At 64.8% G+C, this 55,042-nt stretch carries 57 protein-coding genes and 1 tRNA gene (2 of these 58 cut by a window edge); 29 read left to right on the top strand and 29 right to left on the bottom strand.

The features are described 5' to 3' along the window. On the bottom strand, positions 1 to 1,104 hold the 5' portion of the coding sequence (gene mgtE, locus AB7290_RS17490) for a magnesium transporter (protein ID WP_028150524.1). The gene continues 318 nt to the left of window position 1, outside the view; 1,104 of the gene's 1,422 nt are visible here — the first part of the coding sequence; the start codon lies at positions 1,102 to 1,104; its stop codon lies off the left edge, out of view. An 82-nt stretch (positions 1,105 to 1,186) separates the two neighbouring features. Between mgtE and AB7290_RS17485 the strand changes: the two genes are divergently transcribed. Together AB7290_RS17485 and AB7290_RS17480 are read left to right on the top strand one after the other, a co-directional pair. Further along, positions 1,187 to 1,993 carry a polysaccharide deacetylase family protein gene (locus AB7290_RS17485; protein WP_085405531.1) on the top strand — a complete coding sequence of 269 codons (807 nt, stop codon included), beginning with the start codon at positions 1,187 to 1,189 and terminating at the stop codon, positions 1,991 to 1,993. Between the two features lie 161 nt (positions 1,994 to 2,154). Beyond that, positions 2,155 to 3,468, top strand: a complete 1,314-nt coding sequence (locus AB7290_RS17480) for a polysaccharide deacetylase family protein (RefSeq protein ID WP_085405530.1) — start codon at positions 2,155 to 2,157, stop codon at positions 3,466 to 3,468. Positions 3,469 to 3,471: 3 nt separating this feature from the next. Here the strand turns inward: AB7290_RS17480 and AB7290_RS17475 are convergent, their stop codons facing one another. Further along, the gene (locus AB7290_RS17475) at positions 3,472 to 3,846 is read right to left on the bottom strand and encodes a hypothetical protein (protein WP_063982749.1); all 375 of its coding nucleotides are present in this window, start codon (positions 3,844 to 3,846) and stop codon (positions 3,472 to 3,474) included. A gap of 215 nt (positions 3,847 to 4,061) precedes the next feature. On the opposite strand from AB7290_RS17475, the gene AB7290_RS17470 reads away from it, so the two are divergent. From AB7290_RS17470 to AB7290_RS17460, 3 genes are all read left to right on the top strand, one after another. After that, positions 4,062 to 4,319, top strand: a complete 258-nt coding sequence (locus tag AB7290_RS17470) for a hypothetical protein (RefSeq protein WP_225005221.1) — start codon at positions 4,062 to 4,064, stop codon at positions 4,317 to 4,319. A 225-nt stretch (positions 4,320 to 4,544) separates the two neighbouring features. After that, entirely contained in the window at positions 4,545 to 5,759 is a 1,215-nt protein-coding gene (zigA, locus tag AB7290_RS17465; RefSeq protein ID WP_085405528.1) for a zinc metallochaperone GTPase ZigA, read from the top strand. Further along, positions 5,756 to 5,941 (top strand): hypothetical protein, encoded by a 186-nt coding sequence (locus AB7290_RS17460; protein WP_085405527.1) that lies wholly within the window; start codon positions 5,756 to 5,758, stop codon positions 5,939 to 5,941. Before zigA ends, AB7290_RS17460 begins: the two co-directional genes overlap by 4 nt. A 45-nt stretch (positions 5,942 to 5,986) precedes the next feature. Here AB7290_RS17460 and AB7290_RS17455 read toward each other — a convergent pair whose 3' ends face one another. Continuing rightward, positions 5,987 to 7,162 carry a lipase family protein gene (locus AB7290_RS17455; RefSeq protein ID WP_161495941.1) on the bottom strand — a complete coding sequence of 392 codons (1,176 nt, stop codon included), beginning with the start codon at positions 7,160 to 7,162 and terminating at the stop codon, positions 5,987 to 5,989. A 200-nt stretch (positions 7,163 to 7,362) separates the two neighbouring features. Between AB7290_RS17455 and AB7290_RS17450 the strand changes: the two genes are divergently transcribed. From AB7290_RS17450 to AB7290_RS17440, 3 genes are all read left to right on the top strand, one after another. Further along, the gene (locus AB7290_RS17450) at positions 7,363 to 7,656 is read left to right on the top strand and encodes a hypothetical protein (protein WP_144030875.1); all 294 of its coding nucleotides are present in this window, start codon (positions 7,363 to 7,365) and stop codon (positions 7,654 to 7,656) included. Between the two features lie 288 nt (positions 7,657 to 7,944). Further along, positions 7,945 to 8,574, top strand: a complete 630-nt coding sequence (locus AB7290_RS17445) for a DUF1326 domain-containing protein (protein WP_085405581.1) — start codon at positions 7,945 to 7,947, stop codon at positions 8,572 to 8,574. A gap of 49 nt (positions 8,575 to 8,623) precedes the next feature. Next, entirely contained in the window at positions 8,624 to 9,445 is an 822-nt protein-coding gene (locus AB7290_RS17440; RefSeq protein ID WP_085405524.1) for a DUF2182 domain-containing protein, read from the top strand. Between the two features lie 155 nt (positions 9,446 to 9,600). On the opposite strand, the gene AB7290_RS17435 is transcribed toward AB7290_RS17440, so the two are convergent. Both AB7290_RS17435 and AB7290_RS17430 read right to left on the bottom strand, forming a co-directional pair. Further along, positions 9,601 to 9,685, bottom strand: a tRNA-Leu gene (locus AB7290_RS17435). A gap of 179 nt (positions 9,686 to 9,864) precedes the next feature. After that, positions 9,865 to 10,107, bottom strand: coding sequence for a FliM/FliN family flagellar motor switch protein (locus AB7290_RS17430; protein ID WP_015685538.1), 243 nt, complete (start codon positions 10,105 to 10,107; stop codon positions 9,865 to 9,867). Positions 10,108 to 10,189: 82 nt separating this feature from the next. Here AB7290_RS17430 and lipB point away from each other — a divergent pair, with 82 nt between their 5' ends. Both lipB and AB7290_RS17420 read left to right on the top strand, forming a co-directional pair. Next, complete coding sequence (gene lipB, locus AB7290_RS17425; RefSeq protein WP_085405523.1) at positions 10,190 to 10,927, top strand: lipoyl(octanoyl) transferase LipB; 738 nt, start codon at positions 10,190 to 10,192, stop codon at positions 10,925 to 10,927. Positions 10,928 to 11,127: 200 nt separating this feature from the next. Next, positions 11,128 to 11,841: a DNA helicase gene (locus AB7290_RS17420; protein WP_085405522.1), complete on the top strand. Its 714-nt coding sequence runs from the start codon at positions 11,128 to 11,130 to the stop codon at positions 11,839 to 11,841. A 45-nt stretch (positions 11,842 to 11,886) separates the two neighbouring features. Here the strand turns inward: AB7290_RS17420 and AB7290_RS17415 are convergent, their stop codons facing one another. Next, entirely contained in the window at positions 11,887 to 12,309 is a 423-nt protein-coding gene (locus tag AB7290_RS17415; protein ID WP_071912988.1) for a tautomerase family protein, read from the bottom strand. A 112-nt stretch (positions 12,310 to 12,421) separates the two neighbouring features. Here AB7290_RS17415 and AB7290_RS17410 point away from each other — a divergent pair, with 112 nt between their 5' ends. After that, positions 12,422 to 13,273, top strand: coding sequence for a LysR family transcriptional regulator (locus tag AB7290_RS17410; protein WP_085405521.1), 852 nt, complete (start codon positions 12,422 to 12,424; stop codon positions 13,271 to 13,273). A gap of 8 nt (positions 13,274 to 13,281) precedes the next feature. Here the strand turns inward: AB7290_RS17410 and AB7290_RS17405 are convergent, their stop codons facing one another. The 4 genes from AB7290_RS17405 to AB7290_RS17390 are packed head-to-tail and all read right to left on the bottom strand — an operon-like array spanning position 13,282 to position 16,392. Further along, positions 13,282 to 13,710 carry a hypothetical protein gene (locus AB7290_RS17405; RefSeq protein ID WP_144030874.1) on the bottom strand — a complete coding sequence of 143 codons (429 nt, stop codon included), beginning with the start codon at positions 13,708 to 13,710 and terminating at the stop codon, positions 13,282 to 13,284. 9 nt (positions 13,711 to 13,719) lie between these two features. Then, positions 13,720 to 15,156, bottom strand: coding sequence for a TIGR01777 family oxidoreductase (locus AB7290_RS17400; RefSeq protein ID WP_085405519.1), 1,437 nt, complete (start codon positions 15,154 to 15,156; stop codon positions 13,720 to 13,722). Next, positions 15,153 to 15,818, bottom strand: coding sequence for a DUF4166 domain-containing protein (locus tag AB7290_RS17395; protein WP_085405518.1), 666 nt, complete (start codon positions 15,816 to 15,818; stop codon positions 15,153 to 15,155). Before AB7290_RS17395 ends, AB7290_RS17400 begins: the two co-directional genes overlap by 4 nt. Positions 15,819 to 15,834: 16 nt before the next feature. Next, positions 15,835 to 16,392 carry a GbsR/MarR family transcriptional regulator gene (locus tag AB7290_RS17390; protein ID WP_071912979.1) on the bottom strand — a complete coding sequence of 186 codons (558 nt, stop codon included), beginning with the start codon at positions 16,390 to 16,392 and terminating at the stop codon, positions 15,835 to 15,837. A 151-nt stretch (positions 16,393 to 16,543) separates the two neighbouring features. Here AB7290_RS17390 and AB7290_RS17385 point away from each other — a divergent pair, with 151 nt between their 5' ends. Then, positions 16,544 to 18,064: a PAS domain-containing sensor histidine kinase gene (locus AB7290_RS17385; protein ID WP_085405517.1), complete on the top strand. Its 1,521-nt coding sequence runs from the start codon at positions 16,544 to 16,546 to the stop codon at positions 18,062 to 18,064. 44 nt (positions 18,065 to 18,108) lie between these two features. Here AB7290_RS17385 and AB7290_RS17380 read toward each other — a convergent pair whose 3' ends face one another. The 4 genes from AB7290_RS17380 to AB7290_RS17365 form a co-directional block, all read right to left on the bottom strand. Beyond that, complete coding sequence (locus AB7290_RS17380; RefSeq protein ID WP_014494616.1) at positions 18,109 to 18,408, bottom strand: acylphosphatase; 300 nt, start codon at positions 18,406 to 18,408, stop codon at positions 18,109 to 18,111. After that, a complete protein-coding gene (locus AB7290_RS17375) occupies positions 18,405 to 19,271 on the bottom strand; it encodes an isocitrate lyase/PEP mutase family protein (protein ID WP_085405516.1) in 867 nt (288 codons plus the stop codon). The genes AB7290_RS17380 and AB7290_RS17375 overlap by 4 nt, the downstream gene beginning before the upstream one ends. Positions 19,272 to 19,428: 157 nt before the next feature. Then, on the bottom strand, positions 19,429 to 21,444 hold the full coding sequence (locus AB7290_RS17370; RefSeq protein ID WP_085405515.1) for an acetyl-CoA carboxylase biotin carboxylase subunit: 2,016 nt from the start codon (positions 21,442 to 21,444) through the stop codon (positions 19,429 to 19,431). A 175-nt stretch (positions 21,445 to 21,619) separates the two neighbouring features. Further along, positions 21,620 to 22,690 (bottom strand): zinc-binding metallopeptidase family protein, encoded by a 1,071-nt coding sequence (locus AB7290_RS17365; protein ID WP_085405514.1) that lies wholly within the window; start codon positions 22,688 to 22,690, stop codon positions 21,620 to 21,622. A 213-nt stretch (positions 22,691 to 22,903) separates the two neighbouring features. Here AB7290_RS17365 and AB7290_RS17360 point away from each other — a divergent pair, with 213 nt between their 5' ends. The 5 genes from AB7290_RS17360 (at position 22,904) to AB7290_RS17340 (ending at position 28,794) form a co-directional block, all read left to right on the top strand. Then, positions 22,904 to 25,381 carry a hybrid sensor histidine kinase/response regulator gene (locus AB7290_RS17360; protein WP_085405513.1) on the top strand — a complete coding sequence of 826 codons (2,478 nt, stop codon included), beginning with the start codon at positions 22,904 to 22,906 and terminating at the stop codon, positions 25,379 to 25,381. 10 nt (positions 25,382 to 25,391) lie between these two features. After that, on the top strand, positions 25,392 to 25,832 hold the full coding sequence (locus tag AB7290_RS17355; protein WP_085405512.1) for an EamA family transporter: 441 nt from the start codon (positions 25,392 to 25,394) through the stop codon (positions 25,830 to 25,832). 68 nt (positions 25,833 to 25,900) lie between these two features. After that, positions 25,901 to 27,187 (top strand): MFS transporter, encoded by a 1,287-nt coding sequence (locus AB7290_RS17350; protein ID WP_085405511.1) that lies wholly within the window; start codon positions 25,901 to 25,903, stop codon positions 27,185 to 27,187. A gap of 25 nt (positions 27,188 to 27,212) precedes the next feature. Further along, complete coding sequence (locus AB7290_RS17345) at positions 27,213 to 28,463, top strand: arsenic transporter (protein WP_085405510.1); 1,251 nt, start codon at positions 27,213 to 27,215, stop codon at positions 28,461 to 28,463. A gap of 97 nt (positions 28,464 to 28,560) precedes the next feature. Continuing rightward, entirely contained in the window at positions 28,561 to 28,794 is a 234-nt protein-coding gene (locus tag AB7290_RS17340; protein WP_085405509.1) for a hypothetical protein, read from the top strand. Between the two features lie 46 nt (positions 28,795 to 28,840). Here AB7290_RS17340 and AB7290_RS17335 read toward each other — a convergent pair whose 3' ends face one another. Together AB7290_RS17335 and AB7290_RS17330 are read right to left on the bottom strand one after the other, a co-directional pair. Then, positions 28,841 to 30,205 (bottom strand): MFS transporter, encoded by a 1,365-nt coding sequence (locus AB7290_RS17335; protein ID WP_063982669.1) that lies wholly within the window; start codon positions 30,203 to 30,205, stop codon positions 28,841 to 28,843. A gap of 25 nt (positions 30,206 to 30,230) precedes the next feature. Next, a complete protein-coding gene (locus AB7290_RS17330; RefSeq protein ID WP_028152288.1) occupies positions 30,231 to 30,998 on the bottom strand; it encodes a GntR family transcriptional regulator in 768 nt (255 codons plus the stop codon). A gap of 174 nt (positions 30,999 to 31,172) precedes the next feature. Between AB7290_RS17330 and AB7290_RS17325 the strand changes: the two genes are divergently transcribed. From AB7290_RS17325 to AB7290_RS17315, 3 genes are read left to right on the top strand one after another with little or no spacing between them, the layout of a single operon-like run. After that, a complete protein-coding gene (locus tag AB7290_RS17325; protein WP_085405508.1) occupies positions 31,173 to 32,372 on the top strand; it encodes a mandelate racemase/muconate lactonizing enzyme family protein in 1,200 nt (399 codons plus the stop codon). A 12-nt stretch (positions 32,373 to 32,384) separates the two neighbouring features. Then, positions 32,385 to 33,152, top strand: coding sequence for an SDR family oxidoreductase (locus AB7290_RS17320; protein ID WP_063982668.1), 768 nt, complete (start codon positions 32,385 to 32,387; stop codon positions 33,150 to 33,152). Between the two features lie 25 nt (positions 33,153 to 33,177). Further along, complete coding sequence (locus tag AB7290_RS17315) at positions 33,178 to 34,209, top strand: L-idonate 5-dehydrogenase (protein ID WP_085405507.1); 1,032 nt, start codon at positions 33,178 to 33,180, stop codon at positions 34,207 to 34,209. A 14-nt stretch (positions 34,210 to 34,223) separates the two neighbouring features. Here the strand turns inward: AB7290_RS17315 and AB7290_RS17310 are convergent, their stop codons facing one another. Next, the gene (locus AB7290_RS17310; RefSeq protein WP_085405506.1) at positions 34,224 to 35,090 is read right to left on the bottom strand and encodes a DUF3280 domain-containing protein; all 867 of its coding nucleotides are present in this window, start codon (positions 35,088 to 35,090) and stop codon (positions 34,224 to 34,226) included. A 188-nt stretch (positions 35,091 to 35,278) separates the two neighbouring features. On the opposite strand from AB7290_RS17310, the gene AB7290_RS17305 reads away from it, so the two are divergent. Then, on the top strand, positions 35,279 to 36,664 hold the full coding sequence (locus AB7290_RS17305) for a HAMP domain-containing sensor histidine kinase (protein ID WP_063982665.1): 1,386 nt from the start codon (positions 35,279 to 35,281) through the stop codon (positions 36,662 to 36,664). Next, positions 36,661 to 37,347 (top strand): response regulator, encoded by a 687-nt coding sequence (locus AB7290_RS17300; protein ID WP_063982664.1) that lies wholly within the window; start codon positions 36,661 to 36,663, stop codon positions 37,345 to 37,347. The genes AB7290_RS17305 and AB7290_RS17300 overlap by 4 nt, the downstream gene beginning before the upstream one ends. Here AB7290_RS17300 and AB7290_RS17295 read toward each other — a convergent pair. The 3 genes from AB7290_RS17295 to AB7290_RS17285 all read right to left on the bottom strand — a co-directional run bounded on the left by AB7290_RS17295 (position 37,328) and on the right by AB7290_RS17285 (position 39,255). Further along, positions 37,328 to 38,170, bottom strand: a complete 843-nt coding sequence (locus AB7290_RS17295) for a hypothetical protein (RefSeq protein ID WP_085405505.1) — start codon at positions 38,168 to 38,170, stop codon at positions 37,328 to 37,330. The genes AB7290_RS17300 and AB7290_RS17295 overlap by 20 nt on opposite strands. A gap of 204 nt (positions 38,171 to 38,374) precedes the next feature. Further along, on the bottom strand, positions 38,375 to 38,866 hold the full coding sequence (locus AB7290_RS17290) for an SRPBCC family protein (RefSeq protein ID WP_085405504.1): 492 nt from the start codon (positions 38,864 to 38,866) through the stop codon (positions 38,375 to 38,377). Then, positions 38,866 to 39,255, bottom strand: coding sequence for an ArsR/SmtB family transcription factor (locus tag AB7290_RS17285; protein ID WP_028152276.1), 390 nt, complete (start codon positions 39,253 to 39,255; stop codon positions 38,866 to 38,868). The genes AB7290_RS17290 and AB7290_RS17285 overlap by 1 nt, the downstream gene beginning before the upstream one ends. A gap of 280 nt (positions 39,256 to 39,535) precedes the next feature. On the opposite strand from AB7290_RS17285, the gene AB7290_RS17280 reads away from it, so the two are divergent. Next, a complete protein-coding gene (locus tag AB7290_RS17280; protein ID WP_085405580.1) occupies positions 39,536 to 40,591 on the top strand; it encodes a serine hydrolase in 1,056 nt (351 codons plus the stop codon). A gap of 67 nt (positions 40,592 to 40,658) precedes the next feature. Here AB7290_RS17280 and AB7290_RS17275 read toward each other — a convergent pair whose 3' ends face one another. Beyond that, positions 40,659 to 41,486: an outer membrane protein gene (locus AB7290_RS17275; protein ID WP_063982659.1), complete on the bottom strand. Its 828-nt coding sequence runs from the start codon at positions 41,484 to 41,486 to the stop codon at positions 40,659 to 40,661. Between the two features lie 279 nt (positions 41,487 to 41,765). Further along, positions 41,766 to 42,470: an SDR family oxidoreductase gene (locus AB7290_RS17270; protein WP_014494589.1), complete on the bottom strand. Its 705-nt coding sequence runs from the start codon at positions 42,468 to 42,470 to the stop codon at positions 41,766 to 41,768. 100 nt (positions 42,471 to 42,570) lie between these two features. Here AB7290_RS17270 and AB7290_RS17265 point away from each other — a divergent pair, with 100 nt between their 5' ends. Next, positions 42,571 to 43,413, top strand: coding sequence for a GNAT family N-acetyltransferase (locus AB7290_RS17265; protein ID WP_085405503.1), 843 nt, complete (start codon positions 42,571 to 42,573; stop codon positions 43,411 to 43,413). Positions 43,414 to 43,431: 18 nt separating this feature from the next. Here AB7290_RS17265 and AB7290_RS17260 read toward each other — a convergent pair whose 3' ends face one another. Next, a complete protein-coding gene (locus AB7290_RS17260; RefSeq protein WP_085405502.1) occupies positions 43,432 to 43,875 on the bottom strand; it encodes a hypothetical protein in 444 nt (147 codons plus the stop codon). A gap of 518 nt (positions 43,876 to 44,393) precedes the next feature. Between AB7290_RS17260 and AB7290_RS17255 the strand changes: the two genes are divergently transcribed. After that, positions 44,394 to 46,247: an alkaline phosphatase family protein gene (locus AB7290_RS17255; protein WP_085405501.1), complete on the top strand. Its 1,854-nt coding sequence runs from the start codon at positions 44,394 to 44,396 to the stop codon at positions 46,245 to 46,247. Positions 46,248 to 46,334: 87 nt separating this feature from the next. On the opposite strand, the gene AB7290_RS17250 is transcribed toward AB7290_RS17255, so the two are convergent. Beyond that, positions 46,335 to 46,907: a hypothetical protein gene (locus AB7290_RS17250; protein WP_028154483.1), complete on the bottom strand. Its 573-nt coding sequence runs from the start codon at positions 46,905 to 46,907 to the stop codon at positions 46,335 to 46,337. A 381-nt stretch (positions 46,908 to 47,288) separates the two neighbouring features. Between AB7290_RS17250 and AB7290_RS17245 the strand changes: the two genes are divergently transcribed. Beyond that, a complete protein-coding gene (locus AB7290_RS17245) occupies positions 47,289 to 47,948 on the top strand; it encodes a peroxiredoxin (RefSeq protein WP_085405500.1) in 660 nt (219 codons plus the stop codon). A gap of 153 nt (positions 47,949 to 48,101) precedes the next feature. On the opposite strand, the gene AB7290_RS17240 is transcribed toward AB7290_RS17245, so the two are convergent. Next, the gene (locus AB7290_RS17240; protein WP_085405499.1) at positions 48,102 to 49,832 is read right to left on the bottom strand and encodes a methyl-accepting chemotaxis protein; all 1,731 of its coding nucleotides are present in this window, start codon (positions 49,830 to 49,832) and stop codon (positions 48,102 to 48,104) included. Between the two features lie 169 nt (positions 49,833 to 50,001). On the opposite strand from AB7290_RS17240, the gene AB7290_RS17235 reads away from it, so the two are divergent. Both AB7290_RS17235 and AB7290_RS17230 read left to right on the top strand, forming a co-directional pair. Continuing rightward, the gene (locus tag AB7290_RS17235; protein WP_245344283.1) at positions 50,002 to 51,393 is read left to right on the top strand and encodes a cryptochrome/photolyase family protein; all 1,392 of its coding nucleotides are present in this window, start codon (positions 50,002 to 50,004) and stop codon (positions 51,391 to 51,393) included. 66 nt (positions 51,394 to 51,459) lie between these two features. Then, complete coding sequence (locus AB7290_RS17230) at positions 51,460 to 51,780, top strand: histone (RefSeq protein ID WP_085405497.1); 321 nt, start codon at positions 51,460 to 51,462, stop codon at positions 51,778 to 51,780. A gap of 56 nt (positions 51,781 to 51,836) precedes the next feature. On the opposite strand, the gene AB7290_RS17225 is transcribed toward AB7290_RS17230, so the two are convergent. The 3 genes from AB7290_RS17225 to AB7290_RS17215 form a co-directional block, all read right to left on the bottom strand. Continuing rightward, positions 51,837 to 52,583, bottom strand: coding sequence for a hypothetical protein (locus AB7290_RS17225; protein ID WP_085405496.1), 747 nt, complete (start codon positions 52,581 to 52,583; stop codon positions 51,837 to 51,839). Positions 52,584 to 52,680: 97 nt separating this feature from the next. Then, positions 52,681 to 53,553, bottom strand: a complete 873-nt coding sequence (locus AB7290_RS17220) for a DMT family transporter (protein WP_085405495.1) — start codon at positions 53,551 to 53,553, stop codon at positions 52,681 to 52,683. A 99-nt stretch (positions 53,554 to 53,652) separates the two neighbouring features. Next, positions 53,653 to 54,096 carry a hypothetical protein gene (locus tag AB7290_RS17215; RefSeq protein ID WP_085405494.1) on the bottom strand — a complete coding sequence of 148 codons (444 nt, stop codon included), beginning with the start codon at positions 54,094 to 54,096 and terminating at the stop codon, positions 53,653 to 53,655. A 291-nt stretch (positions 54,097 to 54,387) separates the two neighbouring features. Here AB7290_RS17215 and AB7290_RS17210 point away from each other — a divergent pair, with 291 nt between their 5' ends. After that, a complete protein-coding gene (locus tag AB7290_RS17210; RefSeq protein WP_063982649.1) occupies positions 54,388 to 54,651 on the top strand; it encodes a hypothetical protein in 264 nt (87 codons plus the stop codon). Between the two features lie 30 nt (positions 54,652 to 54,681). On the opposite strand, the gene AB7290_RS17205 is transcribed toward AB7290_RS17210, so the two are convergent. Further along, positions 54,682 to 55,042, bottom strand: partial view of a host attachment protein gene (locus tag AB7290_RS17205; protein ID WP_071912919.1) — the 3' portion only. The gene runs 101 nt beyond the window's last position; the window shows 361 of its 462 coding nt (coding positions 102-462); its start codon lies off the right edge, out of view; it ends in the stop codon at positions 54,682 to 54,684.

The following is a 55,042-nucleotide window of genomic DNA, read 5'->3' as shown; positions in this document are numbered from 1 at the left end:
CTCGCGCGTCGCAAGCGCGCGCACCGCGACCGTCATGGTCTGGGTCGCGGCATTGCCGCCCTGGCTCGCGACGATCGGCGCAAGCACCGCGAGCGCGACCATCTTCTCGAGCTGCCCCTCGAACAGGCCGAGCACCGAGGATGCAAGAAAGGCGGTGGCGAGATTGACCAGCAGCCAATTGAACCGCGCCCGCGCAATGGTGAACACGGTGTCGGAGAGTTCTTCGTCGCTGTTGACGCCGCCGAGCGCCTTGAGGTCTTCGTCCGCCTCCTCCTCGATCACGTCCACGACGTCGTCGACGGTGATGACGCCAACGAGGCGATCCTGGGTGTCGAGCACCGGTGCTGCGACGAGATTGTACTTGCCGAACATGCGCGCCACCTCCTCCTGGTCCTCCAGGACGGAGACGCGGCGGCGATCCTCGTCGGTCAGCTCGGCAAGCGCCACCGGGCGGCGGGCGCGGAGCAGGACGTCGAGCGAGACCGCGCCCTGCCAATGCTGGTCCTTGTCCACGACGTAGATCTCGTAGAAGCGGTCGGGCAGATCCGGCGTCTCGCGCATGTAGTCGATCGCCTGGCCGACGGTGAAATCCTGCGGCACCGCAATGAACTCGGTCTGCATCCGGCGGCCGGCGGAATTTTCGGGATAAAGCAGGCTGCGCTCGAGCGCGACGCGCTCCTGCAGCGGCAGCTTCTCGAGGATTTCCTCCTGCTCCGCCTCGTCGAGGGTTTCCAGCAGCTCGACCGCGTCGTCGGATTCGAGCTCGCGGACGCCTTCCGCAACGGTCTCCGGCGGCAGCTCCTCGAGGATCTCCTCGCGCACGCCCTCGTCGAGTTCGTTCAGCGCCGAGAAGTCGAAGTCGCGCCCGGTCAGCTCGACCAGGCGAACGCGGTGGTCGGGCGCGAGAGCTCCGATCAGATCGCCGAGATCGGCCTCGTGCAGCTCGGCGACGCAGGCGCGCAGCGCGGCGCTGTCGCCAGCCTCGATCGCATGGGCAATCTCCTCGACGAATTCGTGACGAATTTCGCCGTCTTCATTGCGCATCGGAACGTGGTCGAGTACCGAGGCCTCGGCGGATGGGGCACCGTCCATATGTTCATCCATGGCGCGCCTCGCCGTTTGACAGGTTGGAACGAGTGGTCTGAGCTGACGGTCAGGCAATACCCACAAGCGAACTGCGAGCGCAATGGCAAAGATGCTTCGGCTGAAATGGATGTCGATCCCGGTGGGCGCGGTCTTCGCGGGCCTCATCGGCATCGCCTCTTCGGAGGCCGCGGACTGCCCGCGCCAGGACGCGCTCGGCACCTCGCGCGTTCTGAGTGTCGACGCCAAGACCACGCCGCGCGTGGGCCTGAAGAGCTTTCCGCAGACGCTGCCGCTCGCCGATCACGAGGTCGTGCTGACCTTCGACGATGGCCCGCATCCGCCGACGACGTCGAAGGTGCTGGCGGCGCTGGCGCAGGAATGCGTGCGCGCGACCTTCTTCCTGATCGGCCTGCACGCCTCCGAACATCCTGACATGGTCAAGCGCATTGCCCGCGAGGGCCATACCATCGGCCACCACACCTGGTCGCACCCGTTCATGGCGCGGATCCCGCTCGAGAAGGCGAAGAGCGAGATCGACCGCGGCATAGCAGCCGACGAGACGGCGCTCAAAGGCGCGTCGACGACGACGCCCTCGACGCCGTTCTTCCGCTTCCCCTATTTCGAGGGGACGCCAGCGCAGCTCGACCTGCTCCAGTCGCGCGGCATCGTCGTGTTCGGGGCCGACCTCTGGGCCAGCGACTGGAACGAGATGACGCCGGAGCAGGAATTGAAGCTCGTCACCGAGCGCCTCGCCGCCGCCGGCAAGGGCATCATCCTCTTCCACGACCCCAAGGCACGCACGGCCGCGATCATGCCGGCCTTCCTGCGGTACCTCAGGGACAACGGTTATCGCGTCGTTCACGTCGTGCCGGCGGGCACGTCACAGAAGAGCGCCGATGCGCATTGATGCCGTAATGTCACGGCGGTGCAAAATGGGGTGATTTGGGCCCTATTAACAGTCTGTTCATGCTACGGCATGCAAGGATGTAGAGGGTATTGCGCCTGAACCGTTTCTGGGCGTCTCCGACCAATTAAGGTGGCAGTCGCGTAAGGAGGCAGACGAGGTTCATGATCGGAAGTAGCGTTGTTTTTCGGACGCGATCGTGGATCGTCCTGTGTCTGGGGCTGTTGGTCGTCGGTTCACCGGCGGCCCTTGCGGCGGACTGTCCTGGCCATCCGGACGCGCTCGGGACCTCCCGCACCCTCGTGGTCGACCCGCGCGAGCATCCGCGCATCGGCACCATGCAGTACCGCGAAACGCTGCCGCTGAAAGACCATGAAGTCGTCCTGACCTTCGACGACGGTCCGCTGCCGAAATATTCGAACCAGATCCTCAAGATGCTCGACGACGAGTGCATCAAGGCGACCTTCTTCATCATCGGCGAGCAGGCCAAGGCGAACCCGGAAGGCGTGCGCAAGCTGATTGCCGCGGGCCACACTGTCGGCACGCACAGCATGAACCATCCGCTGACGTTCGACCGGATGCCGCTGGACAAGGCCGAGACGCAGATCAACGGCGGCATCGAGTGGACCTCGGCCGCGATGACCGATTCGTCCAAGCTCGCGCCGTTCTTCCGCATTCCCGGCCTGATGCGCGCCGAAGGCGTCGAAAACCTGCTGATCTCGCGCGGCATCCAGGTCTGGAGCGCCGACTTCCCCGCCGACGACTGGCGCCATGTGTCGTCCGACCGCGTCTACCAGCTCGCGATCCAGCGGCTGGAAGCCAAGGGCAAGGGCATCCTGCTGCTGCACGACATCCAGCCCCGTACGGTGGCGGCGCTGCCGAAGATCATCCGCGACCTCAAGGCGCGCGGCTATCGCATCGTGCATGTGGTGCCCGCGACCGCCGACCGGCCGGCAACGCCGACCACGCCGGTGGAATGGCTGCTGCATCCACCGACCGAGACCGTGCCGATCGCACGCTGGCCGTCCGTGCCGAACTTCGTGTTCGCGCAGACCAAGACGCTGCCGGCGCCCTCGCTTGCGGACCTCAACGCGCAGACCGAGCATCAGCCGCTGCTGCCGCGCAAGACGATGGCGCTGGCGAATGTCGCGGCCACCCTGCCCGTGCCCGACCGCGATCTCTTTGCCATCCCCGAGGGCTCGGTCGAGGTCCTGCTGTCGACGACCTTGTCGCGGCGCGCCGCGATGCGGCTGGCAATGGCGGCCGAGACGCCCCATGCGGCCAAGGGCAAGGCCGGCAAGTCGCGCGGACATCGGACCGCACATACGGCGCCGGCCGGAGCGAAGCACACCGCGCAGGCTACGGGCACCGCCCCCAAGAGCATTGCCCCCAAGAGCACGGCGCCCAAGGGCGCCACACCGCGGAGTTCCGCGACGCATCCGACCCGCGTCGCCAGCCTGAAGAAGCGCGCGCAGTAAGCTCTACTGGCGCATGATGTTGGCGACACAGAGCAGCACGATCAGCGCCAGGAAGAACAGGTCCATATAGGACTTGAGCTCGCCGTCGCGGCGCAGCCGGCCAACGTCGGCCACGACCTGCTTGCGCGCGTTCGTTGCGCCCGAACCGTCATTGATCGGAGCCTGCAGGCGCTTGGTCTCCGCCTCGAGCTTCTCGATCTTCTGGAAGAAATAGAACGCACGCAGCGTCGAGGCCGCGCGCATGCCGGCATAGACCAGCACCAGGATCGCGAGGATCGCCCGGTTCTGGTATTTCTCCATGAAATTCAGGCTGAAATAGACCATCGCCATGAAGGCGAAGTTCGTCACGAAGCGGTAGACGAAGCTAAGAAAGACCATGCTGGCTCCAGCCCTGAGCGGTGCGATCCGTCTACGCCATCTTTATTTCGACAAAGATACGATCGCCGGCCGCCTTTTAGCCACGCGCGTTCATAATGCAAGCGAGAGTACCGGGGCCTGCCTGTTCCACGTAAACGCAAGGTTGCCAGCTGCGCGATGGAGATTCGCCGGAAGCTACGGTACATTGGCACAGCCACCGCATGTGGGGTCTGCCGATGCCGAAGAAGGGAATCACGGGCCACGACGACTGGGTTCTGACCGAGGCCCTGGCGACCGCGCTCGTCGCGCTGGAGCAGCTCGAAGCAAAACACCAGCCGAGCGCGCATATGGACGACATCCGCAAGATGCTGGCAAACGGCAAGGAGCCGTCGGCGGTGAGCCTGCACCTCGCTCAGGCCAAATGCCGCCTGTTTCCGGACACGGATCCCCTCGAGATCTACCGGGAATACGGGATCGGCGACGAATATGGCTGAGAGGCCCGCGCCGGTCCTTCGAGCGCGCTGCTGCCTGGAGCTGAGCGGCAGCCGATCGCTACAACGATCATCCACCTCAATGTTCGCGTGAATTTCAGCTGAGCCGCAAAACGGCTTGACGTCGGCGCCGCCAGCGAATGTAATGTTATAACGTTACATATTCGGTCCCAATGCCCATCCCCAAGCGTCACCGCCCTATCCCCTTGAAAAGGCTCTTCGATCTCCATGCAAAAACTCCCCGTCACCGTCTTGTCCGGCTTCCTCGGGGCTGGAAAGACCACTTTGCTGAACCACGTCCTGAACAACCGGCACGGCCTGAAGGTGGCGGTGATCGTCAACGACATGAGCGAGGTGAACATCGATGCGGATCTGGTTCGCGATGGCGGTGCGAACCTGTCCCGGACTGACGAGAAGCTCGTCGAGATGACGAATGGCTGCATCTGCTGCACACTGCGAGACGACCTCCTGAAGGAGGTGCGCGCCCTCGCAGAAAATGACCGCTTCGATTATCTCTTGATCGAATCCACCGGCATCTCCGAACCGCTGCCGGTTGCGGCGACCTTCGATTTCCGTTCCGAAGACGGCGAAAGCCTCTCCGATGTGGCGCGTCTCGACACCATGGTCACCGTGGTCGACGCCGTGAACCTGCTCAAAGACTATTCGTCGACGGATTTTCTCGATCAGCGCGGCGAAGCGCTGGCGAACGACAAGCGCACGCTGGTCGATCTCCTCGTCGAGCAGATCGAGTTTGCCGACGTCATCGTTCTCAACAAGGTCGATGACGCGTCGCCCGCACAACGCGAGGCAGCGCGAAAGATCATCCGCGCGCTCAATCCGGAAGCGGATCTGATCGAAGCCAACCACAGCCGGGTCGCCTTCGATCGCATTCTCGACACCGGCCGGTTCGACTTCGAGCAAGCGCAGCAGCATCCGCTCTGGTTCAAAGAGCTCTACGGCTTTGCCGATCACGTGCCGGAGACCGAGGAATACGGCGTGACGAACTTCGTCTATCGCGCGCGCCGGCCGTTCGATCCCGAAAAATTCGACAAGTTCGTCAGGGAGCCCTGGCCCGGCGTCATTCGCGCCAAGGGACATTTCTGGCTGGCAACGCGCCCGCAATGGCTTGGCGAGATCAGCCAGGCTGGCACGATCACGCGCACGCAGGCGCTTGGCTTCTGGTGGGCGAGCGTACCCGCGGAACGATGGCCGGATGATCCGTCCTGGCGGAAGCAGCTGCGCGCGAACTGGAACGACATCTACGGCGATCGCCGCCAGGAAATCGTGTTCATCGGCACCGGTATGGATGAAGGTTCGCTCCGCGCCCGTCTGGATGCCTGCCTCGTCCCGGGAAAGCCGGCGATGAACGTCACGGAATGGGCGAAGCTCGCGGACCCCTTCCCGGTCTGGCGCCGCGCCGACGAAGCCGCGGAACGCAAATGACCAACGTCGTTCGATTCGTTCCGAAATCCGAGCTCGAGCGGCAGCGCCTCATCCGTGAGGCGCGTGCGATCTACGACAGCATATTCCCGCCGGTCACTTTGACCGGCGGACAAGCTGATGATCGCTTGGACCAACGAGCACCGCGCGAGGCAGCCACCGAAATCCAGCCAAAACAGCGATAAGGATGAAGGTGGTGCGCTCGGAGGGCACACGCAGTCCTTCCCGGCTCAGCCGCCATATTGCTGCTTCATGTATTTCAGGTAGTTGCCGAGGTGGTGCTGCCAGAAATAGTCCAGCTTCTGGCATCCCGGCGTCCCATCGGTCGGGTTGCCGCCCGGGTTGGCGAAGAGCGGCAGCAGCGCGCCGGCGTCAGCATAGTTCAGCGAGGCCTGAAGCTGGTCGAGGATCTGTTGGATCAAGTCCGAAATCGTTGACCCCGTGATCGGTGCGGCGGTTGCCGCGCCGAGATCGGCGGCGGTCAAATGGATCGTCTCGGATATCAGTCTCCGAGAAAGACTCTCGACCCGCTGCTTGAGCCGCCTCACCGCATCGTCGCGAACGCGATTGACTGCGCTCTCACCGTCGGTGACCACGCTGCCGAGCGCGATCGTTGCTTCAGGATTGAGACTGCCGCCGAACCCACGCAGCGGATTTGGCGTGTTGAGGTCTGATATCCACTCCAGGGCAAACGGTGCCTGCGGCACCCAGTCCTGCGTCGACGTCACGGCCCAACCGTATCCGTCGACGGCGGCAAGCCGCGCGTAATCGTATGCGTAATGGTCGTTGCCGGCCTTGGCAGGCGCGAAGGTATAGGTCTTGTAGGCCGGCCCCTTAAAAACATCCGTCGAGTGCCGGACCAGCGAGGTCAGCAGCGTGGCGATCGAGGCACCCTGGCTGTGCCCGGTGATGTAGACGTCGTTGCCCTGCTCCGCGAGCAGCCCCAAGGTCACGAACAATGGGCTATCGGTGGTGAACAGCATGAGCAGCAAACTCAGAGCGAAGCCCGAATGCACACCGGCTTTCACCGCACTGTCACCCTCATCGCGGGCAAGATAGAACGGCAGCGAGATCGGACCGAGCTTCACGTCAACGCGCGCGTTGATCAGGGGGAACAGCAAGTCGGCCAACACGCTGGCCGCACTTGCGACCGTGCCGCGCACTGCGATCGCGTATTGGGTGGTGTCACTCTGGTTCTGCCAGACCTGCCAGTAATTATCCAATAGCGTGGCACTCGTCGGGGTGAGGTCCTTGCGGATCGCCCAATTTGAGCTTGGATCGGGCACGGAGGGTACGCCGCAGGTTGCCACCGCTTCGGTCAGCGATGGCGTGCCGGCGTAGGCACGCTGCGCCATCTCAAGCAGAAGTTGCGCCTCCGCGAATTGGAATCCCGACTTGAGCGTCATGCTGCCCTCCTTGCAAAGGTGCTCGACTCCAGCCGCCCGTGTTCGGACCCGGAAGCCAGCGACCGATATTTCGTGTCTCTCGGAGTTCATCAATTATAAGATGTGATAGCATAGAAACGCAATAAGAAGGTGTCGATCGACCAGCGCCCCTGGCAGACTACGTCCAGGAACAATTGCGTGAGCAGGGAGGATCCCGCGGAGTGGCCGGTGTTCCAGGCTTTGCCCGCTCCAACTCATTCCAACCGGACGCGCACTGTTCTATCGAAAGCGACATGAGGCATCTGCGGATTCATCGGCCACAGGTTTCGATGATCACGCCGGAGGACGTCTATAATTTCAGTTTCGACACAATCGATTGGGGACCGCCGCCGCGCCAGGCTGCCGTGGTCAATCTCGGCAAATCAGATTGGCTGAATAGATTCGCTCAGACGCATCTCGTCCGATGCAGCCACTTTCGTCTGATGTTCTATGATCAGATCATCGACTTGATCTGAGAGGGCATTTCGGCAGAAACAGGTCCCTACCCCGGCTAAAGCGGCGCGATCCGCCGTTTGGTGCGTTCGGAGGGCGGTCGCATTTATTGAAGTTTCAATGGCTTGCGGAAATGGGCGAAGAGTTTGGGTGGATCTCCAGCTGATAGGTGCTTTTTCCAGTCGATTGACCGAGCCTCACAATAGCTTGCGGGACTTCAGCTTGCGGGACTTCGCCACGCAGCGTAACTTTCAACTCCACGTAGCTCATTCGAAAGTGATCTAACGGGTTCGGCCTAGCGGGAGATGGCGATGGCAGATGTCCCATGGCACCTTTCCGGCGACTACTTCGAGAATTGCAGTTGCAGCATCGTGTGTCCCTGCCTCGTGTCGGCGGCTCCCCCGCTGACCGCGCGACCGACCGAGGGCTTCTGTAACGTACCGCTGATCTTCCACGTCGAGAGCGGCCGCTATGGCAACATCCAGCTCGATGGACTCAATGTCCTGGTTATCCTCCACGCGCCGGGGATCATGGCAGACGGAGATTGGTCGGTGGCCGCCTATATCGACCAGCGCGCCAACGATGAGCAAACCGAGGCTCTAGCTGCGATCTTCACCGGTGCCGCCGGTGGTCCGATGGCCGCGTTCACACCGCTGATCAGCAAGAACCTGGGGGTTCGCAAGGTCCCGATCACATTCCGAATCGAGGGCAAGACGCGGTCCGCGGAAATCCCGGGCATTCTGCACATGTCCGTCGATCCGTTGCCGACCATGCATCCGAGCGGCGAAATGTGGGCGAACATCGGCCATCCGGTCAGCCCCGACAGGATGGTGATGGCAGTCGGCGCCGCCGGCAATACGTTCAGCGATCATGGCATGCGCTGGGACAATTCCGGCAAGAACGGCCTCTATGCGCCGATCCGCTGGTCGAACCAGGCGTGATGCAACTCCTGATCCGGCCTTGCGAGAAGGCCGGCAACACTTATCGCAAATGACCGACGGCCCCCTGGAAACCGTGCTGCGGCGCGATCGCTGGATCGTCGGCGGCGCGATCGGGATCATTGTCGCGCTGGCATGGGGCTATGTGCTCTGGCTCGCCAAGGACATGGACATGGGCGGCATGGACATGACCGGGTTCCGCATGATCCCGGCCGGGATCGGAATCATGTTGCCGGCGAGCGAGCCATGGCGAGCGATCGAGTTCGCGTATGTGTTGCTGATGTGGGTGGTGATGATGGTTGGAATGATGGCCCCCTCGGCAGCGCCGATGATCCTCATGTACGCCCGCGTGGGTCGACAGGGGAAAGCGCAGGGCAAGCCGTTCGCTGCGACCGGCTGGTTTGCGGCCGGTTATCTCCTCGCCTGGGGCGGCTTTTCGCTGGCAGCAACCCTACTCCAATGGGCGATCGAGCGGGCAGTCCTGCTGGATTCCCGGATGACGATCGCCAGCAATCTGCTCAGTGCAATCGTGCTGATCGCGGCGGGAGTCTATCAATGGACACCGCTCAAGGACGTCTGTCTCGCCCAATGCCAGTCGCCATTTCTGTTCCTGATGCGCCACGGCGGCTTTCGCGACGACCTGCGAGGCTGCCTGCTGCTGGGGCTCCGGCACGGAGGCTATTGTGTCGGCTGCTGCTGGGTCTTGATGGCGCTTTTGTTCGTAGGCGGGGTGATGAACGTGCTTTGGATTGCGCTTTTGGCCCTGCTCGTCCTGTTGGAGAAACTTACGCCGATCGGACGATGGATCGCGCGCGCCGCCGGGATTGCGTGTGCGGCCGCCGGCGTCTGGCTACTGGTGTCGTTGCCACGGTGATGAGCAACCTGCTTGGTGTTCAGTTCGAATGCCGTGTTGCAAACGGCGATCACGCCGAACCGCCAGCCCTACACTCGAACCGTCAGGCGGGGACGGCCGAACGGCGAAGACCTGGGCTGCCTGAGCCGGTCTCTCCATCGATCGGCTTTCGAGGTTGGTGCGCTCGGAGGGACTCGAACCCCCACGATTTTACTCACTGCCACCTCAAGGCAGCGCGTCTACCAATTCCGCCACGAGCGCTTTGGGGATGCCGGCTTAGGGCTTGAGGCCTGCCGGATCAACGGCGCCGATCTAACAAATCCATCAGAGGGGTACAAGCCTGCAAAGGCCCAGAATTCCACAAGCTTGGCAGGAAAAATCCGGACCCCTGCCCGGATCGGCCCTATCGAGGGCCCCGGCCCTGCCGGGTACCCGGGCCGCTACCGCGTGCCCGTCGTGCGCGGCAGCATCTGCTTGACCTCGACCGCGATCCGGTTGCGGTCGACCAGCACGACGCCGGAGGCGACCGGCAGATTGTTGGCGAGAACCTTGACCTCGTCGGCCTCGGTTGCGTCCAGTTCGATGATGGCGCCGCGGGAAAGACGTAATACTTGATGGATCGGCATGGTGGTCGTCCCGAGGACGACCATGAGATCCACGGTGACTTTATCGAGAGTGGGCACTGTCAGGACCGCCGCAACTTGGGACTTAAGCCAAAGGACTTGGCATTTGCTCCGGAGATGATCACCACGTTATGGTTAGCCAATGGTTAATTCGCCTCAAAACCCCCGCCAAGACCTCGATTTGACGTCGTTTTCCGCCCCCACCGGCGAGCCCGTGGAGTGGCGGATCTCGGACGCGCCGGTGCCCTATCCGGAGGCCGTGGCCGCCATGGAGGCGCGAGTCGCTCAGATCGCCGCCGGCGAGGCGCCCGAGCTGGTCTGGCTGCTCGAGCACCCCCCGCTCTACACCTCCGGCACCTCGGGCAAGGAAACCGACCTTCTCGATCCCCGCTTCCCGACCTTTGCCACCGGCCGCGGCGGGCAGCTGACCTATCACGGGCCCGGCCAGCGGGTGGCCTATGTCATGCTCGACCTCAAGCGGCGCCGGCCGGACGTCCGGGCCTATGTCGCGAGCCTGGAGGAATTGATCCTGCGGACGCTCGCCGCCTTCAATGTCCGCGGCGAACGGCGCGAGGACCGGGTCGGCGTCTGGGTGAAGCGCCCCGACAAGGGGGCCGAGCACGAGGACAAGATCGCGGCGATCGGCGTGCGGCTGAAGCGCTGGGTCTCGTTCCACGGCATCGCCATCAATGTCGAGCCGGAGCTGTCCCATTTCGCCGGCATCGTGCCCTGCGGCGTCGCCGACCCCCGTTACGGCGTCACCTCGCTGGTCGATCTCGGCCAGCTCGTGACCATGGCCGATGTCGACGTCGCTCTGCGCCAGGCGTTCGAGGAGCTGTTCGGGCCGACCCGCGCGCTGGTTGCGGAAGCGGCCGCCTAGCACTTTTTCTGTTTGAGCCCGACCGCGCCTGTTCTCGGCCGGCCGCGGAATCGGTTACGCTTGCTTCCGGTGCCGCCCACGCCTCCCCCCTCCGCCGGGAAAGCAGACATCATGCCGGGCGAATGATCATCGGACCGACTGTTCGAGCGCCAGGCATAAGGAGGGATTGCGCTTTCTGCTCGCAATGGGAGGTTTTGACGATGAGACTCTCTGCGCCGATCTATCATCTGAAGCGACGAGCCAAGCGCCTGTCGCGCGAGGAAGGCATTCCGCTCCACGACGCGCTTGACCGCATCGCTGCGACGGAAGGGTTTTCCGCCTGGAGCATGCTCGCGGCAAAGGCCGCCGCACTGACGCCCGCCAATCGCCTGTTTCCGCAATTCCGGCCGGGTGATCTGGTGCTGGTGGGCGCGCGCCCCGGTCAGGGCAAGACCCTGTTGAGCCTCGAACTCGCCGTGGAGGCCATGAAGTCGGGCCATCGCGCTGCGTTCTTCTCGCTCGAATACACCGAGAAAGACGTCTTCGACCGCTTGCGCGCGATTGGCGTGGACCCCGCGCAATTCGCTGACATGTTCGAGATCGACTGCTCCGACGCCATCAGCGCCGACTACGTCGTCAAGCAGATGGCCGCGGCGCCTCGTGGCACGGTCGTGGTGATCGACTATCTGCAACTGCTCGACCAGAGGCGGGAAGATCCTGATCTCGCTGTTCAGGTGCGCGCACTGAAATCCTTCGCGCGCGACGCGGGGCTGATCGTCGTCTTCATTTCGCAGATCGATCGATCCTATGATCCGTCGGTCAAGCCGTGTCCAGATCTCGACGATATCAGGCTGCCGAACCCGTTGGACCTCAAGCTGTTCGACAAGACGTGCTTCATCAACAACGCCGAAGTCCAGTTCCGCGCGGCGAGCTGACGGCTTCAGGCCGCGGGTGAGTTTCTTCACCCGCGGCTTGCGACTTCACGCCGCCTGCAACGCAACTTCGAGCTTGCCGGCAATGTAACGCCGCTCCTGGGTCAGGCCGCCAAAACCGTAGGCATCGCCCTTGACCTCGTCGACGTGCAGATACGTCTCGGGATGCAGCGGGCCCAAAATCTCGGCCATGCGCTTGAACATTGCGGCGAGATAGGCCGCCTTCTCGTCCTTGGTGTTGGTGCCTTCGCTGACATGGATGTCGATCCAGTAGCTGGCCAGTTTCTGCTCGGCGAGCGACTTGCCGCCGGCGAACCAGTCGCTCGCCTCGACCGATTTCACGATGATGGCGGTCACCCTGGGATCCTTGTGCAGGATTTTTGCGGTGAGCTCCGACACGGCGTTGGCGATATCGGCCTTCAGCGACGGCGACTGGCGGGAGGTGGTGTAGGACACGGTGATCAGGGGCATGGTGGTCTCCTCAAGATGCTGCGCGGAGTTTGCGCGGCGTTGGTAAGAAGCTAGACCCAGCCTCGTCATTTTGGTATCTTATCCATATTGATACCAGTGATAACCATTCATAATGAGAGCCACACTCGACATCGCCACCATCAAGGCCTTCCTGCTGGTCGCCGACCTCCAGAGTTTTACCCGCGCCGCCGAAGCACTCGGCACGACGCAGGCCGCCGTCAGCCTGAAGCTTCAGCGGCTCGAGACATTGCTTGGAAAGCGCCTCGTCGAGCGCTCGCCGCGGGCGGTCCGGCTCACCGCCGACGGCGCCGCGTTCCTCGATCGCGCCCGCGCGCTGATGGAGGCGCATGACCGCGCGCTGTCGGGCGAAACATCGACTGCGCAGTCGCTCTCGCTGGGCATCTCCGATCACGCCGCGGGCCCCGAGCTGGTGCCGCTGCTCGAACGCCTGCACGCGATGTCATCGAACCTCACCCTCGCCGTCACCATCGGCTTCTCGCGCGAGATGCAGGACGCTTACGACGCAGGTCAGCTCGATGCCGTGATCGTCCGCCAGGAAGGCAGTCGCCGCGGCGGCGAGAAGCTGGCCGAAGACGAGTTCGGCTGGTTCGCGGCCAGACGCTTCACCCTGCCGAAGGGTGAGCCGCTGCCGCTCGCAACCCTCGCCCCGCCCTGCGGCGTCCGCGCCATCGCCGTGCGCGCGCTCGACAAGGCCGGCATCGCCTGGCGCGAACGCTTTGTCGGCGGCGGCGTTACGGCGGTCGTTGCGGCTGCGCTTGCCGGACTTGCGATCGCACCGCTGGCGCGGCGGATCGCGCCTCCCGGGCTGATCGACATCGGGCCTGCGCACAAGCTGCCGAAGCTCGGCAGCTCGAAGGTAATGCTGCATTCGAAGGTCAGCGATCCCGCCAAGCTCGCGGCGCTGCGTGCGGTGGCGGCGACGTTCCGGAGCGTCGCGGCTTAGCTCGCAAGTCACCCCTTTTCCGTGCCGGCAAATCTGCCTGCGACATACCAATAACCCAACCCGGCGAAGCAGCCGGCGACCACGAACAGCCAACCCAGTTCGGCGAATGAAGCGAAAGACCGGTAGAGCGCCATCTGGCTCGCGGCTCCGATCAAGCCGCCCGCAGGAACAAAGAATGCGAGCGATCGGATACAAAACCGTTCGCTCAGCCAGATAGCCGCAATCGACGGAATGCCACTGAGCACGCAAACGAAGAACAAGATCAGTGGCACGCCGATCAAGATCGCGTAGACAAAATTCCACGGGGATAGCGGGGTGACGCGATTGACGCCAGCCAACGCCAGGAGGAACAGGGAGAACAGCTCGATAACGGCCGTCGCCGTCAGGCATCCGCCCAACCAGCCTCGCGTCGTCCGGGCGCAGGTCTCGCAAGCCATGACATCACCTCACAGGATCGCCTCGAACGCGCTGCGCAGCGTTTCGTGCCGAAAGACAAAGCCGCGGCTCAGCGCCTTGTTCGGCAGCACGCGCTGGCCGCCGAGCAGAAGCTCGTCGGCAAAGCCGCCGCCGATCCGGCGCAACAGGCCGCCGGGGATACGAAACACCGCGGGCCGGTGCAGACGGCGGCCGAGCTCTTCGGTGAACTTTGCGTTGGTGACCGGGATCGGCGCGGTGGCGTTGACGGGCCCAGTGAGATCAGGCGTCGCCATCACATAGGCAATCAGCCGGATCAGATCGTCGCGCTCGATCCAGGACATCCACTGCCGCCCGGTGCCGAGCGGACCGCCGAGGCCGAACTCGAACGGCGTCAGCATGCGCGTGATGAAGCCGCCTTCGGTGCCCAGCACGAGGCCGATGCGCAAACAGACCACGCGGACGCCGAGCTCCTCGGCCGGCCGCGCCGCCTTCTCCCAGGCCGCGCACAGCTCGTGGCTGAAGCACGCATGTGACTTCGCCGATTCCGTCAGCACCTGATCGGCCCACAGGCCGTACCAGCCGATCGCGGAGCCGCTGACGAGCACATCGGGCTTACGCTCGAGCCGCGCGATCAGCCTTACGACCTCGCCGGTCATGTCGATGCGGGAGCCAAGAATCTTCGCGCGCTTGGCCTCGGTCCAGAGGCCATTGCCGATCGGCTCGCCGGCAAGGTTGACGATGGCGTCGATTGGCGTGTCCGCGGCGAGCTGATCAAGGCTGGTGATCAGCGTGACCGGCGGCGGCAGCATCTCGGCCTTCGCGGGGTTGCGGATCAGCGCGATGACGTCGTGCCCAGCCCCGCTGAGGCTCGCGGCAAGGCGACTGCCGATAAAGCCGGTGGCGCCAGTGATCAGCACGGTCTTGCGGCCGGGGAGCTTCTCGACGAGCCCGTGCGCGGGCACGCTTCGCATGCGGCCGAGCCGGCGCATCGCCGCAAAATCCCTGACGCCGCAGAGCGCTGCACCGACTGCGCAGGCAGTGGCGGCGATGCTGAGCAGGCCCTGATACACGACAATCACGCCGAACGGCTGCATCGCCCATTCGATCAGCACCGGCAGCAGCAGCACCAGGATGGCGCCATAGTTGATCGCGAGCAGCGTGTGGTTAATCCGCTCGCTCGGCGGCAGTTTGCGGCTCAGATCCTCCTCGACGAAATCCATCAGCGTAATGACGATCTCGGCGACCAGGACTGCCACGATCAGGATCGCCAGCACGCCGTAAACCTCCAACCAGCCGAGCAGCAGGAACAGCAGCGCATAGAGCATGTTGCGGATGCCGTGCAGCTTCAGCTCGAAACGCTGCGACGGGCGCCACGCCAGGCGCTCGGTGAATTCGTGGTGATAGAAGGTGTCGAACACGCCCATCACGATCTGGATGGCGATGAGGGTCCACAACAGCGGCGTCATGATACGGCCTCCCTGAACACGGCGGACTGGTGGATCAGCGCGCCGTAACGCGGGTGAGTGACATCGAGGGTGAAACGAAAGGCGCCCTCGCCGAGATCGCTGTGCGTCACCGTGAGATCGCCGGGCGTGAGCCATTGCGGCAGCGGGATCCACAAGCGTCCGAGCTGGAGTCCGTAACCGGCACTACGGAAGGTCAGCGCCTGTCCCTCGACCGCGATGCGGAGCGCCATCGAGACGCCGAAGCCGACATATTCCTCGAGCCCGGTCGGACCGGCGAAACGCTTGGCGGAATGGATCACCTGCGGAAAGCCGCGCTTGCGCGCGCAGATGCGGGTCCAGGTCTGGCCGCCGGTCGCGCCGTCCTCGGTGACGGTGACGATCATGGGGACGCCGGTGTCGCGGCCGGTTGGCAGCGGTCCGCCGATCAGGCGGGCGGCTTGCGCGAACCACCAGCCGATCTCGCTGAAGGAGACCTCGTCGACCACGCCGACATAGACGACGCTGTCGCCGTCCGCGACGCGCTTGGAGAAGCGCCGCCAGGTCGCGAGCGGCAGGCGGCCCCAATCCTCGTCCGACAGCAACGCGCGGAAGCGGCGGTCGTCGAGTAGTTTGACGTGAGCTGAGGGAGATGCGCTGGAGCCTGATAATCGAGCCGACGTCATCGCACCCTCCTCAACGCTATTTGGCCTTGCCCAGCGGCAGCAGGTTGGCGATCTTCTCGCCAAGCCGCATCAAGGCGACCAGCCGCGGTCGCGGCACCTTCAGCATCTGCATGAACCAGTGGTCGGCGAGCTCGGTGAAGGCGAGCATCTCCTTCAGCCGTTTGGCTGCGACCGGATTGATGGTGGGATCGTCGGCCGCATCGGACACGCAGGCCCGGAGCGCCGTGATCGCCGGATCGAGCTCCCGCTCCTTGCGCCGCGCCGCGATTCTCGCGGCGACCTCCCAGATGTCCGTCTCGGCCTCGTAATGGTCGCGGCGGTCGCCGAGGATCGGCACCCGCCGGATCAGATTCCAGGCGAGCAGCTCCTTCAGCGAGTTGGAGACGTTGGAGCGCGCCATGCCGAGCGTGTCGGCGATGTCCTCGGCCGTCATCGGCGCCTCGGCGAGATAAAGCAGCCCGTGGATCTGGCTGACCGAGCGGTTGACGCCCCACCCGTCCCCCATGTCGCCCCAATGCAGGATGAAGCGCTCGACGGCGGTGGGCAGTTTCTTCTTTCCGGTTATTTCTGTCATGACAGAAATATCTGACGAGCGCGACTGATTGTCAAGAGCGCTCGGCGGCTTGCGTCCTGTATACCGTCCGTCGTATTTGCCTAAAAACGGCCCAGAGAACGGGAACCAAACGCCCTTCGGGGCGTTTGCCCCGGTTCCAGGCGGGTTGAGAATGACGACAAAGTCCAGTCAACAGAGAGACTTGTTCGAAAGCGAGCGCAGTTTTCGGCTGTTGGTGGAAGGAGTCGCGGACTACGCGCTCTACATGCTCGATCCCACCGGGATCATCACGAGCTGGAACATCGGCGGCGAGCGGATCAAGGGCTATTCGCCCGAAGAGATCGTCGGCCAGCATTTCTCGCGCTTCTACACCGAGACCGACCGCGCCAACGGCAAGCCCGCGCGTGCCCTCGGCATCGCGCGGGACCATGGCCGCTACGAGGAGGAAGGCTGGCGCGTTCGTAAGGATGGCACCTTCTTCTGGGCGAGCGTCATCATCGATCCGATCTACGAGCACGGCAGCCTGGTCGGCTTCGCCAAGATCACCCGCGACATCACCGAGCGGCGCAATTCGCAGCTCAAGCTCGAAGCGATGCAGAGGCAGCTTGCCGAGTCGCAGAAGTTCGATGCGCTCGGACAGCTCACCGGCGGCGTCGCGCACGACTTCAACAACCTCCTGATGATCATCAGCGGCAGCCTTCACATCCTCAAGAAGCGCGATGAGGACGAGGCCAAGATTCAGCGTGCGATGTCCGCGATCGAGACCGCGACCAAGCGCGGCGCCGCGCTGACCGGCCAGCTCCTGACCTTCGCGCGGCGGCAGAGCGTCAATCCCCAGGCGATCCGCTTCGGCGACCGCATCGAGGCGATCCGCGAAGTGCTTCACGCCGGCGTCGGGAGCGCCGTTCGTCTCGCCTTCGACATCGACCGCGAGGTCTGGTCGGTCAAGGCTGATGTTGCCGAGCTCGAGACAGGGCTGCTCAACCTCGTCATCAACGCTCGCGATGCCATGCCCGACGGCGGTACGGTGACGGTCGGCGCACGCAACGTCGTCCTGAACGATCCGCTCCACAGCGGCGAGTACGTCGCCATCACCGTCGCCGATACCGGGCTTGGCATCCCCTCCGACGTCGTCGACAAGATCTTCGAGCCTTTCTTCACGACCAAACCCGTCGGAAAAGGCACCGGCCTCGGCCTGTCGCAGGTGCACGGCTTCGCTCATCAGGCGGGCGGCACGGTCAGGGTCGCAAGCGAGCTCGGCAAGGGCACGACCTTCACCATCCTGCTGCCGCGCGAAACCGCGACCGCACCAATCGATATCCCTGAAGCAGTGCCGGTTCCCGGTAGCGGCACCGTGCTGCTGGTCGAGGACAATCCCGACGTCGCGCTCGTCAGCATCGGATTGCTGGAGCAGCTCGGCTATCGCGTGCACCGGGTTGCCGACGCCGAGTCCGCCTTGCGCGAGCTCGAGAAGAACGGCGTCGACTTCGTGTTCACCGACATCGTGATGCCCGGCAAGATGGACGGGCTCGGCCTCGCCCATCATCTGCGCCAGATCCACCCTGGCCTGCCGATCCTGCTCGCCACCGGCTACAGCGAAGCCGCCGCCGATGTCCGCGGCGACTTCCCGATCCTACGCAAGCCCTACGAGATTCACGAGCTGAGCGAGGCGATCTCGAAGCTGCCAAGGTGAGGCTCTTCTTCGCCGCTCCCTGCAACCGGGGAGAGGGAGAAGACCTACACCGTCGGCAATACCGAAAACGCTTCCCCTGCCCTCCGCAGGTTCAACTCATCGGCACCGGCCGTCTCGCTCGTCACGCTATCCACACGCGATGACGGCGGGCCGTGGCGGCACAGCGCGACCATGTCGGCGACATGCTTCGGTGTGCCTGCGAACAGTGCTTCCACGCTGCCGTCGCGGCGGTTGCGAACCCAGCCTTCGAGGCCACTTGTTGTCGCCTGGTACTCGACCCAGGCCCTGTAGCCGACGCCCTGCACGCGGCCGCGGATCATGACCTGGAGGATCGCCCGGCTCATTTCTTCAGCCCGAGAAGATCGGCGCTGCGCGCCTTGACGTCGGCCTCGCGCATGACGCGGCTGGTCAGGTCCGGCGATGGGAGGCCCTTGAGGTTCTTCGGCGGCGTGCCCTCGCGCAACGCTTTCTGCGTCTCGTAGACGGCCTGCATGGCAGCCGCGATCGGCGCGTGGCCCTGAAGCGCGATGCGGACGCGCTGGCTGGCGAGATAGTCAATCGCGTTCAACTCGTCCGGCGCGCCGCCGAGCACGATGGGGAGATGCGTCGCGGCTACGATGGCTTCGAGCTCAGCGCGCGACTTGACGCCGGTGAAGAACAGCGCGTCGACGCCGGTCGCCTCATAGGCCCTGGCGCGGCGGATCGCATCCTCGATCGAGGTGACCGAGGCAGCTCCCGTGCGGCCCATGATGACGAGCGAGGGATCGCTGCGGCCATCCAGCGCCGCCTTCATCTTGCCGACGCCTTCTTCCAGCGAGATCAGCTGTGTCTTGGCCTCGCCAAAGGCGGCCGGCAATAGCGTGTCCTCGATGGTGAGGCCGGCGGCGCCCGCGGTCTCCAGCTCCTGCACCGTGCGGCGCACGTTGAGCGCATTGCCATAGCCGTGATCGGCATCGACCAGCACCGGCAGCGTCGCCGCGCGCGACATCCGCCGCATCTGCTCGGCAAGCTCGGTGAGTGTGATCAGCGTGACATCGGGGTCGCCGAGCACCGCGAGCGAAGCCACCGAGCCACCGAACATACCGAGTGGAAAGCCGAGATCCTCGGCGATGCGGATGGAGATCGCGTCATAGACCGAGCCCGGATGAACGCAGGCCGAGCCGGTCAGGATCGAACGCAGTTTGTCGCGGCGGGAACGAAAGGCCATGGTGCCCTCTCAACTGTTGCGACGCAGCCGCAACATACTCCGTCATTGCGAGCGCAGCGAAGCAATCCAGAATCTTTCCGCAGAGGCAGTCTGGATTGCTTCGCTGCGCTCGCAATGACGGTGTTGGTGGGGCCAGTGAGGGCCCCACTCACTTGCTTTACGCAAACTCCAGAATCAGCGCGTCCACCGCGAGCGTCGCGCCCGCGCTGGCGTGGATCTTCTTCACCGTGCCGTCCTGCTCGGCGCGGAGCACATTCTGCATCTTCATGGCTTCGATCACCGCGAGCGTCTCGCCGGCCTTGATCTCCTGCCCTTCGGTCACCGCGATCGAGACCACAAGGCCGGGCATCGGACAGAGCAGCTTCTTGCCGGTGTCGGAGGCCGTGGTCACCGGCATCAGCCGTGCCGAGGCTGCTTCCGCCTCGGTCCAGACATAGACCGGCACCTCGACGCCCTGATGCGCAAGGCGGATGCCGTTGGCGATCGGGCGCGCCTGCACCGCGACGAAATGGCCGTCGATGGTGCCCTGCCAGACCGGATCGCCCGGCTTCCAGGGCGACTGCAGCAGATGCGCGTTGCCGGCCCTGCCTTCAGCATCGACGAACCGGATCGCGATCGCATCGCCCTCGCGTCCGACCTCGAGCAGAATCTCCTGGCGGTCGAGCCAGACCGCGCGGCGACGCTCGCGCTGCACGATGCGGCCGCCCATCTGGCCCGAGATCTGCCGCTTGCGCTCGCCGAGCACGTGGTCGATGGCGGCGCCGACCGCCGCGATCCGCCGCGCGACCTCGCCTTCGGGCACGCGCACGGCAAAGCCCTTGGGGAATTCCTCGGCGATGAAACCGGTCGAGAGCCGTCCCTCACGCCAGCGCGGATGGTGCATCAGCGCCGACAGGAACGGGATGTTGTGCCTGATCCCCTCGACATAGAACGAATCCAGCGCGGTGGCCTGCGCCTCGATCGCGGCCGCGCGCGACGGCGCATGCGTGACGAGCTTGGCGATCATCGGATCGTAATAGATCGATATCTCACCGCCCTCCTGCACGCCGGTGTCGTTGCGCACCGTGATGCCGTCCTGGCTGGCTTCGGCCGGCGGGCGATACTTCACGAGGCGCCCGATCGAGGGCAGGAAGTTGCGGAACGGGTCCTCGGCGTAGAGGCGGGATTCCACCGCCCAGCCGGTGAGCGTAACGTCCTTCTGGCTGATCGCGAGCTTCTCGCCGGCGGCGACGCGGAGCATCTGCTCGACGAGGTCGATGCCGGTGACGAGCTCGGTGACGGGATGCTCGACCTGAAGGCGCGTGTTCATCTCCAGGAAGAAAAAGCTCTTGTCCTGCCCTGCGACGAATTCGACGGTGCCGGCGGAGTCGTAATTCACCGCTTTGGCCAGCGCGACGGCCTGCTCGCCCATCTTGCGGCGGGTGGCCTCATCGAGCAGCGGCGACGGCGCCTCCTCGATGACCTTCTGGTTGCGGCGCTGGATCGAGCATTCGCGCTCGCCGAGATAGATGACGTTGCCGTGCTTGTCGCCCAGCACCTGGATCTCGATGTGGCGGGGATCGACGATGAATTTTTCGACGAAGACGCGGTCGTCGCCGAACGAGGCTTTCGCCTCGGCCTTGGCAAGGTTGAAGCCCTCGGCAACCTCGCTCTTCGAATGCGCGATGCGCATGCCCTTGCCGCCACCGCCGGCGGAGGCCTTGATCATCACGGGATAGCCGATCTCGTCGGCGATCTTCACCGCGTGCTTGTCGTCCTCGATGACGCCGAGATAGCCCGGCACGGTCGAGACCTTGGCCTTCGCGGCGGCCTTCTTGGATTCGATCTTGTCGCCCATCGCGGCGATCGCGCCCGGGTTCGGGCCGATGAAGACGATGCCGGCGGCCTCCAGCGCGCGCGGAAACGCCTCGCGCTCGGACAGGAAGCCGTAGCCGGGATGCACGGCCTCGGCGCCCGTCTTGCGGCAGGCCTCCACGATCTTCTCGATCACCAGATAGCTCTCGGCGGCTGCGGGCGGGCCGATCAGCACGGCCTCGTCGGCCATCTCGACATGGAGGGCATCGCGGTCGGCCTCGGAATAGACCGCAACCGTCTGAATTCCCATGCGGCGAGCGGTCTTGATGACCCGGCAGGCGATTTCGCCGCGATTGGCGATCAGAATGCGTTTGAACATGCTTTTCTTGAGTCTCGACCTTGGGCGGGACCCTTCCCTGGCCGTTGGGGCCTGCGGGGACGGGCCGTGTGACCCCCGTGGTACATCAAAATCGGCCGGAGGCAACGGTCTAAATCCGCGCCCTCTGGCGTACCAGCGCAAGACCGAAATGGGCTTGGTGAGCCCCTGAGCTCACCTACGGCTTCGCGGCCTTGGCCACGTCCCTGACCAAGCCGTGAATGAAGCCCAGCTTGCCGACCACCGCCGGCGACAGGATGAACGGATAGAGATCGCGCAGCCCCATGGCGCGGTTGACGCTGTTGATGGCGAAGGTGAAGGGCAGCCATGCATTGACGAGCGCCTCGACGTCCCTCGTCTCATAGGGGTTGAAACGGATGCGCGCCGTCAACTCCCCGTCGCGATCGACCCTGGGGCGCACCTCCATGCCGAACTCGGAGGCCATCTCCAGGGTATCGACGATGTGGAGGTAGTGCGCCCAGGTCTCGGCGAAATCCTCCCAGGGATGCGTGGTGGCGTAGGCCGAGACGTAGGTCTGCTGCCAGTCCGGCGGCGCACCTTCGGCATAATGGAGCTGCAAGGCCTGGCCGTAATCGGCGGAATCGTCGCCGAACACGGCGCGGCATTCCTCCAGTCTGCCGCCCACGCGCACCAGCACGTCCCAGAAGTAATGGCCGACCTCGTGGCGGAAATGCCCGAGCAGCGTGCGGTAGGGCTCGCCCATCTCGAGCCTGCGCCGCTCGCGCTCGATCTCGTCGGTCTCTGTCAGAGCGATCGTGATCAGGCCGTTATCGTGGCCGGTCATGATCCTCTGCCCGCTGTTCGGATCGTCCGCGAGGAAATTGAAGATCAGCCCATGTTCGGGATTTTCCTGCCGCATCTGGAGCGGCAGCTTCCAGCGGATCAGGGAATAGAACAGCCGGTGCTTCGCCACCTCCAATTCGCGCCAGCCGGCGAGCTGAACCGGATCGGACAGATCGGGCACGATGCCGTTGTGGCGGCAGGCGCGGCAATAGCCGGTGGTGTCGCCCGCATCCGTCAGCCAGTTGCACGCGTCGTACTCGGCGTTGCGGCAGAGCATCCGCCCCTTGCCCTTGCCGGCGAGCGTCATCCAGGCCCCGCCGTCGGGCTCGATCGCCGACATCGTCTCCTTCTCCGGCAGGAACGCGACGCGGTGGCCGCAGCGTTCGCAGGCGCGGTTCTCGAAATAGAGGACGTTGCCGCAGTCCTGGCAGACAAAGAGCTTCAAGGTTTAGCCTCTTCGGGAAGGGAGTTTTATGATTAAGAGTTGCGACGCCTCGCAAATACGCGCACGGGGGCTCATGGTTCCAACATTCGGGAACAAATAGCCAGACCGGGCGTTCGTTCATACCCGCCCCTGCGATCGGTGGCGCCTTTCCGTCCTTATCCCCTTTTGAGTAATGGCTATCACGCTTTGTCTGTGGGAATATCGGCCCGGCACGTGCGCTCTTGCATCACAACGGCCGACACCTTGAACGATCCCTTGCCCGATACCACCGCCGCCGAAAGGCTGCGCCAGCACCTCGAAGAGATCGCGCGCGAGCGCGACAACGCCTATCACGCGCTCCAGGAGCGCGAGGCAGAGCTGGCGCGTATCCAGCGCATCGGCAAGGTCGGTGGCCTCGAGGTCGACTTCCGCGAAGGCTTCAAGAACCGCCGCTCGCCGGAATATCTGATGCTCCACGGGCTGCCGGCGGATGCCACCGACGAGTCGCATGAGGATTGGGTCAACCGCATCCATCCCGAGGATCGCGACGCCGCGGTCAAGCACTTCCTCGATGCGCTGGCCGGGACGAACGAAGACTACACCGCCGAATACCGCATCATCCGCCCCAACGACGGCGAGACCCGCTGGATCCGCGTCGTCGCCAAGTTCGAGCGCGACAGCGACGGCCGCGCCATTCGCCTCGTCGGCGCCCATATCGACATCACCGCCCAGGCACTCGCGCGCGAGACGCTGCGCGAGAGCGAGGAGCGCTTCCGGCTGATCGCCGACAGCGCGCCGGTGCCGATCTGGGTCACGAAGCTCGACCGCACGCGCTCCTTCGCCAACCAGGCCTATGTCGACTTCGTCGGCCTGCCTTACGACCAAGCCATCGATTTCGACTGGCGCAAGATATTGCATCCGGACGACCTGCCGCATGTGCTGCAGCAATCGGTCCAGGGCGAAGCGTCGCTGAAGCCGTTCGTGCTGGAAGCGCGCTACAAGAACGCCAGCGGTGAATGGCGGTGGCTGCGCTCGGAATCGCAGCCGCGCTGGGACCCGACCGGCAAGCACATCGGCTTCATCGGCGTCGCCCACGACATCACCGCCGCCAAGCAGGCCGAGATTGAGCTGAGGCGACTCAACGAGACCCTGGAGGAGCGCATCACCGAGCGCACCGCCGAGCTCGAATCCAACGAGGCGCGGCTGCGCGCGATCCTGGAGACAAGCAACCAGTATCAGGGGCTGGTCAATCTCAGGGGCGAGCTGCTCTACGCGAACCGGACTGCGCTCGATGGCATTCGCGTGGAGGCCCGCGACGTCATCGGCAAACCGTTCTGGGACACGCCCTGGTTCAACCAGACCCAGGGCATGAGCGCCGTCGTGCGCGAGGCCTTCGATACTGTGCTCAAAGGCGAAGCGGTGCGGCTGGAGATGCGCCTGCGCCTGCCCATCGGGGAGCGCGATTTCGACTTCGGCATGCGTCCCGTGCTCGACCGCCACGGCAACATCACCGGTGCGGTGCCCGAGGCCGTCGACATCACCGAGCGCCGCCGCGGCGAGGAAGCGCTGCGGCAGTCGCAGAAGATGGAGGCGATCGGCCAGCTCACCGGCGGCGTCGCCCACGACTTCAACAACCTCCTCACCATCATCCGCTCCGCGACCGACTTCCTGCGCCGCCGCGAGCTGCCGGAAGAACGCCGCCGCCGCTATGTCGACGCCATCTCCGACACGGTGGAGCGCGCCTCCAAGCTCACCGCGCAGCTTTTGGCCTTTGCGCGCAGGCAGCCGCTGAAGCCGCAGATCTTCAACGTCGGCAGCCAGGTCGAGGCCGTGGCGCAACTGGTCCGGCCACTGGTCGGCGGCCGCATCGCGATCGCCGTCGAGGTGAACGATGCCGACTGCTTCACGGTGGCCGACATCGCGCAGTTCGAGACCGCGCTGATCAACCTCGCCATCAACGCCCGCGACGCCATGGATGGCGAAGGCCGCCTCACCATCGCCGTGCGCAAGGTCGCGGGCATCCCGAGCCTGCGTGCGCAGTCGGCGCGCGGCGGCGACTATGTCGCGATCTCGGTCGCGGACACCGGCAGCGGCATCGCGCCTGAAAACATCGACGCCATCTTCGAGCCGTTCTTCACCACCAAGGAGGTCGGCAAGGGCACCGGCCTCGGCCTCAGCCAGGCCTTCGGCTTCGCAAAGCAGTCCGAGGGCGACATCGCGGTGACGAGCACGCACGGCGAAGGCGCGACCTTCACCATCTACCTGCCGCAGGCGCACAGTCCAGCCGCGGAGAAGGACGCTGCGGCACTGACCAGCGAAGCCGCCACCACCGGGCGCGGCTATCGCGTGCTCGTTGTCGAGGACAATGACGACGTCGGCCAGTTCTCGACCGAGCTGCTGGAAGATCTCGGCTATGTCGTCCGCCGGGTCGCCAACGCCAATGCGGCGCTCGGCATTCTCGGCGAGAACGAATTCGCCGTCGACCTCGTCTTTTCCGACGTCATCATGCCCGGCATGAACGGGGTCGAGCTCGCCGGCGTCATCCGCGAGCGCTATCCGGGCCTGCCCGTCGTGCTCACCAGCGGCTACAGCAACGTCCTCGCCGAGAACGCGCATCGCGGGTTCGAGTTGATCCAGAAGCCGTATTCGGTGGAATCGCTGTCGCGCATTTTGCGCAAGGCGATCACGGAGAAGTTGGCGGCGGCAAGGTGAGTAATAATCGATGAAACCCGCCCTCTTCTCAGCCTGGCAGACCTGGGCGCTGCTCTCGGCCTGCTTTGCGGCGCTCACCGCGATCTTCGCCAAGGTCGGCGTCGAGAACATCAATCCGGATCTGGCGACGTTCATCCGCACGATCGTGGTGCTGCTCGCCTTCTCGGTGCTGCTGTTCTTCACCGGACAATTCGCGGTGCCGTCGGCGGTCTCGTCGAAGACCTGGTTGTTCCTGGTGTTGTCCGGGCTTGCGACCGGCGCGTCCTGGCTGTGCTATTTCCGTGCGCTGAAGCTTGGCCCGGCGACGCTGGTGGCGCCGATCGACAAGCTCAGCGTCGTGCTGGTGGCCCTTTTCGCCTTCGCCTTTCTCGGCGAGCGGCCAACTGGACAGGGCTGGCTCGGCATCGCCATGATCGGCGCCGGCGCGGTGCTGCTGGCCGTGAAGTTTTGAAGGGCGGAACAAAGGTGGCGCGAGATCGGTTTCTGGCTGGTCGCTTCCCAGCCTCGATCGAGAGACCGATGTCGAGCCAAGCCTCCCATCACCCCACCGACCAGACGAGACGCGCCGGCCGCGCGCTGGATGCGGCCAACTTCTTCCTCGCCGACGTCCGCGACGGGCTTGGGCCCTATCTCGCCGTCTATCTCCTCACCGAGCAGCACTGGGACGAGGCGCGCATCGGCCTCGTGATGTCGATCGCAACCATTGCCGGCATCGTGGCGCAGACGCCGGCTGGCGCGCTGGTCGATGCGACGCGGGCGAAGCGGCTGGCGATGGTCATCGCCGCCATCATGGTGACGCTGGCATCGCTGTCGCTGCCGCTGTTTCCCGCCTTCCTGCCGGTCGCGGTCTCGCAGGGCATCGCACAGGCCGCCGCAGTGATCTTTCCGCCGGCGATCGCCGCCGTCTCGCTCGGCATCTTTGGCCACGCCGCCTTCACCCGGCGGATCGGCCGCAACGAGACCTTTAATCACGCCGGCAATGCAGTCGCCGCCGGGCTGGCGGGACTTTCCGCCTATTGGTTCGGTCCGACCGTCGTGTTCTACCTTCTCGCTGCCATGGCGGTCGCAAGCCTCGTGAGCATTCTCGCGATCCCCGCTCGCGCCATTGACCACGACCTCGCCCGCGGGCTGCACGACGCCGATACCAGTGACCGGTCGGAACAGCCCTCGGGTTTCGCGGTGCTCCTGACCTGCCGCCCCCTCCTCGTCTTCGCGGTCTGCGTCGTGCTGTTTCACCTGTCCAATGCGGCCATGCTGCCGCTGGTCGGGCAGAAACTCGCGCTGCAGGACAAGAACATGGGCACCAGCCTGATGTCGGCCTGCATCGTCGCAGCGCAAATAGTGATGGTGCCGTTCGCGATGCTGGTTGGCGCGAAGGCCGACCGCTGGGGCCACAAGCGCTTCTTCCTCGCCGCATTGTTGATCCTGCCCATTCGCGGCGCACTCTATACGCTCTCCGACAATCCGTTCTGGCTGGTCGGCGTGCAGCTTCTGGACGGCATCGGCGCCGGCATCTTTGGCGCGATCTTCCCCGTCATCGTCGCCGACCTCATGCGCAACACCGGCCGCTTCAACGTCGCGCAGGGCGCCATCATCACCGCCCAGAGCATCGGCGCGGCGCTGTCGACGACGCTTGCGGGCCTCGTCGTGGTCGGTGCCGGCTACAGCGCGGCGTTCATCACGCTTGGCGCGGTCGCCGCGATCGGCGCCATCGTCTGCCTCCTCGCTTTGCCCGAGACCCGGCGTGGCACCTTGCAGGCACAGGGGAAGACAGCGGCTCCAGCATCGGTTATCGCTGCCGAATGAACCGACCCAACCTCAAGGACTGAACGTGCCGTCTGACGCCATCTGGGCTTGGAGCATTATCGTCGCCGCGACCGCAGGCGTCATCATCCGGCCTTTCCGCCTGCCCGAGGCGATCTGGGCCGTGATCGGCGCCGGCGCCCTGGTGCTGCTCGGCCTCCTGCCGTGGCAGGACGCGCTCACGGGCATCGAGAAAGGCGTCGACGTCTATCTCTTCCTGATCGGCATGATGCTGATCGCCGAGCTCGCCCGGCTCGAAGGCCTGTTCGACTATCTCGCCGCCCTCGCGGTCGAATATGCAGCCGGCTCACCTCAGCGGCTGTTTCTGCTGATCTATCTCGTCGGCACCGTCGTCACCGTGCTGCTCTCCAACGACGCCACCGCGATCGTGCTGACACCCGCCGTCTACGCTGCGACGCGCGCGGCCGGCGCCAAGCCGCTGCCCTATCTCTTCGTGTGCGCCTTCATCGCGAACGCCGCAAGTTTCGTGCTGCCGATCTCGAACCCCGCCAATCTCGTGGTGTTCGGCTCGCACATGCCGCATCTGACCGAATGGCTGCGTCAGTTCGCCCTGCCCTCGCTCGCCTCGATCGTGCTGACCTATGTCGTACTGCGCATCACCCAGCATCGCGCGCTGAAACAGGAGATCATCGAGCGCCGCGTGCCGCACAAGGTGCTCAGCCGTGGCGGCAAGCTGACCGCGATCGGCATTGCTGCGATCGGCGTGATGCTGATCACGGCCTCCGCGCTCGACAAGCAGCTTGGCCTGCCGACCTTCATCTGCGGCGCCGTGACGACCGGCCTCGTCCTGCTGCTCAGCCGTCAGTCGCCCATGCCGGTGCTGAGGCACGTGTCCTGGAGCGTGCTGCCGCTGGTCGGCGGGCTTTTCGTGATGGTGGAAACACTGGTGAAGACTGGCGTGATCGGCCATCTCAGCGCACTTCTGCACGAGGCCGTCGCGCAGTCCGTACCCGGGGCCGGCTGGAGCGTTGGGATCGCCACCGCCATCGCCACCAATATTGCCAATAACCTGCCGGTCGGCCTCGTCGCCGGGTCGATCGTGGCCGCCGATCACCTGCCCACCTCGGTCGTCAGCGCCATCCTGATCGGCGTCGACCTGGGACCGAATTTCTCGATCACCGGTTCGCTCGCGACCATCCTGTGGCTGGTTGCGCTCCGCCGCGAAAAAATCGAGGTCGGCGCCTGGCCGTTCCTCAAGCTGGGCCTGCTGGTGACGCCACCCGCCTTGATCGCAGCGCTTGCGGCTGCGATCTGGTAATCGCGCGCAATTTGCGGCGCATCAATGTCGCCGCCAAAGCCGGACCTATGCTTCTTCGCGTCGCGCAGTCTCATACGGCGCGGCACGGAGGTCCATCATGCAGATTCAGTCAAAGGCATTGCCGCAGAGTTTTTCCCTGCGTCGGTCGTTTCGGAGCTTCACCGCGCCGGAACAAGGTGGCGGGACATATCACCCCCTGCTCGTCGTCTCGGTCGTGGTGCTGCTGACCCTGTTCGCGATCGTGGAGATCGACCTCCACAGCGTCCAGCTTCAGGCGATCGGCCTGCTCGGCCATGGGTCCGGGATCAATCCCGTCTTCCTGAGCCCGTAGCGGGAAAAGCCCGATCGCGGCCACAAGGCCGCGACCGGGCAACGCGTTAGTCGTTCTCGTAGCCGTAGACTTCCGGCAGGATGAAGATTGCGGCGAGCAATCCGATCAGCGGGAAGATCGCGACCATCAGCGTGGCATTCGCCTGGCCGATCGCCGCGAACACCGTCGGGAACAGGAAGATCGCCAGGAACGACGGCAACTTCACGAACATGTAGGCGAAGCCGCTGGCCGTGCCGCGATACTTGGGCTTCGCAACCATGGTCGGGATCGTCATGCAGTTCGACGCGTCCCAGTAGTGGCCCCACAACATGGCGGCCGCCGCGAACGGCAGCAGTATCTTGTTGTCGGTGTAGAGCGCGAAGGCAGCGACCAGCAGCGAAGCCAGCACGATGCTGAAGCCGGCGATCGAGATGCCGCGGTGGCCGATCTTCGGCGTCAGCAGCGGACCGACCCAGCCGGACAGAGCCGCGAAGGAAAACAGCGCCATCGTCACCAGATTGATGCCGAGCACGCTCGACACGCCAACCATCACGAACAGCACCGGCAGATAGAATGCGAAGGTCGAGAACTCGCTGCCTTGCGCGAAACAGGCGATCCAGCCGTAGATCGTGGCGCGCCAGCGGATCGGGTCCTTCCTGAGGTCGGCGATGAAGGCACGTGTGCTGACCTTCGGCACCTTCACGTCCTGGTCCGGCAACATGTCGAGATTGTCGTTGAACATCTCGCGCGCGACCTTCTTGGCCTCGCGGTAACGTCCCTTCTGCACCAGCCACACCGCCGTCTCCGGCACGTCGTGACGCATGATCAGGATGATCAGCGCCGGCACCGCGCCGAGACCGAGCGTCACGCGCCACAGCATCTCGTGCTGCATGTCGATCAGCAGGAAGATCACGATAACACCGATGGTGAGAACTTCACCGACGGCGAACATGAATTGCCAGCGATTGCCCATGACCTCGCGCTCACCCTTGGCCATGGATTCCATGATGTAGGTGTAGCCGGTCGAAATATCCGAGCCAAGCGGAATGCCGAGCAGGAAGCGGATCACGATGAGCCAGGTCACGTTCGGCACGAAGGCCTGCGCCAGCGCGAGCACGATGAACAGCACCATCGTCACCAGGAACATGACGCGGCGGCCGATCTTGTCGGAGAGCCAGCCGCCGAGCAGCGCGCCGATCAGGGCGCCGCCCTGCGTGCCGGCGGCGGCAAGACCCAGCATCAGCGGATCGGGATTGTACTGTTCCTTGATGAAGATCAGCACGAAGGCGATCGAATAGAGATCCCAGGCTTCGACCAGGATCGAGGCCATCATCAGCCAGCCGACCTTGTTGCCCTTGGGACTGTAGTTCGTGATGAGGTAACGGACCGCGGCTTCGCTCGCGGTCGGTTGTGGCATCGCCGTCGTTAACATCTTTGGTCCTCTCTTCAAAACTTTCTTACGTGCCGAGCAGCGGCTCGATGCTGCAATCGAGCAGGCGCGGATCGATCCCCGCCTCCATGCCCGTGAACATGTGGTCCATGTAGTCGATCAACGCATCGCTCGCCTTCACCGCGTCCTCGACGTGGCGGCCGGCGACCGCAACGAGAATGGCGAGGTGGCGATCGATCGTGCCTGACAGTTCGGCCTGCCCCGGCATGAAGCGATGGTGGATGTAGCCGATGCGGCGGTACAGCGTGTGCAACGGCCGCAGCGTGTGCACCAGGAAGGGCTCGCCGGCGGCTTCCAGCACCAGCGCGTCGATGCGGCGATCGATGCTGTTGAATTCGTCGAGGGTCAGGGTGGCGCGGCGTTCGCGCAGCAGACGCTCGATGTGCAGCGCCTGATTGCGATGCGACAGGCTGGCGCGATCCGCCGCGAGCCGCACGACGAAGCGCTCCATGTCGCGGCGCAAGGCCAGCAGCATCCGCTCGCGCGCAAGATCGATCGGCGCGATGTGCAGGCCGTGGCGCGGACGGATGATGATGAGCGTGTCAGCGGAGAGGCGATTCACGGCGTGATGCACCGGTGTGCGCCCGAAGCCGGTGATGTGCTGCAATTCCAGCATCGTCATGAATTGTCCGGGCTTAAGCTCGCAGTGGACGAGCAGCTCTTCGATCCTCTGGTAAGCCAGCTCGAAGAAGTTGAGCCGGTTGCGGCGGGAGGGCTTGCCCTCGCCGTCGTCCTCGTTTCTCACCACCTCGAGCGCGCGCTTGCGCCGTGCCATGTCGTCCTCCTGTCAGCCGCGCTCTCATTGCTGGGTGGCGCCTTAGTTGTGGGACCCTTAAAACATGTTGTGATATATTACAAGCAGGCGTAAGACGTTCGCGCGATCTGCAACATGTTGCAGCGCGAAATGAGACGTCAGGTGCGAGGCGCCTGTGATGGGAGGATTGTTGCCGTGAAGATCACGTCAATCGAGACGCTGCGCACCGAGGAATTTTCGAACGTCATCTGGGTACGCGTTCACACCGACACGGGCATGATCGGTCTCGGCGAAACCTTCTATGGCGCGGGCGCGGTCGAAGCGCAGATCCACGACACCTTTGCCGGCCGCCTGCTTGGCCGCAATCCGCTGCATATCGAGGCGATCCATCGCGACATGCTGAACCTGCCGATGGCGCAATCCTCGACCGGCGTCGAATACCGCGCGGCCTCCGCAATCGACATCGCGCTATGGGATCTGTTCGGCAAGGTCTGCAATCAGCCTGTACACCAGATGCTCGGCGGCCTCTGCCGCGACAAGCAGCGCATCTACAACACCTGCGCCGGCACCCAATATGTCCGCTCCACCAATATCAGCCCCGTCGCCAACTGGAATCTCGGCGCCTCCAAAGGCCCCTACGAAGACCTCGACGGCTTCATGCACCACGCCGATGCACTGGCCGAAAGCCTGCTGGAGAGCGGCATCTCCGCCATGAAGATCTGGCCGTTCGACCCGGCCGCACAGGAGAACAAGGGCCTCTACATCACCGCAGCCCAGATGAAGCGGGCGATCGAACCGTTCGAGAAGATCCGCAAGGCCGTCGGCGACAAGATGGAGATCATGGTCGAACTCCACTCACTCTGGAACCTGCCGACCGCCAAGCAGATCGCACGTGCGCTCGAGCCCTACAAGCCGACCTGGTACGAAGACCCGATCCGGATGAACTCACCGCAGGCGCTGGCCGAATATGCCCGCTCGACCGATGTCTGGGTCTGCGCCAGCGAGACGCTGGGCTCGCGCTTTCCCTACAAGGACATGCTCGACCGCGACGCCATGCATGTGGTGATGGCAGACCTGTGCTGGACCGGTGGCCTCACCGAGGGTCGCAAGATCGCGGCGATGGCCGAGACCTATCACCGCCCGTTTGCGCCGCATGACTGCATCGGCCCGATCGGCTTCATCGCCGCCATCCACATGTCGTTCAGCCAGCCCAACACGCTGATCCAGGAATCGGTGCGCGCCTTCTACAACGGCTGGTACAATGAGCTCGTCACCACGATGCCCACGATCAAGGACGGCTTTGTCTATCCGATGGAAGGACCCGGCCTCGGCGTCGACCTTCTGCCCGCCGTATTTGACCGCTCCGATCTGACCGTGCGTCGCTCCAACGTCTGAGGATTTCTTGAGATGAGCACCGCCCTCTTCGACCTTTCCGGCCGCACCGCGCTCGTGACCGGCTCCTCCCGCGGGCTCGGCCGCGCCATTGCCGAGGGCATGGCCAAGGCCGGCGCCAAGATCATCATCAACGGCGTCGACCCCAAGCGCGTCGAGCAGGCCGTCGCCGAGTTTCGCGCCGCCGGTCATCAGGCCGAGGGCGCCGCGTTCAACGTCACCGATGAGCCCGCGATCGTCGCGGCCTTCGAGCGCTTCGACCGCGAAGGGCTCGCGGTCGACATTCTCGTGAACAATGCCGGCATCCAGCACCGCAAGCCGCTGGTCGAGTTCACCACCGACGAATGGCGCAAGGTGATCGAGACTGACCTCACCAGCGCCTTCGTGATCGGCCGCGAGGCCGGCAAGCGCATGATCCCGCGCAAGCACGGCAAGATCATCAATATCGGCTCGCTCGGCAGCGAGCTCGCGCGTCCCACCATCGCGCCCTACACCGCGGCCAAGGGCGGCATCAAGAACCTGACCCGCTCGATGGCGGTGGAATGGGCCCAGCACGGCATCCAGGCCAATGCGATCGGCCCCGGCTACATGCTCACCGACATGAACGAGGCGCTGGTCAACAACACCGACTTCAACAACTGGCTGATGGGTCGCATCCCCTCCAAGCGCTGGGGCAGGCCGGACGAGTTGGTGGGCGCGGCGATCTTCCTGGCGTCGGACGCTTCGACCTACGTCAACGGACAGATCATCTATGTCGATGGCGGCATGATCGCCGCGATGTAATCGCGAAAGCCAAGGGAACGAGACCATGCGCGCCGTCGTCATCCACGCCCCGAAAGACCTGCGGATCGACAGCTATCCCGATCCAGCCCCCGCCCCGGGCGAAGTCCGCGTCAAGATTGCGAACGGCGGCATCTGCGGCTCCGATCTGCACTACTACCATCACGGCGGTTTCGGCGTCGTGCGCATCCAGCAGCCGATGGCGCTGGGCCACGAGATCGCGGGCGTGGTCGCGGCCGTCGGTGACGGCGTCACCAATGTGAAGCCGGGCACGCGCGTCGCCGTCAATCCGAGCAGACCGTGCGGCCAGTGCCTGCATTGCCAGGAAGGCATGCGCAACCAGTGCCTCGACATGCGCTTCCTCGGCAGCGCGATGCGCTTCCCCCACGTGCAAGGCGGCTTTCGCGAGTTCATCACGGTCGATGCCACGCAAGCCGTGCCGATTGCTGACAAGCTGTCGCTGGCGGAAGCTGCGGTGGCCGAGCCGCTCGCAGTGTGCCTGCATGCCGGCAAGCAGGCCGGCCCCCTCCTCGGCAAGCGCGTGCTGATCACGGGTTGCGGGCCGATCGGTGCGCTGATGATCCTCGTCTCGCGCTTCGGCGGCGCGTCCGAGATCGTGGTGACCGATGTCGCCGACGCACCGCTCGCGGTCGCGAGAAAGCTCGGCGCCACCCACGCCATCAATGTCGCGGCCGATGCCACAGCGCTCGATCCCTGGCGCGCCGGCAAGGGCGTGTTCGACACCCTGTTCGAGGCCTCCGGCAACCAGGCCGCGCTTCGCACCGCGCTCGACGTGCTTCGGCCCGGCGCGACGCTGGTGCAGCTCGGTCTCGGCGGCGAGATGACGCTGCCGATCAACTCCATCGTCGCCAAGGAATTGCAGCTCCGCGGCACCTTCCGCTTCGACCCCGAATTCGAGCTCGCGGTGCGGCTGATGGGCGAAGGGCTGATCGACGTGAAACCGCTGATCACGGCCACCATGCCGTTCGAGAACGCGGTCGCCGCGTTCGAGCTCGCCAGCGACCGCTCGCGGTCGATGAAGGTGCAGCTGACGTTCTAGGGCGAGTATCGCGGTTACTGGCTCTCGATCAGCTTATCGCTGACCAGCCTGACCGCGCCCCGTTTCCACGAATAGTCCGCGCCCATGCGCAGGCCGCTGTCGCCACGCGACAGTACCGCACCGGTCCTGGCGTCGCGGACCTGGAAGCCCAGTGTGTATTCGGTGCGGCTGACCCGCCGGACCACGCCGATCAGCGACTGATCCGCGCCGAGCTTTTGCGCGATCGCCGCCTCGCAGCCACCGCAATCCCGCAAGGCGCGCGCCTTGACCGCCTCGCCGCCGGCATCAACGATGCGGTAACGGCCGGATTGGCCCAGCGCCTCGCGCACGCTGCCGGTGACCTCGGCCAGATATGACGCATCCGACGCGGCCGAAGTGCCCGCCGAGGCGGCGGTCGTATCCTCGAGCTCGAAATCGAACACGGCCAGCGCGACCGGCGCGGGCGTGGCGAGCGCGGCCACGACCTCGCGAGACACGAAGATCTCGGCACGCTCCCATGATTCATCATTGTCGCCGCGGAAGGTGTAGAGCTTGTCCATCACGAGCTTCTTGGCGCCGACGTCGATGACGGCGACCTTGGCCCATTGCACCAGCGTGCTGGTCTTCTGGATGCCGCCGATGACCTTGAATGCCGCGCCGTCCTGGGCAGACGGCACCGGCCGGTAACGGCCGTCCGCACTGATATCCCGCCTGAGCGCGGCCATGAACGCCGACAGCCGCCGCTCGTGGGCGGCGGTCTGGTTGGCCGGCTCGGCCGACGTATCGGTGTAGCTGAAATCGTCCATGGCAACGCCGATGGCATCCTCGGCACCGGCAGGCGAAGAGACCGCCGGGAGGACGAAGAGGAGGAAAGCAGAGAGGATCAAGCTGATACGGCGCATGCGGGCCTCGTGTGATGGAGCGGCGGCGCAATCTGGACGGCAACCTCATGCCATGCAGCCGTCCCCGTCCCGGCGCGTGCCGGGAAAATTTCACGACGTTGCACCGCGGTAAGCGCGGCGCTTTGCGCCGCTCGCGTTCTGCCGTTTAATGCTGGGGCGACAATTCCGTTCGCGCCAGGTGCCCGCCGATGTGGAACCGCCCGAGGTTCGATCTCAAGGTCCGTCTGACGTTGCGCGTGGCCGCCATATCGGCCGCGTGCTTCGCCGCGATCTCCGCCTATTTCCTCATCACCGCCGACCGCGCGGCCCATGCGCGCCTCGACGACATCGCCGCCATCGTGGCCAAGACGCTGGAGCTGCAACAGGGCAAGATCCAGTGGGTGGCCAGCCCCCGCTCGGACTTTCCCAACCTCGACCCCGTTTCGGCCTATGTGATGACGCCCGGCCTGTGCCTGGCGTTCCGCGGCGTGAGCGGCGACATCATCCAGCGATTCTGCAGTGGCGCGCCGATCCCGGCGAACCCGCCGCCGCAAGTCTTCGTGGCTTTCTATCGCAGCCTGTTCGACCCCGGCCGCGAGGCGGCACGGCCCGTGATCGTGCGCGGAACGAAACTCGGCGAGACCGTGGTCTCGGTCGACCCGGCCGTGCAGACGGCCGACGCCTGGCACGAGGCCGGCCGCCTGATGCTCGCACTTGCGATCGCACTGCCGCTGTTGTGCGTCCTGGTCTACGCTGCGCTGGCGCGTGCGCTGCGCCCCACCCGCATGATCCGCTCCGGCCTCGAACGGATCGCCGCCAATGACCTGTCGACGCGGCTGCCGCCGTTCGATCTCGCCGAGCTGTCGGCGATCCGCGACGTCTTCAACCATCTCGCCGAAAGCCTCGACACCGCGCTGGCCGAGCGCAGCGAGCTGACGCGGAAACTGATCGCACTCCAGGACGAGGAGCGCCGCCATCTCGCGCGCGAGCTGCATGACGAGTTCGGCCAGTCGCTGGCCGCCATCCGTGCGCTCGCCTCCTCTGCCCGCCAGACCGCCGTACAGGACTGCCCCTCCCTGCTTGGCGAGTGCGACGGCATCGCGCGGACCGCAACCGGCATGATGGAGACGCTGCGCGGCGCGCTGTTCCGGCTGCGCCCGCCTGATGTCGAGGAGCTTGGGCTCGTGGCGAGCCTCGAAGGCCTGGTTGCGGGCTGGAACGGGCGTAGCCGCGGCCAGACGCGGTTTTCGATCCGGTTCGACGGTGCGTTCGCGACCCTGCCCGCCACGATCAGCGCGAGCCTCTACCGCATCGTGCAGGAGGCGCTCACCAACGCCGCCAAGCATGCCGGCGCCACGCGGGTAAGCCTGGAGCTTGCGATGCGTGCCGACGAGATCGCACTTGCGATCGACGACGACGGACGGTCGAACGATCCCGTCGCAAAGTCCGGAATGGGCCTGCTCGGCATGCGCGAGCGCGTTGCGGCCTTGCGCGGCCAGTTGAGCTTCGAGGCCGCGCCGAACGGCGGCTCTGCGCTGCGCGTGGTCATTCCGCTTGCAGGCCTCGATCGGCAGCCACTGGAGCGCGCGGCATGAGCGCGGCCGATGCGACCATTCTGCTGGTCGACGACCATTCCGTCGTCCGCGAAGGCTATCGCTCCGTGCTCCAGAAGCAGCCCGGGCTTCGCGTCGTCGCCGAAGCCGCCGACGGCGCCGAGGCCTACCGTCTCTTCAAATCCGAGGCGCCCGACCTCGTCATCATGGATCTGAGCATGCCCGGCATCGGCGGCATCGAAGCCGTCAGGCGCATCAGGCAATGGGACAAGGCGGCACGGATCCTCGTTTTCACCATGCACGAGAATGCCGGCTTCGCCGTGCAGGCGATCCGCGCCGGCGCGCGGGGCTATGTCACCAAGACCAGCCCGCCCGAGACGCTGGTGCGCGCCGTTATGGACGTGCTCGCCGGCAAGATCGCCATCAGCCCCGACATCGACCACGAGCTCGCGCTCAGCCGCATCAGCGGCGAGAGCTCGGCCGCCGACGTGCTCACGCCGCGCGAGTTCGAGGTGCTGCGGCTGCTGCTCGCCGAGAACACGACGGAGGAGATCGCCGAAACGCTCCACGTCAGCCCGAAGACGGTGGCGAACCTGCATTCGCTGATCAAGGACAAGCTCGGCGTCGGCTCCGACATCGAGCTGGTCCGGCTGGCGCTGCGGCAAGGCCTGCTAACGCAGGCCGATCTCGGCGAAGCCCGGTCGCTCAGGCCAGATAACGCGTGAGATAGCCTTCCATGGCGTAGAGCGCGCAGAGCGCGAGGCTCGACCACACCGCAGCGGTGAAATACAGGAACATCCAGGTCAGCTCGCCCTTCCAATGCGCGATGTCGTGGGTCACCACCCAGCGCGTCGCGACGTCATGCAGACCTTCGAGGAAGCCGAGGAGCTTGTTGCCCTCTTGATGCCCTGCCCGCCAGCGGCTGAGATACATCGGCACGTCGACGGTGACGAGGAAGGCGAGGAAGCAGGCGATGCCGACGATGCCGGCGATCAGCGCCCATCGCACCGGTCCCTGGAATTCCGGCATGAGGCGGCACAGCGCGATGCCGGCGAGGAAAAACGTCACCGCCCACAGCGAGTTCTCGATCGCGTTGTAGAGGAAGTTCGTGGTGACGACCGCGTACCAGGAGAAGCACTCCGCGACGATGATGATGGGCACGATCACCAGCGCGATGTTCACCGCGGTCTCCGCGCCCGTCATGTGACCCAGCTGATGCAGGATGATCGCCCATTGCGCGACGAAGCACAGCTCGGCCACGGTCGCGACGGTGCGGCCGACGAAGACGCTGGAGAGCCAGGTGTCGAACAGGCAGATGCGCTGCACGTCGGCGCGCGGCAGGAACGATCGGAACGCGCAGCCGAACACATAGCCGGCGCAGAGCAGGAACATCAGCCCGATATCCGAACCGCCGCCGGCGCTGCGGGCAACCGTCGGATAGAACTCGCGGTACAGCATGAACCAGACGAGAATGTTGGCAGCACTGACAAGCGTCAGGGACCCCCACCACCACGCGAGGGGATTTGACCGCGCCTGCCACTGCAACATGAATCGCTCCGCCGTAACCGATATGACATTTAGTGGTAGCAATTCTGTCATAAATCGGCGGCACGACGCGACAAAAATCTACGTTATGGCGCTGTCATAATTGACCTGCGCGCTGTCATATTCGCGAAGGCGACTGCTCTCCCCATGCGTTTTCCGAGCTTATTCCGGGGCGCCTTTCCGAGGCCCCCGGAATAACGCGGGACTCTATTTCTTCATCCCGGCAACATACGCCGCGAGCTTGTCCATCGTCTGGTAGCCATACTCGACGGCACCGAAGCTGATCATGCCGTCGCGCTGCTCGGTGCTCGAGGCCAGTTGCCGCATCATCAGCACGGTCTTGCCGTTGCTCTGCTCGGCAAAGGTGAGTGTGAAGCGGAACATGCCGGGATCGTCGTCCTGGTCGACGCCGTGATCCATCTCCATCAGCGACGGCCGCTCGATGCGGCGGAAGCGCATGCGGTTCGGATAGACGGTGCCGTCAGGGCCGATCATGTTGAAGCGCCAGACGCCGCCGACGCGCACGTCGATCTCGAAGGTCTCGATCTTGAAGCCCTTCGGCCCGAACCATTGCGGGAGATGTTTTGGATCGGACCACGCCTCGAACACCAGATCGCGCGGCGCGTCGATCACGCGCGACATCACGATCTCGCGGTCGATCGACCATTGCGACAGAGCAGGATTGGCAGAATTCGTCATCACTCAGAACCTTTCCGTTTGGTTGTGCGGGACGGCCGCTTGGCGGCCGCCCTCTCCTTCTCTTTCTTCAGTTGCAAGACGTAAGCCTCGAACCTGTCGAGCCGCGCCTCCCAGATCGCGCGCTGCTGCTGGAACCAGTCCTCCGCGCCGACGAGCGCGTCCGGGCTGAGACGGCAGGTGCGCACGCGGCCGGATTTCTCCGACTGAACGAGCCCGCTCGTCTCCAGCACATGGATGTGTTTCATGAAGCTCGGCAGCGCCATCTCGAACGGATCGGCGAGCTCGCCGACCGACGCCTCGCCGGCACAGAGCCGCATCACGATCGCCCGCCTTGTGGGATCGGCGAGGGCTGCGAAGATCTGGTCGAGCTGGGATAATTGGTTAGCCATGAAGCTAACTATAGACCTGCCACCGCCGGACGTCAATAATTGTTAGCTCACAAGCTAAGTATTTTTCCGCAAGCCCCCGCCGGCGGAACCCACAACGCGCAATCGTGAATTGGGGCACCCGGCCCTCGCCGTTAGAAGAGAGAGGGGGCGCATCGCATCAAGCGTCAGAGCCGTGCTGTCTGTTGTCACCTCGTCACACCTCACCCGGCGGGCCCTCGCGCGGGCCGCGTTGGTTCCCCTCGTGTTGGCCTGGCCGCGCCGCGCATCCGCGGATTCCGACATGATCGCGCAGATGCGCGACATCGTCGCCAACGAGCTGGCGCCGACCATGACGCCGGACCAGCCGGGCGGCCTCGCCGCCGCGCTCTATGCCGGCCGCCATGTCGAGTTCTTCAACTACGGCTTCGCCGACGACGCCACGCGACGACCGGTCACGCCGGACACGCTGTTCAACCTTGGTTCGCTGCGCAAACCGTTCGAGGCGACGCTGGTGGCCCTGGGCTCGCTCCGGAGTGAATTGCGGCTCGACGACCGCCTGCCGAAATATCTGCCCGAGCTCACCGGAGACTATGTCCGCCGCGTCACCGTCGGCCAGCTCGCCACGCACACATCGGGCATGCTGCTGTCGACCGACCATCCACCCTGGCCGAACGACTCGTTCTCGCGGGCGCAGTTCATCGACATGTTCAATGCCTGGGAGCCGCAGGCCGGCGAAGCGCCCGGCAAGCAGCGCATCTACAGCCATGCCTGTTACGTGCTGCTTCAGCTCGTGCTCGAGGGCTGCTACGGCGCTCCGATCGCAACCCTGTTCGAAGAGCGCATCCTTGGGCCGATCGGCATGAATGCGACCTCTCTGCCGGAGCGCGGCGAGGACAACCGCGCCGTCATGCACGCGGCGTGGATGCAGCGCGTCGTGCAAGGCTATTCGGATCAGGGCATGGCGATCGGCCCACCCGGGAATCAGCAGAGCTATTTCGACTTTCCCGGCGCCGGCCAGATGTTTTCGTCACCGCGGGATCTCGCGACCTTCGTCGCGGCCTGCGTCGACGGCCGCTCGGTCGATCCGCATTTGCGCGAGGCGCTGCGGATGACGCAGCGCGAGACCTTCCGCGTCGACGACAAATTCGGACAAGGCATGGCCTGGGAGACGGTCCACCTCCCCGACGCCACCATCGTCGATAAGCCCGGCGGCCTCAACAATGCCTCCGGCTATCTCGGCCTCGTCCCTATCAGGCAGATCGGCTTCGTCCTGCTCGCCAATCGCGGCGAATACCCGCACGAGATCGTTCGCTACAAGATCCTGCCCGCGCTGGCGAAGCTCGTCGCCTCGCACTGAACCGTCCCTCGCAACAGAAAGCCCCGGCAGAGCCGGGGCTTTCTGCGCCAGATCAGGAACGGGATGCTCAGTACCTGGCGACGACCGGTCCGCCGAACTTGTAGTTCACGCCGACGCGCACGATGTTCGACTTGAGATCGACCGAGTGGGTATAAACGTTGCTCGGATATTGCGTTACGCCGCCGACCAGATTGGTACTGGTCGCGCTGGCGCGGCCGAGATCGACGTAGAGATATTCGGCCTTGAGCGACCAGCCGCCGCCGAAGGCATATTCGGTGCCGACGCCCGCGGTCCAGCCGAGGCGCGTGTCGCGGATCGCGGCCGACTCGGTCGCGGCTGAGAACGTGTCGGTGAAATTGAAATTGCCCTTCACCTCGGAGATCGCCGCGCCGCCCGTCGCGTACAGCAGCCAGGTCGGAGCCGCGAGGAAGCCGATGCGACCGCGGATGGTGGCGAGCCAATCGGCCGAGACCTGCGACGACACGGTAAAGCCTGTCGGCGCGCAGCAGGGATAGAGCGCAGAGCCCGTCGCGCTGCCCTTGAAACCGAAATAGTTGATGTCGCCTTCGAGGCCGAGCACGGCGTGGTTCACCTGCCAATTATAGCCCGCGGTGAAGCCGCCGGTCACGCTGGAGCTATTGACGCCTTGGGCGCCGACCGTGTTGATGGCGGGGACGCTGCTGGCGGCGAAATAGCCGGCCGGCGTCCAGATGGTCGAGGTGTTCAGATCGGCGTTGCCCCACTGCCCGCCGACATTGCCGCCGACGTAAAAGCCGGTCCAGTTGTAGGCCGGCGCCATCACCGGCGCCTTGGTGTATTGCGCCGCGAGGTCGGCCGCATGCGCGGATGCGGTGCCGAGCACAATTGAAGCGACCGCCAGCAAAAACTTGTTCATTCCGAGTCTCCATGCCCCACGCGATCGACGCTCGCGTTTCAATTGCGCACCGGTGGGAGCCATCCGGCGCAGATTGGGGATAGGGAGTGGATCGCTCGCCGTCTCGGTCTGCGGCGCAGTTCGTATGGACTGTGACGTAGTCAGTGACTTATCGCGCAAGACCAGCGAGGAGTGTGACCCGAACGCCACGCGTCGCCCCGCCGCAGCGGCGCACCACGCAAGCCGCACGTCGCGTTACGACAAGTGCACAAGAATGGCGGAGCGAAGCAGCGCCCCAACTCACACCGAGCGCGTCAGTCCGCCGTCGACGCGGATATTCTGGCCGGTGATGTAGGCGGCACCCTCGGACGCCAGGAACGACACCGTCGCCGCGACCTCCTCGACCTTGCCGTAGCGCTTCATCGGCACGCTGTCGCGGCGCGCGTCCAGCTGCGGCAGGCTGTCGATCCAGCCCGGCAGCACGTTGTTCATGCGGATGTTGTCGGCGGCATGGGTGTCGGTGAAGATCTTCGTGAAGGCGGCAAGGCCTGCGCGGAACACCGCAGAGGTCGGAAACATCGCGCTCGGCTCGAATGCCCAGGCGGTCGAGATGTTGATGATGGCGCCGCTCTTCTGTGCCTGCATCACCGGCGTCACCAGCCGGGTCGGCCGGATCACGTTGAGGAGATAGGTGTCGAGGCCGGTGTGCCACTGCTCGTCGGTGATCTCCGTGATCGCCGCGCGCGGCCCGTGGCCGGCGCTGTTGACGAGCACGTCGATGCGTCCCCATTTGGCCATCGCCCCGTCGACGAGCCGCTTCAGATCATCGTTCGACTTGTTGGAGCCGGTGACGCCGAGGCCACCGAGCTCGACTGCCAGCGCCTCGCCCTTGCCGGAGGACGACAGGATCGCGACGCGAAAGCCGTCGGCCGCGAGCCGCCGCGCAGCCCCTGCCCCCATGCCGCTGCCGCCAGCCGTGACAAGTGCGACCTTCTCTGCTGCCATGACCGATCATCCCTGTGTTGAGGCGAGCCCCGGGCCCGGCCTATCATGAGGCCTTCTACCGCCGGACCTGCCGGCAGGTCCACCGCCGAAGGCATCCGTCATGAGCGATCTGCAGATCCGCAATTTGCGCCCCGAGGAGATCGCCATCGCCGTCGACTGGGCCGCGGCCGAGGGCTGGAATCCGGGCCTCGGCGACGCCGCCTGTTTCGCGATCCCGGACGCGAAGGGCTTCTTCGTCGGCGAGATCGACGGCCAGCCGGTCGCAACAATCTCCTGCGTCAATTACGATGATCGCTTCGCCTTCCTCGGCTTCTACATCGTGCGCTCAGGCTTTCGCGGCGCCGGCCACGGACTGCGCATCTGGAACGCGGCGATCGCACATGCAGGCGCCCGCGTGATCGGGCTCGATGGCGTCGTCGCGCAGCAGGACAATTACAAGAAGTCCGGCTTCCAGCTTGCCTACGCCAATATCCGGTATGGCGGCATCGTCGCCGCGCCGCCGAATCCACCCGCCGAAATCGTCGCGCTCGACAATTTCCCGTTCGCGCTCGTTGAAGCCGACGACGCGACCGTCTTCCCGGCCGCGCGCAGCGCCTTCCTGCGCGCCTGGATCAACACATCAGGCCATCTCGGCGGCGCGCTGCTGCGCGACGGCAAGCTCGCGGCATGGGGGGTGATCCGGCCCTGCCGCACCGGCCACAAGATCGGCCCGCTCGTCGCCGACGACCGCGGAGCGGCGGAAGCGATCGTGCAGGCGCTGCTGGCGAGCGCAGGCGGCGGCGAAGTCTTCCTCGACGTCCCCGCGATCAATCGCGAGGCCATTGCGCTCGCGGAATCGCTCGGGCTCAAGCCGGTGTTCGAGACGGCACGGATGTACACAGGGCCGATCCCGCCGCTGCGGATCGACCGCATCTTCGGCGTGACCAGTTTTGAGCTGGGCTAGCTGGGCGGACGACGCCGCTCAGTAGCAGCGCATGATGTTGACCGTGTGCTCGGCGCCGCCGCGGCCGGGCACCGTCACTTGCTCCGTCGGGCAGCTCGGCACATAGGGCCGGTCGGACGGCACCACATTCGGCGGGAAGCGATGGGTCCAGTCCCAGGGAACGTCGTACGTATAGGTGTAACGCACGTCGGTGGAGGCCGGCTGCCCGGCATCGACGAAAGGCTGGTTATAGCCTGCGTTGTCGTAGAACCCGCCGCCGCCCGGCCAATAGACCCAAGGCGTGTTGCGGCCGCGGAACCGGGCGCCAGGACCGATCTGCGGACGCGCGATCGCGCCGGAAGGCGCGGCGGCCATCCCGTGCGCGGCGGTGGCGCCGGGCCTGGCAAAACCGTCATTGGCAGAAAGGAGCAGCGCGGCTGCGCTGAGCGAGGCGAAGAGCGCCCCATATGATCTGGACATCATGATACGCACCAACTCGTTTGGCTTCGGCGGCTCCCCACCGCACGCTAGGCCGGGCCGTCGCCCACCCGCAAACGTATAATTAATTGTTGGTTAAGGCACGAATTAACGGGGTACCTGGTGCGGCAAGTCGCCCGGGATTCTGTGCTGATTTCAGACACTTCGTTCCGGGGTAGTCCTCATGACCCGTTGATCGGAGTTGATCGCGCTCGTCGAATTGGCGGCGGCAATTTTGCTTGAAGTCGCCTCCTCCGTCATTGCGAACGCAGCGAAGCAATCCAGGGTTTTGCCACGGAGGAATTCTGGATTGCTTCGCGGCGCTCGCAATGACGGCGTTGAGGCAGTTGAGTGCAATAATTGTGATCTCGTGCCCGACAACGCCCCATCCGTGGGTGCCTGGTCACCTCCCCGTCACTTCTGCTTGCTCCTTGGGTCTTGTAACAAAACTGTCATGCAGCAAAACTAAACGATGGCCGGGGGCCGCGGTCGCGGCCATTGCCGCCTCACCGCAGGAGATTTTGATGCGCCGTTCACTGGTGTTGCTGTCCGCCGGACTGACAGTCTTGTCCACCGGACTTGCCTCCGCCCAGAACAACACACCCCGCAACCTGATCCTCTTCATCCCCGATGGTCTGCGCGCGCTGAAGGTGACGCCGGAGACCGCGCCGGCGATGGCCGAGGTCCGTGACAAGGGCGTCAACTTCAAGAACCCGCACTCCCTCTTCCCGACCTTCACCATGGCCAACGGCTCGGCGATGTCGACCGGCCACTATCTCGGCGACACCGGCGTGTTCTCCAACACGATCTGGACCAACTATACGTCCGTCCCCGCCGGCGACACCGTGGTCCCCTTCATCGAGAACGACGCCGTGCTCGGCGACATCGACGAGCATTTCAAGGGCGACTATCTCAACGAAGAGACGATTCTGAAGATGGCCCGCGACAAGGGCTTCAGCACCGCGGCGATCGGCAAGGTCGGTCCGACCTACCAGTTCGACCACACTGACAAGCCCGAAAAGGCCGGCCTGCATTCGGTCGTGTTCGACGACTCCACCGGCGGCAAGAACGGCGTGGCGCTGTCTGACGAGGTGAAGGACGCGCTGACCAAGGCCGGCCTGCCCCTCGCCACGCCGCCGCGCGGCGACAATTCCAAGGCGGGCGATGCCAAGACGCCCGGCACCGTTGTCGCCAACGTCGCGCAGCAGGCTTATTTCGCCGACGTCGCCGCCAAGGCCGTGCTGCCGATGTTCAAGGCGCGCAACAAGCCGTTCGTGCTGGTGTTCTGGTCGCGCGACCCTGACGGCACCCAGCACAACCAGGGCGACAGCCTCAACCAGATCAAGCCGGGCATCAACGGCCCGAGCACGATGGCGAGCATCAAGAACGCCGACAACAACCTCGCCCAGCTCCGCAAGGCGCTCGACGAGCTCGGGCTGGCCGCGAATACCAACATCATGATCCAGGCCGACCACGGCTTCTCGACCATCTCCAAGGAGAGCAAGACCAGCCCCTCGGCCAAGGTCAGCTATGACGACACGCCGAAGGACTTTTTGCCGATGGGCTTTTTGGCGATCGACCTAGCCAAGGCGCTCGACCTACCGCTGTTCGACCCCAACGACAAGAACGGCGCCGTCACCGGCAACGCCCATCCGAAGGCCGGCAACGGCGTGCTCGGCAAGGATCCGACCAAGCCTGACCTCGTCATCGCCACCAATGGCGGCTCGGACCTGATCTACCTGCCGAACAAGGACAAGAAGCTGGCGGTCAAGACCGTCAAGGCGCTGCTCGAGCAGGATTACGTCTCCGGCCTGTTCGTGGACGACTCGCTCGGCCGCATCCCCGGTACCCTGCCGCTGTCGAGCATCAATCTGCGCGGCAAGTCGGCGACGCCGACGCCGGCGATCGTCGTCAATTTCCGCTCCTATGCCAGCGATTGCGGTGAGGCGCCGACCAACTGCTCGGTGCAGGTCGCCGACACCGTGCTGCGCCAGGGCCAGGGCATGCATGGCAGCTTCAGCCGCGGCGACACCATGAACTTCATGGCCGCGATCGGTCCGGACTTCAAAGCCGGCTATGTCAGCCAGATCCCGGTCAGCAATGCCGACGTCGGCATGACGGCCGCCCAGCTCATGGGCCTGCGCGGCCCGCAGAACGGCGGCCTTGTCGGCCGCGTGATGTCGGAAGCCCTGCCCAACGGCATCGTGCCGAAGGCCTATACCGGCACGCTGAAGTCCAAGCCCGCCGAGGGCGGCCTGGTGACCGTGCTGAACTTCCAGCGCGTCGGCAGCCAGCGCTATTTCGACGCCGCCGGTTTCCCAGGCCGCACGCTCGGGCTCGAGCCGGACGCTGGCAAACAAAAAACGGCGGGGAAATAACCCCGCCGTTGTCTGTCGCGCCTCGCAAGGGGCGCGACAGTCTCGTCTAACTCTTACATTCCCAGATCTTTTACATGCCCAGATCTTTTACATGCCGATGTCGAACACGTTCGGCAATTGGCCCGCCAAAGGCAGCGCAGTGGCGCCCAGGAAGGTCGCCACCATCGCCATCAGGCGACGGTTGTTCTGGCGCTTGCCGCGCATCTGTCCGGCGATCCACTCCAGCATCTCGCTGTTGACCTTGGCGGCGTAGGACGGCGCCCAGCTCTCGATCTCGGACTCTGCCGACAGCGCGACGCTGCGCGGCGGCACCTTCAGGCCCGAGGCGCTCGCGGCGTAATGGGCAACGGCCTTGGCGAGCAGGTCGTCGAACCGGCCGCCATCGGTGCGCTCGGTTGCGGCTTCATTGATCTCGAACAGCGCCTCGGCTTCGGCGCGGCTGACCGGCTGGTCGTTGACGGCCGTGGCGGTCAGGATGCGCGCGCACCAGGCGGTGTCATCGGCATCGAGCGAGCGGGAAAAGTGGACCCGGCCCTTGGTGGTCGGGCCTTCGCCCGTGATCACGCCGTCGCGCACGACGGTCAATGCATGAGCCGCGGTATCGCGGCAGGACGGTTCGAGGGACGGCGACTCAACAGACTTATGCGCAGCGGCAGACATAGTTCACTTCCAGATTTCTTCTGATCGACCAGCATTTTCATGCGGGCGTAAAGGGGTGGTTAATGATTCGATATGGGGATCGCGACTTTTCTCAATGGTTGCCGATTAGTCGCTACGAGGACCATTTCGGTTCCGGAGGCGTCGGGGCGAGCGTGATGCGGGTCATAAAAGGCTTTATGGGGGCAATCGAGACCGTACGGCTCCGGTCGAGATGTTTCGTCGCAGGCGCGGCTGTAACAGAAAGGTGCTAGGAAATCGGCCCTTCAGAGAAGAAATTCACATTTTACTTGAAGCGGTTCACTTAGGGTCGCGGAGACCCTATACTGGCCACGACGGCCAAAGATCAATTACCAAGTAAATTCAATGAGATGAGGTAGAACCATGACACTCCCGATCGGCACCACCGCGCCCGACTTCGAAGCCGAGACCACCGAAGGGAAGATCAAGTTCCACGACTGGATCGGCAATAGCTGGGCTCTCCTGTTCTCCCACCCCAAGGACTTCACGCCGGTTTGTACGACCGAGCTCGGCGCGCTTGCCAAGCTGAAGCCGGAATTCGACAAGCGCGGCGTCAAGCTGATGGGCCTTTCGGTCGACCCGGTCGACCGCCATTCCAAATGGTCGGAGGACATCAAGGAGACCCAAGGCACCGCCCCCAACTACCCGATGATCGGCGACACCGACTTCAACGTCTCGAAACTCTACGAGATGCTGCCGGCCTCGACCTCGGGCGATCCCCTCACCCGCACGCCGGCCGACAACCAGACCGTCCGCAACGTCTTCATCATCGGGCCGGACAAGAAGATCAAGCTGGTGCTGGTCTATCCGATGACGACAGGCCGGAATTTTCAGGAGATCCTGCGCGTCATCGACTCGCTTCAGCTCACCGCCAAGCATCGCGTCGCCACGCCGGCCGACTGGACGCAGGGCGAGGACGTCATCATCGCCGGCTCGGTTTCCAACGACGAGGCGAAGACGATCTATCCGCAGGGCTGGAAGGAACCGAAGCCCTACATCCGCATCGTGCCGCAGCCGAAGTGACTTCTGGCGATCGCGGATAGCGACCGCAAAAAGTCATCCCAGCATCGAACTCTGGTGCGCAATTGCGCACCTGAGGATCTCGAGATTCCCTGGTGCGCCATTGCGCACCAGGGTTCGGTCCTGAGGATCGCCCCCGGAAATGACTGAGTTGGATTAGGCCGCGTGCACGCGGTCGAGGAAGCTGTCGACCTCGGCCTTCAGATGCAGGCTCTCGCCTGACAGCGCCTGGGCAGAGGCAAACATCCGGCTCGAGGTCTCTCCCGTCTCGCTCGCGCCCTTGGCGGCGTGACGGACATTGACCGCGACATCGGCAGTGCCGGAGGCCGCAGCGCGAACGTTGGCCGCGATGTTGTGGGTGGCGCTCCTCTGCTGCTCGACCGCGGCCGAGATCGAGCCCGCGATGCCGCTGATGCGCTCGATGGTCTGGCCGATCGCCTTGATGGCGGTGACCGATTCCTCCGTTGCAAGCTGCATGCTGGCGATCTGGTTCGAGATCTCATCCGTCGCCTTGGCGGTCTGGCCGGCGAGCGTCTTGACCTCTTGGGCCACCACCGCGAAGCCGCGACCGGCGTCCCCGGCACGCGCGGCCTCGATGGTGGCGTTCAGCGCCAGAAGGTTGGTCTGCTCGGCGATCGAGGTGATCAGCTTGACGACGTCGCCGATGCGCGCCCCCGCCTCCGAGAGCTGCGCCATGCGCTGATCGGTGGCTTCGGCCTGCCGTACCGCCTCGGCGGAGATCTCGTTCGATTCCTGCACCCGGCGGGTGATCTCGGAGATCGACTGAGACAGTTCGTCGGAGGCCGAGGCCGCCGTGCGCACGTGCTCGGAGGCGTTCTCGGATGCGCCGGCCGACTGCGCCGACAGGTCGGCGGTGGAGCGTGCGGTGTCGGTGAGTTGCCGCGCCACCCGCTCGAACTCACCGGAGGAGCTCAGCACCTTGTCGAGGATGCCGCCGACGCTGCCGCGGAACTGCTCGACGAAATTGCGCAGCTCCGCCTTGCGCTGCTCAGCCGCGGCAGCCGTGGCCGCGGCCTGCTCGCTGCGCAGGCGCGCCCGCTCCAGCGAGTTGCTCTTGAACACCGCGACTGTGCGGGCGATCTCGCCGATCTCGTCGGCGCGATCCTCGCAATCGATCTCGACGTCGCTTTTGCCTTCGGCGAGCGCCGTCAGCGAGCGCGTGACCGAGGTGAGCGGCTTGGTGATACGGCGGACGACCAGCAAGGTGAGGACCAGGACTAGGAGCGCGGCAACGCCGGCCGCAATCGCCATGCTCTCGATGGCCTGGGTCAGCATGCTCTCGAACTGCGCCATGGGGATGCCGACATAGAGAATGCCCACGACCTTGCCGGTGGCATCCGCGACCGGGAAATAGGCGGTCATGAAGGTTTTTCCGAACAGTGTGGCCGGGCCCTTGTACGCCTCGCCGCGTCGCAGGGCGGCCTGCCCGGGATGATCGGCGGCAAGCTGGGTCCCGACAGCGCGGTCGCCGTTCTCCTTCTTCACGTTGGTCGAGCGGCGGACGAACTGCCCGCTCGCATCATCGAACACGAACAGGGTCGCGTTGCCGCCGACATAGGACACCGCGCGATCGACGATGGCGTGATCCCTGAACTCCGGCATTTTGGGAATCTCGGCGCGCGCCACCCCGCCATCCCGCATCGTGATCTTCGCGTCGGGAACGACCTCGGCAAAAGCCAGGGCCAGCGTGCGCAAATTGACCTCGATGTCGCGCAGCGCACGATCGTTGAAGGCGGAGGTCAGCGACCAGTAGCCGGCGCCGACCACGAGCGCCGTGTTCACGGCGATCAGCAGCACGGCGCACAGGACGGCCTTGGTACCCAGCTTGAATTGCGGCAAGAACTTTGCCGTCGCACGGTTGGACATGAATGGAACTACCCCCGGAATTCCTGCATATTCATGCAATCGGCTTACGACCGAATTAACGACGGTTCACACCGCCGCACGCGGCATGCTTGCCAAATTGTAAACGAGGCCTGCCCTGACCACGCCAAGCGCGCCGCCTGTCATCGTCTGGTTCCGCGATGACCTCCGCCTGTCCGACCATCCCGCCCTCCATGCTGCCGCGAAGACAGGCGCGCCGGTGATCTGCCTCTATGTGATGGATGAGGTGGCCGGACGGGCGCCGGGCGGTGCGACGCGCTGGTGGCTGGCGCAGTCGCTGCGGGCGCTCGGCGCCGAGATCGCCACGCGCGGCGGATCGCTGATCCTGCGCAAGGGGCCGGCGGCCAAGGTGATCCCCGAAGTGGCGCGCGAGAGCGGAGCAGGAGCGGTCTACTGGAACGGGGTCGCGCAGGCGCCACATCAGGCCGTCGAGAAACAGCTTGAAGCGGCGCTGGCAAAGCTCGGCGTGGACTCGCAGAGCTTCCCTGGCGACCTGCTGGTGCCACCCTCGGCGATCCGCAACAAGGAGGGCCGCGGCCTTCGCGTCTTCACGCCGTTCTGGCGACGGGTGCTGTCGCTGGGCGATCCGCCCAAACCTCTGCCCGCACCGCGGGAGCTACGCCCTGCGCCGCAGCTCACCAGCGACGCGCTGGAGAGCTGGACGCTCGAGCCGACAAAGCCCGACTGGGCTGGCGGCCTGCGCCAGACCTGGACGCCGGGTGAAGCCTCGGCCCGCGTGCGCCTGCGCGACTTCCTCAAGCACACCGCGCGCGTCTATGTCGGCGATCGCGACCGCCCGGATCGCGAGGGGACTTCAAGCCTGTCGCCTCATTTGAGGTTCGGCGAGCTCAGCCCGCGGCAGATCTGGCACGCCGCGCGCTTTGCAGCAGCGGAGAATCCCGCGATCGGGCCCGGCGTCGAAAAGTTCCTGAGCGAGCTCGGCTGGCGCGAATTCTGCCGCCACCTCCTCCACGATCACCCGAGCCTTGCCACCGAAAACCTGCAAACGAATTTCGATGGCTTTCCCTGGAACGGAGACAAGAAAGCGCTCGCCGCCTGGCAGCGCGGACGCACCGGCTATCCCATCGTCGATGCCGGCCTGCGCGAGCTCTGGCACACCGGCGTGATGCACAACCGGGTGCGGATGGTGGTGGCGTCCTTCCTGGTCAAGCATCTCCTGATCGACTGGCGCGACGGCGAGAGCTGGTTCTGGGACACGCTGGTCGATGCGGATGCCGGCAGCAATCCCGCCAACTGGCAATGGGTCGCCGGCTGCGGCGCCGACGCCGCGCCCTATTTCCGCGTGTTCAATCCAACTCTCCAGGGCGAGAAGTTCGATCCTGATGGAGTCTATGTCCGGCGCTGGGTGCCCGAGCTGAAAGACGTGCCGGCCAAGCTGATCCACCAGCCCTGGCAGGCATCACCGATCGAGCTTGCGAGCGCGGGCGTCACGCTCGGCAAGACCTATCCGCAGCCGATCGTCGATCACGCGAAGGGGCGCGAGCGCGCGCTCGCCGCCTACGCAAAGATCCGCAAAGGTTGAGCGCTGCTTTGACACGATTTTGAAACCCGCTATCGTCATCGCTCCATACAAACCGTGGGGGACGATATGGACGACGAGAAGCCGATCACCGAACAGGCGATGGACACGATCACCACCGCCGTGGAAGCGACCAGCGAAGCCGCAGTCACCGCCGTCAAGAAGGTCAGGAAAGCCGCCAAGAAGGTCGCGAAGAAAGTAGCGCCGAAGAAGGCTTCCAAGAAGAAAGCCAAGAAGGCGACCAAGAAGGCATCCAAGAAATCTGCGAAGAAAGCTTCGAAGAAGGCTGCAAAGAAGTCGTCGAAGAAAGCGGCCAAGAAGGCTGCAAAGAAGGCCACCAGGAAGTCCGCGAAGAAGGCAGCCAAGTCGAAAAAGAAGGCCAAGCGCTGATCGCAGCGCTCGAGCAGGTCTCCGGGTACGGGCGCGCCCGGAGACTTCTCCCGCCCCTAGCCTCGCCGTTTGGCTGCGCGCCGGCCCGGGTGATGCTCGCCTTGCGGATCGCGGAATTCGCTGCGATGGCCGCGCCGGTCCTCCTTGGCGAAGCGCCTCCGCTTCTCGGATGAGCCGAACTGCTTGATCACCTTCCGGCCATTGACCTTCTTGATGACATAGCCGCCTTCCGTCATCGAGAACGGCGCCTTGAGCGACCCCATATGGTCGAACTTGGTGCCGCGGGGATGCTCGAACGGTTCGAACCAGGACGGATAGACGAAGTTCGACATCGGAAAGCCGTTGACGAGAAAAGACTCCTCTTCCACGGCGTCGCAGACCTCGTAGGCATATTGGGTGTGCCGGGTCTTGTCGGCCCACAGATTGGCCATGGGATCGAGCACCATCTCGAACAGTTCGTGCGAGGCCGCCAGGCTGACCGGATCGTCCTCGCTGAGTGCCTTCAGAAAGATCTTTGAGATCGGCTGGCCGCGGTGCGTCAGCTCGTGCCGCCCGAGGAAGTTCTTGTGGGTGGCGTCGTCAAAATAGAGCAGCTGCCAGTCCGTCGGCTTCGGGTTGCGGGTGACGTCGAGATCGATGGGATAGCCCCAGACAGGCAGGAAATGCTCGTCGTAGCATTTCTGGAGCGCCGCCGTGAGCCTCCCCATCATCCGCTCGCTCATCATCTCCTCGGCGTAGTTGATGCAGGCAATCCGGACCGGCCTCAAGGACCTGCCGAGCAGTGCACGCCGTGCTTTTTTCATGGAAATCACCTTGCCAAAGGGAAGCTGAAATCAGTCCAGCCTAGCACGAGCGCGCGCCGCACGTCAGGGATGTATTCCGACGTACTGGCCTGCCTGCCTAGAAACGCCGATTGACGACGAACACCGCCGCCGCGCACATCGCCATGCCGGCAATCGCCAGCGCATCGAGCTTCTCCCCGAACAGCAGATAGGCCATCAGCGCCGTGACGGCGGGCACCAGGTAGAACAGGCTCGCAACCGAGGTCGCGGCAGCGTGGCGGATCAGCCAGTACAACAGCCCGATCGATCCGATCGAGAGCGCCACGGCAAGCCAGGCAAGTGCGAGCACGAACTCCCGCGTCCAGTGCACCACGCGGTCCTCGAACAGGAAGGCGCCGACCGTGAAGAAGACGGTGACGGCGATATATTGCACGAGATTGCCGGCGCGCCAGTCGATGTGGTTGCAGTAGCGGCGCTGATAGAGCGTGCCGAGCGTGATGCTGATCAACGACACCACCGAGGCGAGCCAGCCGAGCCCCGCCTCGCCGGTCATCGGACGGCCGTGCAGGATCAGCGCTACACCGCCGAGGCCAAGCACCAGCCCCGCCCATTGCACCGGCGTCACGCGTTCGCCGAGCCAGCGGTTGGCGATGGTCGAGGTCAGGATCGGCTGAAGGCCCGGAATCAGCGCCGAGAGTCCGGCCGGGATCGAATGCGCGATCGCAATGGCCGTGCCGCCGAGATAGAAGCCGTGGACGAGAATGCCGGCAACAGCGCTATGCGCGACGTCGACACGGTCCGGCCATTTCGGTCGCGCGATCGCCACGATGATCGCCATCAGGCCGACCACGATCGCCATGCGAATGGCGAGATAGGTCAAGGGATCGGCGTTGTTGATGATGTATTTGGTGCCGATGAATCCGGTGCTCCAGAGCACGACGAACAGGATCGGTGCGGCGCGGGCGGTCAGGGCTTCTTGATTATGGTTCATTGCCGCCCTCATTGCCCGACCGGGGCCTATGCGGCAATGCGAATTTCCAAAACGAGCGATGCTGCGCTGCGACGGACAGCGGGAGCGCAGCTCAGCCGCTCACCATTCTTCCGGACAGGGGTCGATGATCTTCCAGAGCTCGACACCGTTCTTGATCTTCTTCATGTCGGTGGTGAGCCCGCCATTGCGGCGGATCCAGTCCTTCACGGTGTTGGGGTAATAGGACATCAGGTCGGACGTCCCCTCCGCGCTGGTGACCTTGATGCCGAAGGTGAAGGCCTTGTCGTAATAGGCCTGATGGAAGCCGAGGCTGGCGCGCGGCGTCACGCAGATCTTGTTCATCGGCACCATGCCGAGCACCAGGGTGCAGGCCGAGTTGCAGATGCCGTCGATGATGACGCGCTCGCCCTTCTCGCGGACGCGCTTGTACTTGGCCTTGTACTCCTCGACGTAGCCGCCGTGGTCACGTGTGATGTGCAGCTCGGCGCGCGCCGGCGTGGCGGCGGCGGAGAGCAACAGCAGGCTCAAAAGCGTGATGCGCATGGTGCGTGACGGCGAAAGCCTTCAGGAATGAACCGGCCTCGAAGGACCCCCAAAGGGCCGGCGACAGGATTCTTAAGCGAATTCTCTTTGGCCATACTTGTGTGGGGAATTCGTTAAGCATCCCGAAAAGGCCAAAAATGGGCAGCCTTCGACCCTGCTCCGGGCAATTCTGTCACACCCACCCGGGAATCGGCGGGATTGGCCCCGATTTCCGGGCCCCGGACGGGTGTCCCGGCGGCCCGAAATGGCTATAAACACCTGACCTATTCGCGCGGGTTCCGGAGAATCGAGATGAGCACGTTGAAGCTTGTAGCCGCGGTTGCTGCCCTGTCGGCCGCAATCCTCGCCCCCAGCCTTGCGGAGGCGCGGGGACACCACCGGTACCACCGCCACTACACCAACCCGCTGCCCTACCCGATCAGCTATCTGCACAATTACGGGCCCGGCGTTACCCCCGGCACCTTCGCCTTCTACGACGGCCCGTCGAACAACCGCTGCTACCAGAGCTCGGCCACCTATATCGGCCAGGACGGCCGCCGGCACCCCTGCTTCTGAGGCGCGCTGGCGCGTCCTCTGCGGGTGCCGCTATTTGGCGGCGCCCGACAGCAGCAATTGCTTCTCGATCTCGTAGACCGGCAGCTTGACGAGGTCCTTGCCGACCTCGCCCTGAAGCGCCTTGCGCACCACGACCGAATAATCGGCGCGGATCATCCCGAGCGCGCGTGGTGAGGCCACCATGGTCAGGGCCGAGGTCTCGCCCGCGCTGACGGCGGCATCGAGCCGGCCGGCCAGGTTCCGCAGGAAGGCACGCTCGGCCTCATCGTGCCAATCGGTCTGCTCGACCGAGCTGCGCGCGCCGCCGACGGCGGCATTCAGCCGGCCCGGCGCATCGGTCCCTTGCGCACTCGTCGAAGGATTGGGCTGCTCGTGCACCTCCCGGGTGTGG

It is taken from the genome of Bradyrhizobium sp. 613_E4_N2_2, assembly GCF_052075995.1.
GTDB lineage: Bacteria > Pseudomonadota > Alphaproteobacteria > Rhizobiales > Xanthobacteraceae > Bradyrhizobium > Bradyrhizobium barranii.
This window is presented reverse-complemented; position numbering and strand designations above follow the sequence as displayed.

Bases quoted from the DNA above. Each gene is read 5' to 3' on its own strand.
- AB7290_RS17475 (WP_063982749.1), bottom strand. From the start codon at position 3,846: ATGGTCTTTCTTAGCTTCGTCTACCGCTTCGTGACGAACTTCGCCTTC.
- AB7290_RS17380 (WP_014494616.1), bottom strand. From the start codon at position 18,408: ATGAGCCGGGCGATCCTCCAGGTCATGATCCGCGGCCGCGTGCAGGGC.
- AB7290_RS17395 (WP_085405518.1), bottom strand. From the start codon at position 15,818: ATGACGTCGGCTCGATTATCAGGCTCCAGCGCATCTCCCTCAGCTCAC.
- AB7290_RS17215 (WP_085405494.1), bottom strand. From the start codon at position 54,096: ATGCGCATCACGCTTTTGAGCCTGCTGTTGCTCTCCGCCGCCGCCACG.
- AB7290_RS17350 (WP_085405511.1), top strand. From the start codon at position 25,901: ATGTCGAGCCAAGCCTCCCATCACCCCACCGACCAGACGAGACGCGCC.
- AB7290_RS17295 (WP_085405505.1), bottom strand. From the start codon at position 38,170: ATGTTGCAGTGGCAGGCGCGGTCAAATCCCCTCGCGTGGTGGTGGGGG.
- AB7290_RS17470 (WP_225005221.1), top strand. From the start codon at position 4,062: ATGCCGAAGAAGGGAATCACGGGCCACGACGACTGGGTTCTGACCGAG.
- AB7290_RS17240 (WP_085405499.1), bottom strand. From the start codon at position 49,832: ATGTCCAACCGTGCGACGGCAAAGTTCTTGCCGCAATTCAAGCTGGGT.
- AB7290_RS17405 (WP_144030874.1), bottom strand. From the start codon at position 13,710: ATGGCTTGCGAGACCTGCGCCCGGACGACGCGAGGCTGGTTGGGCGGA.
- AB7290_RS17375 (WP_085405516.1), bottom strand. From the start codon at position 19,271: ATGGCCTTTCGTTCCCGCCGCGACAAACTGCGTTCGATCCTGACCGGC.
- zigA (WP_085405528.1), top strand. From the start codon at position 4,545: ATGCAAAAACTCCCCGTCACCGTCTTGTCCGGCTTCCTCGGGGCTGGA.
- AB7290_RS17315 (WP_085405507.1), top strand. From the start codon at position 33,178: ATGCGCGCCGTCGTCATCCACGCCCCGAAAGACCTGCGGATCGACAGC.
- AB7290_RS17415 (WP_071912988.1), bottom strand. From the start codon at position 12,309: ATGCCCCTGATCACCGTGTCCTACACCACCTCCCGCCAGTCGCCGTCG.
- AB7290_RS17445 (WP_085405581.1), top strand. From the start codon at position 7,945: ATGGCAGATGTCCCATGGCACCTTTCCGGCGACTACTTCGAGAATTGC.
- AB7290_RS17260 (WP_085405502.1), bottom strand. From the start codon at position 43,875: ATGATGTCCAGATCATATGGGGCGCTCTTCGCCTCGCTCAGCGCAGCC.
- AB7290_RS17355 (WP_085405512.1), top strand. From the start codon at position 25,392: ATGAAACCCGCCCTCTTCTCAGCCTGGCAGACCTGGGCGCTGCTCTCG.
- AB7290_RS17255 (WP_085405501.1), top strand. From the start codon at position 44,394: ATGCGCCGTTCACTGGTGTTGCTGTCCGCCGGACTGACAGTCTTGTCC.
- AB7290_RS17270 (WP_014494589.1), bottom strand. From the start codon at position 42,470: ATGGCAGCAGAGAAGGTCGCACTTGTCACGGCTGGCGGCAGCGGCATG.
- AB7290_RS17225 (WP_085405496.1), bottom strand. From the start codon at position 52,583: ATGAAAAAAGCACGGCGTGCACTGCTCGGCAGGTCCTTGAGGCCGGTC.
- AB7290_RS17480 (WP_085405530.1), top strand. From the start codon at position 2,155: ATGATCGGAAGTAGCGTTGTTTTTCGGACGCGATCGTGGATCGTCCTG.
- AB7290_RS17455 (WP_161495941.1), bottom strand. From the start codon at position 7,162: ATGACGCTCAAGTCGGGATTCCAATTCGCGGAGGCGCAACTTCTGCTT.
- AB7290_RS17300 (WP_063982664.1), top strand. From the start codon at position 36,661: ATGAGCGCGGCCGATGCGACCATTCTGCTGGTCGACGACCATTCCGTC.
- AB7290_RS17385 (WP_085405517.1), top strand. From the start codon at position 16,544: ATGACGACAAAGTCCAGTCAACAGAGAGACTTGTTCGAAAGCGAGCGC.
- AB7290_RS17420 (WP_085405522.1), top strand. From the start codon at position 11,128: ATGAGACTCTCTGCGCCGATCTATCATCTGAAGCGACGAGCCAAGCGC.
- AB7290_RS17410 (WP_085405521.1), top strand. From the start codon at position 12,422: ATGAGAGCCACACTCGACATCGCCACCATCAAGGCCTTCCTGCTGGTC.
- AB7290_RS17280 (WP_085405580.1), top strand. From the start codon at position 39,536: ATGATCGCGCAGATGCGCGACATCGTCGCCAACGAGCTGGCGCCGACC.
- AB7290_RS17275 (WP_063982659.1), bottom strand. From the start codon at position 41,486: ATGAACAAGTTTTTGCTGGCGGTCGCTTCAATTGTGCTCGGCACCGCA.
- AB7290_RS17210 (WP_063982649.1), top strand. From the start codon at position 54,388: ATGAGCACGTTGAAGCTTGTAGCCGCGGTTGCTGCCCTGTCGGCCGCA.
- AB7290_RS17440 (WP_085405524.1), top strand. From the start codon at position 8,624: ATGACCGACGGCCCCCTGGAAACCGTGCTGCGGCGCGATCGCTGGATC.
- AB7290_RS17290 (WP_085405504.1), bottom strand. From the start codon at position 38,866: ATGACGAATTCTGCCAATCCTGCTCTGTCGCAATGGTCGATCGACCGC.
- lipB (WP_085405523.1), top strand. From the start codon at position 10,190: ATGGTTAATTCGCCTCAAAACCCCCGCCAAGACCTCGATTTGACGTCG.
- AB7290_RS17485 (WP_085405531.1), top strand. From the start codon at position 1,187: ATGGCAAAGATGCTTCGGCTGAAATGGATGTCGATCCCGGTGGGCGCG.
- AB7290_RS17320 (WP_063982668.1), top strand. From the start codon at position 32,385: ATGAGCACCGCCCTCTTCGACCTTTCCGGCCGCACCGCGCTCGTGACC.
- AB7290_RS17340 (WP_085405509.1), top strand. From the start codon at position 28,561: ATGCAGATTCAGTCAAAGGCATTGCCGCAGAGTTTTTCCCTGCGTCGG.
- AB7290_RS17265 (WP_085405503.1), top strand. From the start codon at position 42,571: ATGAGCGATCTGCAGATCCGCAATTTGCGCCCCGAGGAGATCGCCATC.
- AB7290_RS17305 (WP_063982665.1), top strand. From the start codon at position 35,279: ATGTGGAACCGCCCGAGGTTCGATCTCAAGGTCCGTCTGACGTTGCGC.
- AB7290_RS17220 (WP_085405495.1), bottom strand. From the start codon at position 53,553: ATGAACCATAATCAAGAAGCCCTGACCGCCCGCGCCGCACCGATCCTG.
- AB7290_RS17370 (WP_085405515.1), bottom strand. From the start codon at position 21,444: ATGTTCAAACGCATTCTGATCGCCAATCGCGGCGAAATCGCCTGCCGG.
- AB7290_RS17285 (WP_028152276.1), bottom strand. From the start codon at position 39,255: ATGGCTAACCAATTATCCCAGCTCGACCAGATCTTCGCAGCCCTCGCC.
- AB7290_RS17460 (WP_085405527.1), top strand. From the start codon at position 5,756: ATGACCAACGTCGTTCGATTCGTTCCGAAATCCGAGCTCGAGCGGCAG.
- AB7290_RS17310 (WP_085405506.1), bottom strand. From the start codon at position 35,090: ATGCGCCGTATCAGCTTGATCCTCTCTGCTTTCCTCCTCTTCGTCCTC.
- AB7290_RS17230 (WP_085405497.1), top strand. From the start codon at position 51,460: ATGGACGACGAGAAGCCGATCACCGAACAGGCGATGGACACGATCACC.
- AB7290_RS17245 (WP_085405500.1), top strand. From the start codon at position 47,289: ATGACACTCCCGATCGGCACCACCGCGCCCGACTTCGAAGCCGAGACC.
- AB7290_RS17330 (WP_028152288.1), bottom strand. From the start codon at position 30,998: ATGGCACGGCGCAAGCGCGCGCTCGAGGTGGTGAGAAACGAGGACGAC.
- AB7290_RS17400 (WP_085405519.1), bottom strand. From the start codon at position 15,156: ATGACGCCGCTGTTGTGGACCCTCATCGCCATCCAGATCGTGATGGGC.
- AB7290_RS17250 (WP_028154483.1), bottom strand. From the start codon at position 46,907: ATGTCTGCCGCTGCGCATAAGTCTGTTGAGTCGCCGTCCCTCGAACCG.
- AB7290_RS17335 (WP_063982669.1), bottom strand. From the start codon at position 30,205: ATGTTAACGACGGCGATGCCACAACCGACCGCGAGCGAAGCCGCGGTC.
- AB7290_RS17390 (WP_071912979.1), bottom strand. From the start codon at position 16,392: ATGACAGAAATAACCGGAAAGAAGAAACTGCCCACCGCCGTCGAGCGC.